The following is a 56,844-nucleotide window of genomic DNA, read 5'->3' on the forward strand; positions in this document are numbered from 1 at the left end:
CGTTCGCGTCACGCCGACGCGACGCCGGACGCCGGTTCCGCGCCGCTGACGGTGGCCGACCTGGTGAACCGGGTCGACAGCGAACGCACCAGGCGCGGCAGACGCGTTCCACCCGCCGAGAGCGCCGAGCCCGCGTCGCGCGCGGGCCGCCGCGCCCGCGAACAGGCACCGCGCCCCACCCCACGTCCCGACATCGCCCCCCGCACCGACGGCTCCCCCGTCGTCGACGACATCGCGGGCAATCCACCCCATCGCGCCGAATCCCCCGCCGACCGCACCGCGACCACCGCGCTGCCCGCCCAGTCGAAGGAGCCGGTACGCACCGCCGTCCCGGCCCGGCGGGTGGGCGGTCCGGTCGATCCGCCCACCGACATCCTGCCCACGGTGAACCCCGCCGCCGAGCCCGAGCGCGCCCGGCCGGTCAAATCCGCGTCCGCGGCACCGCCACGTCGCCCGGACGGCCGTGCGGGCACAGGAGAGCGCCGCAACAAGCAGGCCCGGATGGCGGGGCGCGTCACGCTCACGTTCGTCGCGGTGCTCACGCTGGTGATCACCGGCGGCGGCTGGAGCTACCTCCAAGCCACCAACAGCAGCTTCACCCAGGTCGACGCACTCGGCGGCGGCGCCACCGGCGACGTGCTCGACGGTGATATGCAGCTGGGCGACGAGAACTACCTCATCGTCGGCACCGACACCAGAGCTGGCGTCAACGCCGACATGGGCGCGGGCTCCGCCGCCGACACCGAGGGCGCCCGCGCCGACACGGCGATGCTGGTGCACATCCCGAAGAACCGTTCGCGTGTGGTGGTCGTGTCGTTCCCGCGCGACCTGGACGTCTCCCGTCCGGTGTGCTCGGAGTGGGACAACGACACGGCCACCTATACCGACCAGAAACTCCCGTCGGCCATGAGCGACAAGCTCAATGCCGTCTACGCCCGCGGCGGGCCCAAGTGCCTGGTCGACGTGATTCGCAAGATGTCGGGCCTGACCATCGGCCACTTCATCGGCATCGACTTCGCCGGTTTCGAGGCCATGGTCGATCAGATCGGTGGCGTCGAGGTGTGCTCGACCAAGCCGATCATCGACGGCGTCCTCGGCCCGGTGCTCGAGACCTCGGGCAAGCAGCGGGTCAACGGTGAGACCGCGCTCAACTATGTGCGCGCCAGGCACGTGGTCGGTGAGGAACGCAGCGACTATGACCGGATCAACCGCCAGCAGCGCTTCCTCGCGTCGCTGTTACGTGGGGCGTTGTCGAGCAAGGTGCTCTTCGATCCGGGCAAGCTCAACGGGTTCATCCAGGCGTTCACCGCCCATACCTTCGTCGACAAGGTGACGCCCCAGGACCTGCTGCTGCTCGGCCGTTCCCTGCAGAAGATGGACGCGGGCGCGGTGACGTTCCTGACCATCCCGACGGCGGGCACCACCTCCTACGGCAACGAGATTCCGCGCGAATCCGACATCAAGGCCATCTTCCGCGCCGTCATCGACGACCAGCCGCTGCCCGGTGAGACCAAGGCCCCCGAGGTACAGAGTTCGGCCCCGTCGCCGGCCCCTGCCGCGCCCAAGCAGTACGCGGTGGCCCCGAGCACGATGTCGCTGCTGGTGTCCAACGGTTCGGGCACGGTGGGCGCGGCCAAGACGGTCGCCTCCAAGCTCAGCTACCAGGGCTTCGGGATCTACAACACCGGCAACTACTCCGGTGGTACCGCGTCGACCTCGACGATCCGCTACGCCGCGGGTCTGGAAGCCGAGGCAGCCACCGTGGCGAGCGCGATCCCGGGCGCGGTCCTGGAGCAGGCCAACGAGCTGGGCAGCATCATCGAAGTGGTGGTCGGCACCGATTTCGCGGGCACGGTCCGCACGGCGACACCGGTCGGCACCGAACTGCCGTCCGTGCCGATGGGGCAGCCGCACAGCGCGGCCCCGGTCGCACTGCCCTCCGACCTGGAGCACATGAACGCCGCCGACGACACCTGCAAGTAAGCCAGCCGCTGACCTGCCACGACACTGCCACGTGGCATTAACCCAGCGTTGGGTGACAGGGGTCCGGGTACCCACTAGGGTCTGCAATCATGCGTGTCATCTACAACGAGCAAATGGCCGACCTCGCCAACCTCCTTGGTGAGATGGCCGGTCTCGCTGGCCAGGCCATGGAACAGGCCACCCAGTCACTGCTGCAGGCCGACCTGGGTCTGGCCGAGCAGGTCATCGGTGAGCAGGACCGGATCTCGGTGATGATCACCGAGGCCGAGGAGAAGGCCTTCGCGCTGCTCGCACTGCAGGCCCCCGTCGCGGGCGACCTGCGCCAGGTCGTCAGCGCGATCCAGATCGTGGGCGACGTCAACCGGATGGGCGCGCTCGCGCTGCACGTCGCCAAGGTGACCCGCCGCCGCCACCCCGCTCACGCCCTGCCCGAGTCGGTCAACGGCTACTTCGCCGAGATGGGCCGCATCGCGGTCAACATGGGCGCGGGCGCCAAAGAGGTACTCGAGTCCCGCGACCCCGAGCGCGCCGCCCAGCTCAACCAGGACGACGAAGCGATGGACGACCTCCACCGCCACCTGTTCACCCTCCTGATGGACCGGGACTGGAAGTACGGCGTGGCCGCCGCGGTGGACGTCACCCTGCTGGGCCGCTACTACGAGCGCTTCGCCGACCACGCCGTGGAGATCGGCCGTCGCGTGATCTTCCTGGTAACGGGCGTCCTGCCCGGCGACGAGGACCTCGAGACCAGCTGAGAACCGCGAGTCGGCCCCCGCTCACCGCGGGGGCTTTTTCGTGTCGGCCGCACAACGAAAAGCGGCTCGAGTTGCTTGCCCCGCAAGCTGCGGCTGCGCCAACAGCGCCGTGCGATGCGTATCACGTTGGCGACGTTCAGTACGAGGGCGCGACGAAGTGGTTGTGCTATTCATACGACCCGGGCTCGTACGGATGGATCATTGCTTGATAGTGATTCGCACAAAGCCCCGCACTCCTTTCAGAAGGAGTGCGGGGCTTTGCCTGTGCTCTTTAACCGAAGCGGCCGGAGATGTAGTCCTCGGTGGCGCGCTGGGTGGGGTTGGAGAAGATCTTCTCGGTGTCGTCGATCTCGATCAGCTTGCCGGGCTTGCCCTGGGCCTCGAGGTTGAAGAAACCGGTCTGGTCGCTCACCCGGGCGGCCTGCTGCATGTTGTGGGTGACGATGACGATCGTGAACTCTTTCTTGAGCTCGGTGATCAGGTCCTCGATCGCCAGGGTGGAGATCGGGTCCAGCGCCGAACACGGCTCGTCCATCAGCAGGACGTCGGGCGAGACCGCGATGGCGCGGGCGATGCACAGACGCTGCTGCTGACCACCGGAGAGGCTGCCACCGGGCTTGTCGAGGCGGTCCTTGACCTCGTTCCAGAGGTTGGCGCCCTTGAGCGAGCGCTCGGCGACCTCGTCGAGTTCCTTCTTGTTGCGCACGCCCTGCAGCTTGAGCCCGGCCACCACATTGTCGCGAATCGACATGGTGGGGAACGGGTTCGGGCGCTGGAACACCATGCCGATGGTGCGACGCACGCCGACCGGGTCGATCGAGGAGCTGTAGATGTCCTCGCCGTCGAGCAGCACGGCACCTTCGACGCGGGCGTTCGGGGTCACCTCGTGCATGCGGTTGAGCGAGCGCAGCACGGTGGACTTGCCACAGCCGGAGGGACCGATGAAGGCGGTGACGCTGCGCGGCAGCACGGTCAGTTCCACATTCGCCACGGCGTGGAAGCTGCCGTAATAGATGTTGAGATCTTTGACGTCGATCCGCTTGGCCATCTGAGTATTCCGTTCGCTTCTATCGGTTCCGGGTGAGCAGCTTGTTGACGCCGGCGGCAGCCAGGTACAGCAGGGCGATCATGAGGATCAGCGTGAACGCCGCACCCCAGACACGTTCGCGGCCGGCAGCCTCCGGGTTGGCCAGCTCTTGGTAGATCAACAGCGGCAGCGAGGCCATGTTGCCGTCGAAGATGTTCTGGTTGATCGACTTGCTGTAGCCGACCAGCACGAGCACCGGCGCGGTCTCACCCATGACGCGGGCCACGGCGAGCAGGATGCCGGAGATCATGCCGGGCGCCGCCGTGGGGACGACGATCCGCAAGATGGTCTTCCACTTCGGCACACCGAGCGCGTAGGAAGCCTCGCGCAGCTCGTCGGGCACCAGCTTCAACATTTCCTCGGTGCTGCGCACCACCACCGGCAGCATCAGCAGCACCAGCGCCAGCGAGACGGCGAAGGAGCTCTGCGGCATGCCGAAAGTGGCGATCCAGAGCGCGAAGATGAACAGCGCGGCGACGATCGAGGGCACACCGGCCAGGATGTCGACCATGAACGTCGTCACCTTGGCGAGCCGACCGCGACCGTATTCGACGAGGTATACCGCGGCCATGATGCCCAGCGGCACCGCGATGACAGAGGCGACCAGCGACTGCACAATCGTGCCGTAGATCGCGTGGTAGACGCCGCCGCCGGTCTGATCCGGCAGGATGCCCTTCTGCGAGTTCATCCACCAGTCAGCGGACGCGACCGCGGTGATGCCCTTGGTGACCACCAGGCCGAGCACCCACACCAGCGGGATCAGCGCGATGACGAAGCACAGCGTGACCAGGCCGGTGGCGACGTTGTTCTTGATCCGCCGGGCGGTACTGACCTCACGAAAGGTCCGAGCCTTTACCGGCTTGTCGAGGGTCGTTGTGGTGGTCATCAGCCGTTCACCTTTCCACCGGAGGCCAGGCGGGCCAGTGCGTTGACGACGAAGGTCAGCGCGAAGAGGACGAAGCCCGCGGCGATATAGGCGCCGGTCGGCAGCGGGGCGCTGAATTCCGAAGCAGCCGAGGCGATCTTGGAGGCGAAGGTGTAGCCGCCGTCGAACAGCGACCAGGTGCCGGGCACCGAAGCCGTCCGCAGCACGACGAGGACGGCGATCGTCTCGCCGAGCGCACGGCCGAGACCGAGCATGGAACCGGCGATCACACCGCTGCGGCCGTACGGCAGGACAGTCATGCGAACGACTTCCCACTTGGTCGCGCCGAGCGCCTGCGCTGCCTCGATGTGCGCGCGCGGAGTCAGCGAGAACACTTCACGAGACACCGAGGTGATGATCGGCAGGATCATGACAGCGAGCACGACGCCGGCGGTGAAGATCGTGCCGCCACCGCTGATCGAGATTCCGCCTTCGGTGTGGGAGAACAGGAAGAACCAGCCGAGGTTCTCGTTCAGGAATTCCTGGACCGGCACGATCTTGGGTGCCAGCACCAGGAAGCCCCACAGACCGAACACGATGGACGGCACCGCCGCGAGCAGGTCGACCAGCATCGTGAGCGGCTTACCCAGCCGCGACGGCGCGTAATGCGTCAGGAACAGCGCGATACCGACACCGATCGGCACCGCGACGACGAGCGCGAACACCGAGCTCAGCACCGTGACCATGAACAGGTCGCGGATACCGAAGCGCAGGTTGTTCGCGTCACCGGTCGAGAATTCGGTACTGGTGAAGAAGTTGACCTCGTCAGCCCTGATCGAGGGAACCGCGCGGATCAGCAGGAACAGCGCGATCAACGCGATGGCGGCGACGATCGTCGCGCCGGCCGCGGTGGCCGTCCACCGGAAGATCGTCTCGGCGTTCAGGCGGCCGGTACGACCCCCGTCAGGGGCCTTGTCGATTTTCGGTTCGGTCGGCATATTCGCAGTATCTCCGGCCGCCCGTGGGCTCGTCGAATTCGACGAGCCCACTGCGGTCACCTCAGGGTGCATGGTCATGGCCAGGATGCGATCAGGAAATGGCGTTGATCGCGGTGGTCAGCTTGGTCTTGAACGCGTCGGGCAGCGGCACGTAGCCCGCCTCGGTCAGACCGGACTGGCCGTTGGTGACGGCCGAGGTCAGGAACGCCTTGACGGCCTTGCTGGTCTCGGCGTCGGCGTACTTGGAGCACACGATCTCGTAGGTGGCCATGACGATCGGGTACGAGCCGGCGGCGGTCGGCTTGTAGAACGAGCTGGTGTCGAGGACGAGGTCGTTGCCCTCACCCTTGATCTTCACGCCGTCGATGGCCTTGGCGGCCGACTCGGCCGACAACTTGACCGGGTCCTTGCTCGCGGAGGTGATGATCTGCGAGATGGACAGGTTCTGTGCCTTGGCGAAGGACCACTCGTTGTAGGTGATCGAGTTCTTGGTGCTCTTGATGGCGGCCGAGGTGCCCTCGTTGCCCTTGGCGCCTTCGCCGACGCCACCGTTGAAGGTCTTGCCGCCGCCCTTGCCCCACGCGCCGTCGGAGGCCGCGTCGAGGTAGAGCTGGAAGTTGTCGGTGGTGCCCGACTCGTCGGAGCGGAAGATCACGGCGATCTTCTCCGAGGGGAGCTTGGCGTTGGGGTTGAGCGCCTTGATCTCGGGGGCATCCCAGGTGGCGACGGAGCCGTTGAACACCTTGGCGGCGGTCGGGCCGTCGAGCACCAGGTCGGTGACGCCGTCGACGTTGTAGGTGATGGCGATCGGGCCGAAGACGGTCGGCAGGTTCCACGCGGGGGCGCCACAACGCTCCGCGGCCTTGGCCGGCTCTTCCTTCTTGGAGCTCAGCGCCGAGTCGGAGCCACCGAAATCGGTCTGGGCGCCGAGGAACTCGTTGACGCCGGCGCCCGAGCCACTCGAGGTGTAGTTCAGGGTGTAGCCGTCGCAGTTGTTCTCGTAGGCCGCGACGAAACGCTCCATGGCGTTCTTCTGCGAGGAGGCACCGGACGCCTTGAGCGCCTTCTTGCCACCACAGGCAACGCTGGTGTTGGCGGCATTGCTGGCATCGCCACTGGTGGTGTTGTCGTCACTGCCACAGGCGGCCAGGGTCATGGCGCCCACGGCGAAGACGCCGACCAGGGCACTGGTGCGCTTGAAGTTCACTTTTCCTCCGACAATGCTGGGTGTCTCACTCGGTCCCTCACCGGCCCGAGCGAGGCTGGCCGGTGCTCGCTATTCCCGAGGAATGCGCGCACCAGGCGACGACTGTGCCGCCCAGAAGTAACCTAAGGTCGTCCGGTTGACAGTTGGCCCGATGTGGGTTAACGGAGAATGAACAGCCCGGCGCGATCAATGCCGCGAATGTGACGTTAGCCCCAGTTTTACTCGCGCTTACCCGGTCATCCGCGCAATATTCTCCTCGCGCACCAGAATTCACCTCGAATGTGAGGTGACTCGCATCAGGGCAGGGAGTACGCGATGTCGATGTGAGCGGGCGCGAATCCGAGCTTGGTGTAGGTGTTCACGGCGGCGGTGTTGTCGGCCTCGGTGTAGAGCAGGACCTCCGTGGAGCCGGCCGCGCGCAGGTGTCGCAGACCGGCCAGGGTGAGCAGTCTGCCCAGGCCACGCCCCTGCGCGGACGGGTCGACCCCGACCACGTACACCTCACCGGCGGGAGCGGCGTCCGGGTGCTGTTTGGTCCAGTGGAAACCGAGCAGGCGGTTCGGGTCCGCGGCGTCGAACGCCAGGAACAGACCAGCCGGTTCGAACCAGGACTCGGCCCGACGAGCGGCGATATCGCGCTCGGTCCAGCCGCCCTGTTCGGGGTGCCAGGCGAATGCCGCGTTGTTCACCCGCAGGATCTCGAGGTCGTCGACGGGGCCCGCGTAGGTGCGCAGGATGAGATCTCGCGGAAGCTCGAGTTCCGGTAGCTCCGGGGTTGCCAGCGAGCGGCGCATCTGCCACAGCTCGCGAGCCGTGACCAGTCCGAGTCCGGTCGCCAGCGCTGTGGCGGCGGGCAGGTCACCGTGCGCCCAGACCCTGGCGCCCGTGCCACCCTCGCCCAGTGCGGCACGGACCAGGTCGGCGCCGATGCCGGCGCCACGTGCGGCGGGGTCGACGGCGACCTCGGCCATCGCGGGATGTTCGTCATGTGCCGCAACGAGATTCGCGTAGCCCACCACCTCGCCCGCGCGGATCGCCAGCAGATGCCGGGTCGACGGATCGGCTTCGCCGAGGGACAGCACCGCCTGCTCCGAGACCGGGGCGACACCGTCGGCGGCAGCCGCGCGGTCGAGCAGTGCGCGCACCTTGTTCGCGGTGTCGGGCTCGATCCGATCGGTCCAGGTGAGGGTTGCTGTGTCCGGCATCGCCATCTCCTCGGTGCGCTGCTACTGCGCGGTGCCGTTGAGCGGGGCGAAGGAGTCGTCGCCGTCGATGTCCTCGTCGACGAAGGTCACCGCGGGTTCCCCCTTGGCCGTGGCCGTCCGGGCCGGGCGCACCGCCTTGTAGCCGACGTTGCGCACGGTCCCGATCAGCGACTCGTACTCGGTGCCGAGCTTGGCGCGCAGGCGCCGCACGTGCACGTCGACGGTGCGGGTACCACCGAAGAAGTCGTAGCCCCAGACCTCCTGCAGCAGCTGGGCGCGCGTGAACACCCGGCCCGCGTGCTGCGCGAGGTACTTGAGCAGCTCGAATTCCTTGTAGGTGAGGTCGAGCGGGCGGCCACGCAGGCGCGCGGTGTAGGTGCCCTCGTCGATCACCAGCTCACCCAGGGTGATCTTGCCGGTGTTCTCCGGGCTGGCGACCCCACCGTTGCGGCCGACGAGCAGCCGCAGGCGCGCGTCGAGCTCGGCGGGGCCGGTCCCGGGCAGCAGGATGTCGTCCAGGCCCCAATCCGCGTTGACGGCCACCAGGCCGCCCTCGGTCAGGACCGCGACCACCGGAACAGAGGACCCGGTGCTGCCGAGCAGCCGGCACAGGCCGCGCGCGGCGGCCAGGTCGGTTCTGGCATCGACCAGCGCGACATCGGCGCTACTCGCCTCCAGCAAGGACGACACCTCGGTCGGCGCGGGCCGGACGTTGTGCGCCAGCAGCGTCAACGACGGCAGGACCGCGTCGGGGTTGGGGTCGGAGGTCAGTAGGAGCAGCTCCATGGGGCTCTCCTCCTATCTCGTTGCTCCGCGGACGACAGCAGCCGCGTAGCTACGTCGCCGAAACACAGGTTAAGTCGTGTGCAACATTAGCGCCTCTACAGCCACTACCTCGCAACACGGCGTCCGTTTTGTGTTCTTCGCCCTCGCCTCGGTGGGACCAGGGGCCCGCGACCCCCGGCGCCAGCCGCTAGTGTCAGAGCCATGCGCAAGCTGATCATCGGGCTTCTCTGCCTGGCCGGTTTGGCGGTGGTCATCGATTTCGGCGCCGCCGCCTATTCGGAGTACCACGTCTCCCGTCAACTGCGGGCGGGCGCGGATCTGTCCGCCGACCCGGAAGTCACGTTCCACGGGTTCCCGTTCGCCGCCCAGGCGATGAGCGGCCGCTACGACGACGTGACGATCCGTGCCCGCGCCGTGCGGCCCGACATCCCCGGCGAGGTCGGCATCGAGGCCAAGCTGCAGGGCTTGCACGCCACGGCCAGCGAGTTGCTCGACGGTGCGGCGCGCACGGCGCAGGTCGACCGGATCGACGCGTTGATGCGTTTCGAGCCCACCGAGCTCGGCAAACTCTTCGGCATCCCGGACCTGCAGGTCCACACCCCGCCGGCCGACAAGTCCGACGGCACGGGCGGCTCCGGCGGGTCGGGAATGACCACCGCGGGCGTCCTCGTCCTCAAGGGCACCCTGCCGACCGCGGCGAACGGCCGCGTCCTGCCCGCCGGTGTCACCCCGTCCAGTTCCGCGACCCGCGTGCCGGTGCAGATCCAGGCCGACCTGCTGCTCGAGGGCGACAAGGTCCGTATCCAGGCGACCGGTTTCTACACCGACACCACCAGCACGGTCGACACCACCGCCGCGGTCAAGACCGATTCGAAGATCCCCGAAACCGATCACGCCGCGGTGCTCGCCCGCTTCAGCCGTACGATCGATATCAAGGAGTTGCCGTTCGGTGTCGCACCGACCGAGGTGTCGGCGCTCGGCGGCCAGATCGTCGTCGAGGGTGTCGGCCGCAACGTCACCATCGACCTGGACCGATTGCAGCAACCATGATCGAGATCGTCATCCTGGCCGCCGTCATCGCGGCCGCCGTCGCGGTCGGTTTCTACCTGTCGCGCAGGCAGGGACAGGTTCGTCCCGCCACCCTCGACCCCGAGACCCAGCAGCGCGCCCGCCTGCTCGACGCCGCCGGCGTGACCGGTGCGGCCCCCGCGGTGCTGCACTTCTCCGCCGACTGGTGCGGCCCGTGTGACGCGGTCCGCCGGGTCGTCGCCGGCGTCACCGCCGACCTGTCGGAGTCCCCGAATGCCCCGCGCGACATCGAGATCGACATCGACGCCGATCCCGCGCTGGCCCGCGAGCTCAATGTCCTCTCGCTGCCGACGACCTTCGTCTTCGACGCCGAGGGCAAGGAGCGCTTCCGCATCTCCGGCGTCCCCAAGGCGGGCGACCTGCGCACCGCCCTCGAGCCCCTGACGGTGTGATCCAGCCCCATATCCGGGGGGGCCGAGACATTCTCCGGTATGACCGGGTAAACTACTTCTCGTGCAAACCGACCACGAGCTGATGCTCACCCGACGCCGCACAGTTGATCTGTGTCGCCTCGGTGGTTGTTGCTGCCTGTGCTGCTGAACGATCGGCTTTTTCTCTCCCGAGATTTCTGACGTCGATCTATGCCCGCCGTGCGAGTGATCCTCTAGATCCCCCGGTGACCAGGCAGATCCCCCTGACTTACACAAGCCCAGGAGTTCGCACAATGACCCGTTCCTCTGAATCTCCCCCTCGCGTCGATGTCCGCGGGCCGCGTTTCGTGGCCTGGATCACCACCGGCGTGCTGGTTCTCGTGCTTCTCGTCAGCGCCTTCTCGACCGCCGCGGCCGCGATCCTGATCGGCCTGCAGGCCGTCGTCTTCGCGATCGGCGCGATCAGTGGCCCCGCCAAGCACCCTTACGGCCGGATCTACGCCGCGTTCGTCGCGCCGCGCAATGGTCCGCCCACCGAGACCGAGCCCGTGCCGCCGCTGCGTTTCGCGCAAGCGCTCGGCTTCGTGTTCGCCGGTCTCTCCCTGCTGGGCTTCGCGCTCGGCTCCCCGATCGTCGGCGCGGTGTTCGCCGGCTTCGCCCTGTTCGCGGCGTTCTTGAACGCGGCGTTCGGGGTCTGCCTGGGCTGCCAGATCTATCCGCTGGTAGCTCGCTTCCGCCGGTCACCAGCCCCGGCACCGAACTGACCCCCTTGCACGTCTCTGAAAGGAACAACATGGCTCGCTCCGATGTCCTGGTCTCCGTTGACTGGGCCGAAGAGAACCTCAACGCCCCCGGCGTCGTCTTCGTCGAGGTCGACGAGGACACCTCCGCCTACGAGGGTGGCCACATCGAAGGCGCCATCCGCCTTGACTGGAAGACCGACCTGCAGGATCAGGTCCGTCGCGACTTCGTGAACCAGGAGCAGTTCTCCGACCTGCTCTCGGCGCGTGGCATCGGCAACGACGACACCGTGGTGCTCTACGGCGGCAACAACAACTGGTTCGCGGCCTACGCCTACTGGTACTTCAAGCTGTACGGCCACAACGACGTCAAGCTGCTCGACGGCGGCCGTAAGAAATGGGAGCTCGACGGTCGTCCGCTCTCGCGTGACGCGGTCTCGCGCCCGGCCACCCAGTACAAGGCCGCCGCTCCCGACCTGAGCATCCGCGCCTTCCGTGACGAGGTCATCGCGGCCATCGGCACCAAGAACCTGGTCGACGTGCGCAGCCCCGACGAGTTCTCGGGCAAGATCCTCGCCCCCGCGCACCTGCCGCAGGAGCAGAGCCAGCGTCCCGGCCACATCCCGGGCGCGATCAACGTGCCGTGGAGCAAGGCCGCGAACGAGGACGGCACCTTCCGCAGCGACGCCGACCTGGCCGAGCTGTACAAGGACGCGGGCCTGGACGGCGAGAAGGAGACCATCGCCTACTGCCGCATCGGCGAGCGTTCCTCGCACACCTGGTTCGTGCTGCAGGAGCTGCTCGGCCACCAGAACGTCAAGAACTACGACGGCAGCTGGACCGAATACGGTTCCCTCGTCGGAGCGCCTATCGAGTTGGGAGCGTAATCAATATGTGTGCAGCACCTACCCAGGGACAGGCCATTCCGGCCGGCGTCGATGTGGAGAAGGAAACGGTCATCACCGGCCGTGTCCTGAGCACCGACGGCCAGCCCGTCGGCGGCGCGTTCGTGCGTCTGCTCGACGGCAACGGTGACTTCACCGCCGAGGTCGTGGCCTCGGGCACCGGTGATTTCCGCTTCTTCGCCGCGCCGGGTTCGTGGACCCTGCGCGCGCTGAGCTCGTCGGGCAACGGCTCCGCCGAGATCAGCCCCGAGGGCGCCGGCATTCACGCCGTCGACGTCGCGGTCGCCAAGTAAGAAGCTCACAACGGCCCTGGTAGTTCCTGTGCGGGAACTACCAGGGCCGTTTTCGTATCTGTTGCGAGGACTGGCTAGACTCCGATTGTGGTCATCTTCTTCGAGGTACTCCTTGTCGCCGTGTCGATTCTCATCGGCTGGTTCGGCCTGTACGTCTTCTACCGGCTCTTCACCGAGTCATGAGCGGGCTCGCTGGCGAAGGTAACGAACCGGCCGAGCGAGCGAGCACAGAGCAAGGCGCTCCGGCCGAGCGTCGTAGCGGCGACGAGGCAGTCAACGTCGCCGCCGAACGGGCGAAGGAAACCGGCGCCCGAAACATTTCGGTGCTGCCCGGCCTCCCCCTGCCCGAGGACACGGCCAATCTGCGGCTCGGCCCGGATCTGAACCACGCCATGCTGGCCCTGCTGCCGCTGGTCGGCGTGTGGCGCGGCGAGGGCGAAGGCCACCACCCCGCCGAGGGCGACTACCGCTTCGGCCAGCAGATCATCGTCTCCCACGACGGCGGCGACTACCTGGCCTGGGAATCGCAGACCTGGAAGCTCGACGCCGAGGGCAAGTACACCGGCCCCGATCTGCGCGAGAGCGGCTACTGGCGGGTCGGCGGTGAGGGCACCGACGAACTGCTCGAACTCCTGCTCACCCACAGCAACGGCGTCATCGAGCTGTACTACGGCAAGGCCCGCAACCAGGCGTCCTGGGAGCTCGCGACCGACGTCTCCATCCGCAGCACTTCCGGCGCGGTGGTGGGCGGCGCCAAACGCCTCTACGGCATCGTCGACAACGGCGATCTCGCCTACGTGGAAGAACGCGTGGACCCCGACGGCGCGCTCGTCCCCCGCCTGTCGGCGCGGCTGGTCCGCTACATCGGCTGAGATTCTTCGCGAACGGCCCGTCCAGAACACTTCTGGGCGGGCCGTCCTCGTTGTGAAATGGAGCGACCCCCGAGCCGTTCCACCGCGATCTGTGAACGCGATGGTCCCGGTTGGATCTTCCGGGGGCTCGGGGGTCGGGTGACTGCCTGGGATTCGCTCAGCGCACCGCTGGGGAATCTCCCGCAGTGGAGCTGCTAGCGGGCAGCCACCTCACGCATCCGATGAACATACATTCTTCAGACCACCTCCTCTCTTGTGTACTGATGAATCTATCCGCGCCCGGCGCGCTCGGCAATTGATTTATTTGCGGTTCTGACCTGGGTGAATGCGTCAGGTCGCCGAAGCTGTCGTGGCGTGATGATGCTCGATGTGGCAGGTGCCGTCCGCATCGACGGTGACGACGGTGTCGGCACCGTGCCCGCGCGGGAGCTGGTGGGTGACAACGACGACAATGCGATCCGGAGCCACGAGACCGCTGTCCGCGTCGAGGAGGTCGAGCAGCAGCTGATCGCCTTCGGCGGCGGCCAGGTGTTCGGTCGGCTCGTCGAGGAGCAGGGTGTGCGCCGGGGACACCAGGGCGCGGGCCAGCAGGATGCGGCGGCGCTGACCACCGGATACGGCGGCCGCGCCCGCGGTGAGCGAGGTGTGCAGACCGTCCGGCAGCGTATCCAGCCACGCCCCGAGACCGACTGTGCGCAGGGCGCTTTCGGCCTCGTCGAGGGTGAGGTCACCACGCGCCACCCGCAGATTCTCCAGAATCGAGGTGCCGAACAGATGCGCGTCCTCCGCGAAGAACGTGACACCGTCCCGGGGCGTATCGAACAACCCCGCCCATGCCATCAGCAACGTCGTCTTCCCCGCCCCGCTCGGTCCGACAACGACCACCCGGCGCCCTTCCGGCATCGGTACCCGCATGGCGATCCGCTCGCGGTCCGCACCGGTGTCGCTGTCCGTACCCGGTGCCGCCGCCGAGATCCCGCGGAGCCGGTGCAGAGCGGCCCTCGAGGTGGTGAGAGCTGTCGCGGCGGCGGGCAGCGCACCCACGGCTTCGAACGCGGACAGCGGCACCAGGACGAGGATCGTGAGAGCCATCGGGGTCATGCCGCCCGGGAGCCCACCGGTCGGCCCGTAGGCGGCGATGCCGACCAGCAGCGCACCGAACGCGCTCACCCCGATCGACAGCGGAGTGGCCGCAGCCGCCCACGCACTCCGCGAGGCAGCCGAATCCTCGGCGATCACCGCGCGCTGCGAAGCCCTGTGCGCCACCGAGAGTGCCGCATCCAGCCGCCCCGCGACCCGGAGCTCGGCCGCATGGTCGAGCACCGTGAGCCCCTCGGCGGTGAACTCGGCCCGATCGGCCCGCACCGCCCGCTCGGCGTCGCGCGCGGCCACCGCCGACAACCACGGCGCGAGGACCCCCGAAACCCCCAGCGCCACAGCGAGAATAACGGCAGCAAGCGGTGAGATGACGGCGATCAGCCCCACCGCGGCCAGCGACAACACCACCGCCACCGCCACGGGCACCAGCACTCGCACAACCACCGCACCGAGATCGTCGATATCGGCACCGGTCCGCACCAACACGTCCCCGCGCCGCAACTCGCGCCTCGAACCGTCCTCATCGCTGCGATCCGACGAGCCCACACGCGTCCGCCACTCGGCGGTGAGCGCCCGATCGGACTCGTCACCGGCCTGCCCGTCCGAGGAGTTGCTCCGGTTTCGCCGCCACCAGACATCCGACTGTGCCAACGCGCGATACACCGACGTGCGAGCGGTCGTCATCGCCCGCAATGCCACATCGTGGGTGGCCAGACGCTCCAGGTACCGGCACAACCCCCGCGAGATGCCCAGTGCCCGCACCGCGACCACCGCGACGCTCAGATCCAGCACCGGCGGCATCTGCCAGGCGCGCGCGATCAACCACGCGGCCAGCGCGGCCAACCCGAGCCCACTGCCCAACGCCGCCACTCCCCAGGCGATCGCCACCGCGACCCGTGCGGGCGACAACGCGAGCAGCCGCCACATCTGTCGTAGATCGCCGATCATGAGACCGCCACCACCCTGTCCGTCGACGGCGCGTCCGCGGCGACTACCTCGATCACCGCATCGGCCGCTGCCAGCACAGTCGGGCGGTGGGCGACGACCACGACGGTCGCACCGGCGTCGGCGTATTCGCGCAGGGTGGTGAGCACGCGTTGCTCGCTCTCGGGATCCAGGTGAGCGGTGGGTTCGTCGAGGAGCAGGATCGGGCGGTGGGCGGCGAGGACGCGAGTGAGGGCCAGGCGCTGGCGTTGGCCCAAGGACAGACCGGTGCCGTTCTGGCCGACGACGGTGTTCCAGCCGTCGGGGAGTTCGGCCAGCACGCGCTCGAATCCTGTTGCGGCGCTCACGGCTCGAAGGTCATCGGCAGTCGGGTCCGGGATGGCCCCGAGTAGTTCGACGTTCTCGCGCAGTGTCCCGGGAACCAGCACGGGTCGCTGTGGCAACCAGGCGATCCGACTCCACCAGCGATCGGGGTCGAGTTCACGCACATCGATACCGTCGACGAAGACGGCGCCTTCATCGGGTTGGACCAGGCCCAGAATCGCTTGCACCGTAGTCGATTTCCCGCACCCGTTCGGCCCGGTCAGGACGGTCACCAGTCCGGGTTCGAGTACGGCCGTCAATTGATCGGGCGCGGTGCCGGTCCTGGCGACAACGGACAATCCACGCAGGGCGATTCGCGCGGGTCCAACTCCCGCGACGGACGGACCGGACCGGCGCGCCGTCCGGCTACCGGATCCGACGACCTCGCCCCACGCGGCGCGAGCAGGCACGGCTTCGTCCCGCCGGTGCGCGGCCTCCGGTTCGAGCACCGCGAAAGCCCTGTCGGCTGCGGCCATTCCGTCCTGCGCCGCGTGGAACTTCTCCCCCACCTGACGCAGCGGCCAGTACACCTCCGGCGCGAGAATCAACGCCACCAGCCCGCTGTACAACGCCATCTCCCCGAACACCAACCGCAGCCCGATCGCGACCGCGATCAACGCGACACTCAGCGTCGCAAGACTTTCCAGCACCATCGAGGAAAGGAACGCGATCCGCAGCGCGCGCATGGTCCGCTGCCGCAGCGAATCTCCTAGGGCCTGGACCTGATTCACCATCGAGGGCCCGTCCGCACCCTCACGCCCGAGCGCGCGCAAGGTGGGCATGCCCGCGAAAAGATCGAGGATCTGGTCCGACAACCGCGTGGTCGCGGCGAGCGTCGCCTCGGCCCGCCCCTGGGTGAGCAGCCCGATCAGCACCATGAACACCGGGATCAACGGCACGGTGATCACCGCGATCAGCGCCGAGGTCCGGTCGTGCAGGGCGATGACCACCAGCACCACCGGCGGAACCAGACAGGCCAGCAACAGCGCGGGCAGATAGCCGGTGAACCACCCACGCAATCCGCTGAGACCGTTACCGACGACGACCGCGATCTCCGTTCGCCGCACGTCGAGTTCCCGCGGTGGCAGTTCGGCGCCGGCCCGCAGCACCGCCATCTCGAGCTCCGCGACCACCGCGCTTCCGGCGCGATGAGCCAACCGTGCCTGCCACCAACTCGCCAGTCCCCGCACCGCGACGGCCACCGCCAGGACCACCAATTCCGTGGTCCACGCACCGAACTCACGCCGGCCCGGATCCGTGATGACCCCGGCGAGTACCCGCCCCAGCACGAGGGCGATTACCACGATCGTCGCCGTGATCACCAGCGCCAGCGCGACGGCGATCACCAGATGCGGCCGCGCCGACCGCGCGTACCGCCACAGCCGCGGATCCACCGGCCCGCGCCTCGACCGTGTCGTCTCCGGTCCCTCCTGCGACGAGCTCTCCGACACCACAGCGTCCGACCTTTCACGAGCGACTATGTCGCGAGACAAGGCCGACGTCATCGGTCAGCCCTTACCGCTGCGCGGCAGACCCACCGGCGGCGGAATCTGTTCCACCCGAATCCGCTGCCGGAAAACCCAATAGGTCCACCCCTGATACATCAGCACCACCGGCGTAGCGAGCAACGCCGCCCAGCTCATCACCTTCAACGTATACGGCGACGAGGACGCATTGTGGATGGTGAGGTCGTAGAGCGGGCTGATGGTCGACGGCAGCACATTCGGATACATCGACCCGATGATCAACACCGTCGCCGAGACCACACCGAGCGTCGTGCCGACGAAGGCCCAGCCGTCACGCCCCGCGAAATTCGCCACCGCGGCGAGCGCGAGCCCGAGCACGGCGGTCACCAGCACGATCCAGGTCCAGCCGGCGCCGTAGGCGAGCTGCGTCCACAATCCGAATCCGCCGACCACCACCGCGGTGGGAATCAGCAGCAACCTGGCCATCCGCAAGGCATCGGTGCGAACCTCGCCCGCTGTCTTGAGCACCAGGAACACCGCACCGTGCAGCGCGAAGAGAACAGCGGTGGTGAGCCCGCCGAGCAAGGCGTACGGGCTGAGCAGATCCCCGACCGAACCGGCGATCTGCCTGTCCGCGTTCAACGGCACGCCCCGCACCATGTTCGCGAACACCCAGCCCCAGGCCAGTGCCGGAATCCACGACCCGATCCCGATCCCGATATCGCACCAGACCCGCCATGTCGGATCGTTGATCTTGCCCCGGTATTCGATCGCGCACACCCGCAGAATCAAGGCGACGAGCAGGAGCAGCAGCGCCAGATAGAACCCGGAGAACATGCTGGCGTACCACTCGGGAAACGCCGCGAACAGCGCACCGGCGGCGGTGATCAGCCACACCTCGTTGCCGTCCCAGACCGGGCCGATCGTATTGAGCACGACGCGCCTGCGGGTATCGGACCCCTTGCCGAGAATCGGCATCAGCATGCCGACGCCGAAGTCGAATCCCTCGAGCACGAAGTAACCGGTGAACAGCACACCGATCAGGAGGAACCAGAACTGTTGCAGATCCATCGTCGGCTCCTAGTACGCGAAGGAAAGTTGGGGAGTGTCCGTGCTGTCCGAACTCTCGGCGTGCGCCTCGGTGTCCGGCCCGGCCACGACATACCGCCGCATCAGGTAGAACCACACCACCGCGAGCGCCCCGTAGAGCAGCGTGAACACCGCCAGCGAGAACATCACGGTCCCGGCCGAGTGTTCGGAGACCGCCTGCTGCACCGTCATTCGAATATTCGGATCGCCGGTCGGATTGGGCACCACCGCCCACGGCTGGCGCCCCATCTCGGTGAACACCCAGCCCGCGCTGTTGGCCAGGAACGGTGTGGGGATCGCGAGCAGGCTCAGCCAGGAGAACCATCGCTGATCCGGCACCCGGCCACCGCGCGTCACCCAGAACCCGGCCAACAGCAGCAGCACCGACCCGCCTGCCAGCCCGATCATGGCGCGGAAGGACCAGTAGGTGACGAACAGGTTGGGCCGGTAGTCCCCTGGCCCGTACGCGACGTTGTAGGTCTTCTGCAGATCCACCACACCGTCGAGCGTTACGCCGCTGAATTCGCCCTTGGCGAGGTAGGGCAGCACATAGGGCACCTCGAGCACGTGGATCACACCGTCGCAATTGTTGTGCGTGCCCACGGTGAGAACGGAGAAGTCGGGGTCGGTCGCCGTGTGGCACAGCGATTCCGCCGAAGCCATTTTCATCGGCTGCTGTTCGAACATCAGCTTGCCCTGAATATCGCCGGTGAAGATCAAGGCGCCGCCGGAGAGCGCCACAACCACCAGGGCGAATCGCCCTACCGGCCGCCACATCGTCCGCGCCTCTTCGCGTTTCACCGAATCGCCGCTGCGCGCGTTGCGCACCATCCACCAGCCCGCGATACCCGCCACGAAGGTGCCCGCGGTGAGAAACGCGCCCGCGACCACATGCGGGAACGCGGCCAATGTCGTGTTGTTGGTCAGCAGCGCCGCAATGCTCTCCAGCTCAGCGCGTCCGGTTTCCGGGTTGTACCGGGCGCCCACCGGATGCTGCATGAACGAATTGGCGGCGACGATGAAATACGCCGAAGCGTTCACCCCGATGGCGACGATCCAGATGGTCGCCAAATGCACCAGCTTGGGCAGCCGGGTCCACCCGAAGATCCACAACCCGATGAACGTCGACTCCATGAAGAAGGCGATCAGCGCTTCCAGAGCCAGTGGCGCACCGAAGACGTCGCCGATGAAGCGGGAGTACTCGCTCCAGTTCATCCCGAACTGGAATTCCTGCACGATGCCCGTCGCGACGCCGAGAGCGAAGTTGATCAGGAACAGCTTGCCGAAGAATTTGGTCAGCCGGTACCAGCGTTCGTTGCCGGTGATCACCCAGGCGGTCTGCATCATCGCGATCAGCGGCGCGAGCCCGATGGTCAGCGGAACGAACAGAAAGTGGTAGACGGTCGTGATCCCGAACTGCCACCGGGAGACATCAAGGGTGTCCATCCGACCTCCACCGATCTACTACGACAACTTGTAGTAGATCGTACGCCCGGAATCACCCCGTTCGAGCGTGACAACCGCCACGGCACGCGGAAACCCTTCCCGCAGGGGCACGCCCACCCGTGCCCCACACACGGATCACCAGTCTCCGATGGTCCCCGGCCGGTCGATCCCGAGGTCGACCATGTCGATGATCTCCTGAGCGTTGTCGGGCGCCGACAAGCGAATGCCGTCGAGCTGGTTCACCCGCGCGGCGAGGGTGATGCTCGACAGCAGCCAGATGCTGTCACAGTCGAAAAGGTCCGCGGTGAACAGCGTCTGGTACTTGCACTCCCAGCCGGACTTCTCCGCCACATTGAACAGCGCACGCTGCGTGACGCCGGGCAGTACGCCGCTCTTGGCGGGCACGGTGATCAGCTGCTTGCCGCGAGCGATCACCACCGTCGAGCGCGGGCCCTCCAGGACCTTGTGTTCGGTGCTGTGGAAGATCACGTCCTCGGCGCCCATCCGCCGCGCGAACCGCAGCGCGGCCATGTTGGTCGCGTACGACAGCGTCTTCGCGCCGAGCAGCTGCCACGGCGCCGCCTGCGCGAGGTCGACCGAGATGCCGCGCGCCAGCGACATCACCTTCACGCCCTCGGCACGCGCCGTCGCGACCCGCGCGGGTACCGGGGAGACGAGCACATACGCGGTGGGTTGCGGATCCTCCGGTGCCAGTTCCGAGCGCGGCGCGTCGAATTCCGAGTCGCGGCCGCGCGTGTAGATCAGCCGCAACATTCCTTCCTCTTCCGAGCCCCATTCCTTCACGGCCAGTTCCACCGCGGCGCGCCACCTCGACAGGCCCGGCTCCGGCAGTTCCAGTGCCTGCGCCGAGCGACGCAGCCGCGCCAGGTGGAATTCCAGCGCGGTGGCCGTGCCGCCGCGCACCAAAATCGTTTCGAATACGCCATCGCCGCGAAGTGCGCCGATGTCGTCGGCATAAAGCGACGGCACGTTCGCGTCAGCGACCGTCCCGTCGAGTGTCACAAGAACCCGTTCTCCCATGCGCCGAGCGTAGGCGTTATCGCTCTGTTATGCCTATGGCTGCTCCGAATCGAACTCGCGACGCGCGCCGCGAAGACGACCACGTGCGGCACGTGTCGGCAGACGCGCCTACAGTGGGTGTCGTGTCACAGGTCGTCTCCCCCAGTCCTGTTCTCCATACTCCGGGTGCCGTCGCGGGTGCACCCGATACCCCGGACGCCGCGGTCGCCTGGCATTACGGTGATCCGTTCGGTGAGCAGAAGGCCGCCGCGGAGCGGGTCGCGGTCGTGGATCGCTCCCATCGCAGCGTCGCCACGATCACCGGCGCCGAGCGCCTGAGCTGGCTGCACACCATCACCAGTCAGCACATCGCCGCGCTGCCCGACGCGCACAGCGCCGAGACTCTCGACCTCGATCTCAACGGCCGGGTCCTCAATCACTTCGTTCTCACCGACCTCGACGGCACCCTGTGGCTCGATACCGAGGCCGACCGCGGCGCCGAGCTGCTGGCGTTCCTCCAGAAGATGGTTTTCTGGGCCGACGCCAAGCCGCAGGACGCGCCGGATCACGCCGTGCTGAGCCTGCTCGGCCCGCGAGCGGACACGCTGCTCGACGCTCTCGGGATCGCGCGACTGCCAGAGATCTACGAAGCGGCCGCGCTGCCCGGTGGTGGATTCCTGCGGCGGATGCCGGACTCTTTCGATCTGATCGTGCCCAGGGCCGAGCTGTCGGCCTGGTGGAGCAAGCTCACCCAGGCCGGTGCCGCACCGGCGGGCATGTGGGCCTACGAGGCGCTGCGCGTGGCATCGCTGAGGCCGCGCATCGGCGTCGACACCGACGAACGCACCATCCCGCACGAGGCCCGCTGGATCGGCGGCATCGACGAGCACGGGGCCGTCCACCTCAACAAGGGGTGCTACCGCGGCCAGGAAACCGTGGCCAGGGTCCACAACCTCGGCAAGCCCCCGCGCAATCTGGTGCTGCTGCACCTCGACGGCTCGGCCGACGAGCGCCCGGCGACCGGTGACGACGTGACCGCGGGCGGCCGCACCGTCGGCCGCCTCGGCACCGTCGTCGACCACTACGAACTCGGCCCGATCGCCCTGGCTCTGATCAAGCGTTCGGTCCCCGCGGGCACCGAACTGGTGGTCGGCAGCATGGCCGCGGCCATCGACCCCGACTCGGTCCCCGCCGACGACACCGAGCAGGCGGGGCGCGCCGCCGTCAACCGGTTGCGCGGGCGATGAACCGTCCGGTCATGCGCGTCGGCGATACCGGCCGCGTCGAGGCCGTGTGCGTCGTCCACACCGAGATCGAGGTGCGCACCCGTGTCGGTCGCACGGCCATCGACAAGCGTCCTGTCGACGGTCGGGTAGCCGTGGCCGCCCTCGGCCTGCACGGTGACCACGTCTGCGACACCGCCCACCACGGCGGCATCGACCAGGCTGTGTACGCCTATGCCGACGAAGACGCCCGCCGCTGGGCGGACGAACTCGACCGCGAACTGCCCGCGGGCTGGTTCGGCGAGAACCTGCGCCTGACCGGCCTCCCGGTCAGCGATGCGGTGCTCGGCGCGCACTGGGCGATCGGCGACACCCTGCTCGAGGTCAGCGCGCCCCGGGTGCCCTGCGCGACCTTCCAGCAGTGGTCGGGCGAGCAGCGGTGGGTCAAACGCTTCGCCCTGCGATCCGACACCGGCGCCTACTTCCGGGTTCTGACCGAGGGCACCGTCGGCGCGGGCGACGAAGTCCGCGTAGTCCATGTCCCCGAACACGGCATCACCGTCCGCGACCTGTTCACCGGCGCCGACCCCGCCCGCCTCGAGCGCCTGCGCGCCGAGGAACCGACCATCTCCGCCGATGTCCGCATGCAGATCGACCGCCACACCCGAACCCGCACCGTGGAGGTCCGCGCATGAGCGGTCAGCTCCCGGAGGCGGCTCGCGTAACCACGCAGGGCGCCCGAGCATGCCCAAGGGAGACAGCATGAGTGTCGAACTGGTCGAAGTCGTGCGATCCGGCTTCCGTGAGTGCGTGCACCGCGGTTCGGTCGTGATCCTCGACGCCTTCGGCACCCCCACCCTCGAACTCGGCGAGATCCACGGCCCGATCTTCCCGCGCTCCACCAACAAGCCGATGCAGGCACTGGCCCTGCTGCGCAACGGTTTCGACCCCGTCGACGACGACGAACTCGCCATCGCCACCGCCTCCCACTTCGGTGAACCCGACCACATCGCCCTCGTCCGCCGCCTGCTCGACCGCTTCGGCTTCACCGCCGGCGACCTCGCCTGCCCACCCGACCTGCCCTTCGAGGAGAAGGCCCGCGCCGCCGCGATCACCGGCGCAGGCCCGAGCCCGCTGTACATGAACTGTTCCGGCAAACACGCCGCGATGTTGGCGACCTGCGCGATCAACGATTGGCCGCGCACCGGATACCTCGAGATCGAGCACCCGTTGCAGCAAGCGGTCCTGGCCACCGTCGCCGACGTCACCGGCGAACCGGAGACCGATCTGGGCATCGACGGCTGCGGCCTGCCGATCGTGCCTGTCTCGCTGATCAACCTCGCGCGCGCCTTCGCCGGCTTCACCACGGCCGAGTCCGGTACCGCGCCGCGCCGGATCGCCGATGCCGTTCGAGCGAATCCACGAGTGATTTCCGGCACGAGCGGCCCGGATCTGCTGGCCATGTCGGCGACCCCGGGACTGTTCTGCAAGATCGGCGCCGACGGCGTGCACGCGGGTGCGCTACCCGACGGAAGGGCCTTCGCGTACAAGATCGAAGACGGTCACGATCGGGCCCGGATGCCTCTGACGCTGGCGATTCTGCGCGAACTCGGCGTCGAGTGGACCGATCAGCACACTCAGCTCGCCGCCACCGCGGTGTTCGGCGGCGACGCCAGAGTCGGTGTGATCCGCGCGATTCCGGGAGTCATCTGAGACCGGGCGGTCTGGGCGAAGAAGGGGCAAACCGGGGCGCTTCGACAGGTCTTCACCCACTCCTGGGAGCGCGACGCTCTGACACACGCTAAAGTGTCTGTCAGGAAGAGTATTAATTCGAACGGGGCCGCCAACAAACCCCAGGCCGCCCCGCAGTGACGCGAGGGGGTCAGCCATGGGCCGTGGCCGGGCTAAGGCAAAGCAGACCAAAGTCGCACGTGAGCTCAAGTACAGCTCCGCGCCGACCGACTTCGCGAGCCTTCAGCGCGAGCTGTCGGATAGCGATGCTCCGCCCTACTCCCAACCCAGGAGTAGTGCAGTGCTGTCCGATGAGCATGATGCGGACGAGTCGCCGTCTCGTTGGAACGACGAGGACGACGGCTACGACAGCTGGCGCCGCTGACCTGACAGCGACGAAGGGGGAGGCCGACAGGCCTCCCCCTTCCAGCCGTTCTCCGGTGAGTGACGACAGGCTCGCAGTAGCAGTTACGGCGAATACCTGAATACGCGACGAGCGTCCTGTGCCATACACAGGACGCTCGTCGTGTTCGCCGCCTCGAGGCCCCGACCACCCCGAGCCGACGGGTAAAACCCTCCGGGTATGGGTTAGCCACTCAGTGGCCGGAACAAACCCTGGACGCACGTGAGCCGGGTCGCGACCATCGCGACCCGGCTCAGTACGGAGCGGAGATCAGAACCTGGGGTGATCGCCCAGCAGCACCGCACGCGGCGCTTCGACGTCGGCGGCCTTCTTGACCTGACCCAGCGTCCAGCAGTCGATGTGGCGGGCCGTGAGCACCGCCAGCGCACGGTCAGCGTCCTCGGGCGCCACGATCGCGACCATGCCGACGCCCATGTTGAACGTCTTCTCCATCTCGATCCGCTCGACGCGGCCGCGCTGAGCGATCATCTTGAACACCGGCGCCGGGTTCCAGGTGCCACGATCCAGCTCGGCCACCAGGCCGGCGGGCAACACGCGCGCCAGGTTGGCGGCCAGGCCGCCACCGGTGACGTGCGAGAAGGTGCGCACATCGGTCTCGGCGATCAGCGCCAGGCAGTCCTTGGCGTAGATGCGGGTCGGCTCGAGCAGTTCCTCACCGAGGGTGCGGCCGAACTCCTCGACGTAACCGGTGAGCGACATCCGGTCGATGTCGAGCAGCACCTTGCGCGCCAGGCTGTAGCCGTTGGAGTGCAGGCCCGAGGAGCCCATCGCGATGACGACGTCGCCCGGACGCACCCGGTCGGGGCCGAGGACCGCGTCGGCCTCGACGACGCCGACGCCGGTGGCGGACAGGTCGTAGTCATCGGGATCCATCAGACCCGGGTGCTCGGCGGTCTCGCCGCCGAGCAGTGCGCAACCGGCCTTGATGCAGCCCTCGGCGATGCCGGAGACCAGCTCGGCGACCTTCTCCGGGATGACCTTGCCGATGGCGATGTAGTCCTGCAGGAACAGCGGCTCGGCGCCACACACCACCAGGTCGTCGACGACCATGGCGACCAGGTCGAGCCCGACGGTGTCGTGCTTGTCGAGGGCCTGGGCGACGGCGATCTTGGTGCCGACACCGTCGGTGGAGGCGGCCAGCAGCGGCTCCCGGTATCCGCCCTTGAGCGCGAACAGGCCGGCGAAGCCACCGATACCGCCCTGCACCTCGGGTCGGCTGGCCTTCCTGGCCAATGGTCCGAACAATTCGACGGCGCGGTCACCGGCTTCGATGCTCACGCCCGCCGCAGCGTAGGAAGCGCCTGCACCGCTGGGTGTCTGTTCAGTCATTGTGGGGGAAAGCTCCAAACCGAATCGGCGGATAGATGCCTAGTAACTCTAAGTGATCCGCCAGTCCGGGTGTCGTGCGGCTCCTAGCTCATTGTTCCAGCTCGGTGGCGAATGTGGCGGCGATCTCGGCGCGACGCCGCCGCTGTTCGACCGGGTCGGGGACTGGAACGGCGGCGACGAGGCGACGCGTGTACTCGTGCTGCGGGTTACGCAGGATCTGTTCGTTGTCGCCCTCCTCGACGCAAGATCCCTCGCGCAGGACCATGATCCGGTCCGCGAGCTGGTCGACGACGGCGAGGTCGTGGCTGATGAACAGACACGCCCAGCCGCACCCGCGCTGCAGTTCGGCGAACAGTTCGAGCACCGCCGCCTGCACCGACACATCGAGCGCGCTGGTCGGCTCGTCGGCGACGAGCAGATCGGGGTCGAGCACGAGCGCCCGCGCCAGACTCGCCCGCTGACGCTGCCCGCCGGACAGTTCGTGCGGGTACCGGTTCTCGGTGCCCGCGGGCAGCTGCACGTCGTCGAGCATGTGCCTGACCCGCGCGCGGATGCTCGCCTTGTCACCGATGCCGTGCACGACCAGGGGCTCGGCGACGCATTCGCCGACGGTCAACCGCGGGTTGAGCGAGCCCGCCGGGTCCTGGAACACGAATCCGAACCGCCGCCGGATCGGGCGCAGCTTGCGCTGGGACAGATCCGCGATGTCCTGCCCGCGAATCAGCACGTGCCCCTCGCTCGGCCGTTGCAACGCGGCCACACAGCGCCCGATGGTCGACTTGCCCGACCCCGACTCGCCGACCAGCCCCAGGGTCTCCCCCGGCCTGATCTGCAAGCTGACGCCGTCGACGGCACGGAAGGCGGGCCGGCCGAACGGCCCGGGGAACGTGACGACCAGGTCCTTCACGTCGAGCACGGGCTCGACGGTCCGGTCGATCGCCGGCCGCTCGATGGTCGCCGCACCGAGGTGTGGAACGGCATCGAGCAGCGCCCTGGTGTACTCGGCCTTCGGGCTGGCGAACAGCTCGTGCACCGGCGCCTGTTCGACCACCTCGCCCGCGCGCATCACCACCACCCGATCGGCGAGGTCGGCCACCACACCCATGTTGTGGGTGATCAGCACGATCGCGCTGCCGAGCCGATCGCGCAGATCGCGCAGCAGTTCCAGGATCTCGGCCTGCACGGTGACATCGAGCGCGGTGGTCGGCTCGTCGGCGATGATCACCTTCGGCTCACACGAGATGGCGATCGCGATCATCACGCGCTGCTTCTGCCCGCCGGAGAGCTGGTGCGGGTAGTAGTCGACACGATGCTCGGGATCGGGCAGCCCGACCAGGCGCAAGAGATCGATCGCCTTGGCCTTGGCGGCTTTTCGGCCCATCCCGCTGTGCGCGCGCAGCGCTTCACAGATCTGGAAGCCGACGGTGAACAGCGGGTCGAGTGCCCGCGCCGGTTCCTGGAACACCATCGACACCTCGCCGCCGCGCAGTGCGGTGAGCTGACGTTCGGTCATCGAGGTGACCGGCCGGTCGCCGATGGTCACCAGCCCGCGCACCGACGCGGAATGCGGCAGCAGCCCGATGGCGGTGCGCGAACTCACCGATTTGCCCGACCCGGACTCGCCGACGATGGCGAGCACCTCACCGGGAAACACCTCGTAGGACACATTGCGTACCGCGTTCACGGGCCCGCTGTCGGTCGAGAAGGTGACCGACAACCCCGAAACAGCCAGTGCGGCAGTCTTTTCACTCATCGACTGTTTCCTTGTCTGCCGAAGTGACCGCACGCCGGGTGCGCAGCAGCGGGTTCAGCGTTTCGTCGAGGCTCTCGCCGACCAGCGTCATCCCGAGTACCACCAGCACGATCGCGGTGCCGGGGAAGATCGAGGTCCACCAGATGCCGTTGGAGACATCGTTGAGCGCCTTGTTCAGGTCGTAGCCCCATTCGGCGGCCTGGGTGGGTTCGATGCCGAACCCGAGGAAGCCGAGCGCGGCGAGAGTGAGGATGGCGTCGGCGGCGTTGATCGTGACGATCACCGGCAGCGAGCCGGTGACGTTGGACAGGATGTGGCGGAACATGATTCGCGTCGTCGACGCGCCGGTCACCCGGGCGGCGTCCACGTACGGCTCGGTCTTCACCGCGACCGTCGCGTTGCGCACCACCCGGAAGTACTGCGGCACATAGACGACCGTGATCGCGATGGCCGCCGACAGCATGCCGCCGAGACTGCTCGACGTGCCGCCCGCGACGACGATCGACACCACGATGGCCAGCAGCAGCGACGGGAACGCGTAGATGGCGTCCATGATCAGCACCAGCGTCTTGTCCACCCAGCGCCCCACGAACCCCGACAGCAGCCCCAGCGGCACGCCGATCAGCAGCGACAGCGTCACCGAGATCGCGATCACCAGCAGCGCGGTGCGCGCGCCGAACAGCACCCGCGAGAGCACGTCCTCGCTGCGCACCGAGGTACCGAACCAGTGCTCGGCCGACGGACCCTGCTGCGGCACGAAAGCCACACCGTCAGCGGAGTTCTGGGCCAGCCCGTAGGGCGCGAGCAACGGCGCGAACGCCGCCACGAACACGAACACACCGACCAGCACCAAGCCGGTGATGAGGGTGACCCGTTGCAGCCCCGAGGTTTTCGACAACAGTTCGGCGCCGGGCAGACGCCGGCGTTTCGCAGCGGTAGTCATCTAGAACCTCACCCTCGGGTCGATCAGCGCGACGATGGCGTCGACGACGAAGCTCATCACCGCGACCACCAGCGCGATGAACGCCACGATGCCCTGTACCGCGATGAAGTCGCGCGCCCGCAGATACTCGGCGAGCTGATAGCCAAGGCCCTTCCATTCGAACGTGGTCTCGGTGAGTACCGCACCGCCGAGCATCATCGCGATGCACATCCCCATCACCGTGATGATCGGGATCAGCGCGTTGCGCACCGCGTGCCTGCCGGTGACCACCCGCGTGGACAATCCACGCGCCCGCGCCGCCTCGACGAAATCGCTGCGCAGCGTCTGGATCAGGTTCACCCGCACCAGCCGCAGGAAGATGCCGCCGGTGAGCAGCCCGAGGGCCACCGCGGGCAGCACCGCGTGTTCGAGCACGTCGAGCACATAGGACGGTTCGCCGTAGAGGATCGAGTCGATGATCAGGATGTTCGTCTTCGGCGAGACATGTTGCAGCGCGAGCTCCACGTCGGTGCTGGCCCGGCCGCCGACCGGGAACCAGCCCAGCCACACCGAGAAGATCAGCTTGAGCAGCATGCCCACGAAGAACACCGGTGCCGCGTAGGCCAGCACCGCGGAGAACCGCAGGAACGCGTCCGAGGGCGTATCCCGGTGTGTCGCGGCGTATCTGCCCAGCGGAACACCGACCGCGAACGCCACGAGCAGACCCCAGAAGACGAGTTCGAAGGTGGCGGCACCGTAGGTGATCACCACATCGCTGATCGCCTGGTTGTCCTGGGTCCGTCCGAAGTCACCGTGCAGGAAGCCGGTGATGTACTCCCAATACTGCGTCAGGATAGGGCGATTGAGCCCCGCGGCTTCCTTGCGGTCCTCGATCTGGTCCTGGGTCAGCCGGCCACCCATGGCCGCGCTGATCGGGTCACCGATTACCCGCATCAGGAAGAACACCACTGTCACCAGCAACCACGCGGTCGGCAGAATCAGCAACAGCCGAACCAGCAGGTACCGCAGCAAAGCCACCTGGCGGGAACCCCCACCGCGCATCCACCCGAAACGCCGCGCCCGGATCGGTGATCCGGGCGCGGCAGCAACGTCACTCACTTGCTCAGAACCGTGAACCGGAACTTGAAGGAGCCGTCGAGGGTCTGATCGACACCGTTGACGCCCGGCTTCGACACCGCGACCTGCTTACCCGAGAGCAGCGGCAGGGTCGGCAGGAAGTTCTGCGCCAGATCGGTCTGGATCTTCTTCAGCAACTCTGCCCGCTTGGTGGGGTCGCCCTCGGTGGTCTCGGCGGTGAGCTGGGCATTGATGCCGGGGTTCTCGAAGTGCGACTGCAGGAAGTTGTTCGGGCCGAAGAACGGCGTCAGGTAGTTGTCGGCGTCCGGGAAGTCCGGGAACCAGCCGAACTGGTACATCGGGTAACCGTCGGAGGCGCGCTCCTTCTGGTAGGTCACCCACTCGGTGGATTGCAGGTTCACCTTGAACAGACCCGAGGCCTCCAGCTGCGACTTGACCGCCGCGTACTCCTCCGAGGAGCTCGAGCCGTAGTGGTCGGGGTTGTACTGCAGGTTCAGCGTCACCGGGGTGGCGACGCCCGCGTCGGCGAGGAACTTCGCGGCCGCGGCCTTGTCCGGCTTGGCGCCGTAGAGGTCCTTGAGCGGCTCGGCCGCACCTGCCATGCCCGCGGGCACGTAGCCGAAGGCGGGCTGATAGGTGCCCTTGTAGACGCCGTTGGCCAGTGCCTCGCGGTCGACGGAGGACGCGAAGGCCTTGCGTACGGCCAGCTTCTGCTCCGGGGTGTTGCCCGGCATGGTGTTCATGTTGAACACCACGTAGCGCAGCTCGCCGCCGGGGCCGTCGGTGACCTTGACCTTGGAATCGGCCCGCAGGGAGTCGATGTCGGTGGGGGTGAACGAGCGGTAGCCGACGTCGATGGCGCCGTTCTGCAGGTCCAGCTTCAGGTTGTCGGAGGTGGCGTAGTACTTCGTCGACACCGTCGTGGTCTTCGGCGTGCCGAGGATGCCCTGGTAATCGGGGTTGGCCTGATACTCGACGAGCTTGTTCTTGTCGTAGCTCGAGATCGTGTACGGGCCGGAGTAGCCCTTGGCCTTGACGACCTCGTCATCGGTGGCGACCTTGTCGGCCGGGAACACCGCCTCGTCGACGATGGGGCCCGCCTGGGTCGGCAGGATGGTCGGGAAGGTCTGATCGTTGGCGACCTTCAGCGTGAACGCGACGGTGAGATCGTCGACCACATCGGTCTTCTCGAGATTGCCGAGCAGCGACGCGGGACCGTGCGGATCGTTGATCTTCACCATCCGGTCGAAGGAGAACTTCACGCTCTTCGCGGTCAGCGGGTTACCGCTGGCGAATTTCAGCCCGGACTTGATCTTGCAGGTGTACACAGTGGGAGTGGTGAATTCGCACTTTTCCGCCGCGTCGGGCTTGGGCGTGGTATCGCCCGGTGCGAAGTTCAGCAGATACGAATAGATCTGGTTCTCCACCAGCAGCGAACCGTTGTCGTACGCCGCGGCCGGATCGAGCGAGAAGATCTTGTCGGTGGTACCGACGACCAGGCCCGCACCGGAGCCCGCCTCATCGGTGCGGCCGGAGCCACAACCGGCCAGCGCGGCGGCGACAGCGGCGGTAATACCCACTGCGGCAATTTGTTTCGCGCGCATACTTCGTGCCTTGTTCAACATCAGGTCCCATTCTCGAACGCCGCGCAACCGTCGCACCCGGATCACGGAGGCGACGACTACATGGTGAGCTAGCGATATATCGAGGGACCGTACAGGTGAACCATTACCGCCCAGTTTCAAATGGTCCGAATTATTGCCGCCATGTTATGAACTAATCTTACGAAATTGCCGGTTACCGGAATTACTCTCGTACACAACCCAAAAGGGGCCGATCAGGTTTATCCTGTCCGGCCCCTCTTGTGCGGCGTAGTGCGACGCGTCTTACCGACGACGCGTGTTATGGACGGCTCAGCGCGTCCACGTTGGCGTTCTCGCCGAGCAGCTTCGACTCGGCCTTGCCCGAGAGCATCCCCTCGAGCACGTTCTTGCCGATGGCGGCCTCCGGCGGCAGTTCGATCGGGTAGTCGCCGGTGAAGCAGGCGGTGCACAGGCGCGAGCGCGGCTGCTCGGTGGCGGCGATCATGCCCTCGGTGGAGACGTAGCCGAGAGTGTCGGCGCCGATGGAGCGGCGCACGTTCTCGACCATGTCGGCGTAGCTGTCGTCGGCGCCGGTGCCGTTGGCGATCAGCTCCGCGCGCGAGGCGAAGTCGATGCCGTAGAAGCACGGCCACTTCACCGGCGGCGACGCGATGCGCACGTGGATCTCGAGCGCACCGGCCTCACGCAGCATGCGGATCAGCGCGCGCTGGGTGTTGCCGCGCACGATGGAGTCGTCGACGACGATGAGTCGCTTGCCCCGGATCACTTCGCGCAGCGGGTTGAGCTTGAGGCGGATGCCGAGCTGACGGATCGTCTGGCTGGGCTGGATGAAGGTACGGCCCACATAGGCGTTCTTCATCAGGCCCTGGCCGTACGGAATGCCGGAGCCCTGGGCGTAACCCACCGCGGCGGGCGTGCCCGACTCGGGCACCGGGATCACGAGGTCGGCCTCGACCGGATGCTCCTTGGCCAGCTTGCGGCCGATCTCCACGCGGGTGGAGTGCACCGAGCGACCGGCGATCGTGGTGTCGGGGCGCGCCAGGTACACGTACTCGAAGACGCAACCCTTGGGCTCGGGATTGGCGAAGCGCATGGAGCGCACGCCCTCGGAGTCGATGGCCAGCAGCTCACCCGGCTCGATCTCGCGGACGAACGCGGCGCCGACGATGTCGAGCGCGGCGGTCTCGGACGCGACGACCCAGCCACGGTCGAGCCTGCCCAGCACCAGCGGGCGCACGCCGTGCGGGTCACGCGCGGCGTAGAGGGTGTGCTCGTCCATGAAGGTGAGGCAGAACGCGCCGCGCAGCTGCGGCAGCAGCTCCATCGCGGCGGCCTCGATGCTGGAATCCGCCGAGGCGTGCGCCAGCAGCGCGGTGACGATGTCGGAGTCGGAGGTGGCGCCGGTCATCTGCGGGCGGCCATCGATCACACCAGCGCCGATCAGGCCGAGTTCGCGTGCGCGACCGGCCAATTCGGCGGTGTTCACCAGGTTGCCGTTGTGGCCCAGCGCCAGGCCGGAGCCGACGGAGGTGGTGCGGAAGATCGGCTGCGCGTTCTCCCAGGTGACACCACCGGTGGTGGAGTAGCGACAGTGTCCGACGGCGATATGCCCTGGCATTGCCGCGAGCGTCTGCTCGTCGAAGACCTGGGAGACCAGGCCGAGATCCTTGAAGACCAGGATCTGGGAGCCATCGGAAACGGCGATTCCGGCCGCCTCCTGCCCGCGATGCTGCAGGGCGTACAGGCCGTAGTAGGTGAGCTTCGCCACGTCTTCGTCGGGAGCCCAGACGCCGAAGACGCCACACTCCTCGCGAGGGTCGTGTTCGATCTCGTCTGGGGTATTGGGCGTGGGGACGATCGTGGGATCGACGTCGGTCACCGTTTGCTCCCTGTTCGGGCGGGCTGGGGGCACTCGTCAGTCTACGGGTCATCCGCAGCGGGTAGTACGCGCGCTCGCATCCCGGCAGCAATCCACTGGTCACGAACCCGCCGATCGGCCACACAGAGCTGTTACGGTGCGCATCGTGACGACGGACGACAGTGCACACGTTGCAGCCGGTGGAACCGGGTCGGGTAGTGACAACACCGGTGCGCAGCCGAATGATTCCGGGCAGGCGGCCCCCGGCGAAGCGACGTTGGCCACACCGGTCCTGGATCGACGCCACTGGGCTCGAATCGTGCTCGCGCCGACCGCGGTCCTGACCGTGCTCACCGCACTGCTCGGCTTCATGTACCTCGGCTATATCGCCGACCCGGAGAAGAATCTGCACGACTTCCCGATCGCGCTCGTCAATTCCGACGTCGGCGATGTCATGGGCTCGGGTGATCAGCGCAAGCAGGTCGATTTCGGCAAGCAGGTCGCGGATGCGCTCGTCGCGGGCGTGCCCGCGGATCAGATCGACCTGCGCGTCGTCGGAAAATCGGAGGCCGAGCAGTTGCTGCGCACCGGACAGGTGTACGGCGCGATCATCATCCCCGGCGATTTCAGCAAACGCCTGGGCATTCTCGGTACAGGCAGCATCGTGCCCGGCGAGATGGAACGGCCGATCATCACCCTGCAGTCCAACCCACGCATGGGCGCCTACGGCGTCGGGATCGTGCAGCGCATCGGCGACCGGGCGCTGTCGGAGGTCGACAAGCAGGTCGGGCTCCAACTGACCGAGCAGGTACGGGCGACCCTGGCCGAGACACCGGCGGGCGCACCGCCGCCGGAGGTGTCCGGCGCCGCCATGATCACCCTCGAGAGTCCGATCGATGTGGTCGCGCAGGAGTTCCGTCCACTGCCGAGCGGCACCGGGATCGGCCTGACGGCGTTCTTCTTCTCGCTGCTCCTGCTGCTGGCCGGCATGGTCGGGGCGATGGTGATCCACACGATGGTCGATTCCCAGCTCGGCTTCATGCCCACCGAATACGGCCCCTGGTCCGTGCACTATCCGCCGACCCCGATCTCGCGCTTTCACACCCTGCTCATCAAGTGGGGGGTTTCGGCGCTGGTCGCGGTGATCGTTTCGCTGGTGTTCCTGCTGGTGGCGAAGGTGGTGGGCATGCCGGTCGACAATCCGCTCGCCCTGTTCCTGTTCTCGACGCTCGCCATGGTCGCGGTCGGCTGGACCGCACTGATGACTCTGGCCGCCCTCGGCACCGCGGGTCTGCTGGTGAACCTGACCCTGTTCGTCATCCTCGGTCTGCCGTCCTCCGGCGGTACCGTCCCGATCGAGGCGACGCCGACCTATCTCGCGTGGCTCGCCGAATTCGAGCCGATGCACCAGGTGTTCCTCGGCGTCCGCTCGATCCTGTACTTCGACGCCGGCTACGCGGCCGGTCTCGACCGCGGCATCTGGATGTCGCTGCTCGGCATCGCGATCGCCGTCGTTCTGGGCACGATCATCACCCGCTACTACGACTACAAGGGCCTGCACCGCAAGCACACCGCGGCCGCGTGAGCCCGGCGACCCGGTTGCCGCTACTCGGCAGCCGGGTCGTCCCGCGCGGGCAGCGCCACGATCGGCAGCCACCCCGCGATCTCCCCGGCTCTGGTCCCCGACGCGCTCACCACCCCCGCCCGCACCGCGTCGTCGAATCCGAGCAGCCCGGTAGCCAGCAACAACCAGGTCCGAGCATCCGTCTCCACCACATTCGGCGGATTCCCCCGCGTATGCCGGGGCCCCTCGATGCATTGCACCGCCACGAACGGCGGCACCCGCACCTCCACCGAATGCCCCGGCGCACTCCCCGCCAGTGCCCGCGCCGTCCCCTTCACCGCGGCCCCCAACTCCCCCCGCCCCGGCACCGGCAACGCCGGATCCCGCAACCACTCCCCCACACCCAGCACCGCCGCCCGCACCTGCGCGGGATCGACCACATTCCGTCCAGCCATACCGCGAGACGCTACCGACCTCCGACAAATCGGCGGTCGCGAGCCAGCTGTCCGGATTGTCTAGCCAATTAGACTTGATTCCGTAAAATCGCCTAGACTATTCTGGTGATCGCACCGGAACCTACGCGCACTACCTTGAAGCGCCTCGTTGCAGCCGGATTCACCAGCCGCCCAGGCAAAGGCAGCCATACCATGTGGATCTGCAAACATGGAGTCGTCACCGTGACCGTGGCTTCCGGGCACAACTCGCAGTCGCCTGGAGTGGTGCGGACCGTCAACAAGGCGATCGCGCAGTGCAAGGAACAATGCACGGAGGAAGCATGACCACCTACCAGATCGACGTGTCCCGAGACGACCGCTGGTGGATGATCCGAATCCCACAGCTGGACGGCGTCAACGGCAATATCGAAGGTCTCACCCAGGCACGTCGCTACGCCGACATCACCAAGGAAGCGACCGACTACATCTGCACGGTCGCCGACGTGGCCCCCTCAACTGTCGAACTCGCGATCACTGCCCACGTCGGCGGCACGGACGTGACAGCCGCTGCGGAAGAAGTTTCGCAGGCACGCGCGGAGGCAGCCCGCCAGGAAGCGCACGCCATGAAGGTCGCGACGGCGACCGCCCGACGATTGGCTGCCGACGGCGTACCGGTCCGCGACATCGGCGCTGTCCTCGGCGTGACGTTCCAACGGGCATCACAGCTGGCCAATTCCTGACCCGGCGCTTTCCGGACCCGACCTCGATCCGTTGCCCGATGGCGTGGGCAGGTGGGACTCGTCGTACATTCGTCCTATGAGTGTCACCGATCCCCTCGAGCCGGCAACGCTGCGATTGCGCGCTGCCGACGGGCTCACCCTGGTCGCGGACAGCTTCGGCGCACAGGACGGCCCGCTGGTCGTGATGCTGCACGGCGGTGGACAGAACCGGCATTCGTGGAAGCGGACGGGACGGGCGCTGGCCGCGGCGGGGATGCGGGTTGTCGCCGTCGACGCGCGGGGACACGGTGACAGCGATTGGTCACCGGAGGCGGACTACTCCAGGACCGTGATGGTCGCCGACCTGCACACCGTGCTCGAACAGCTCGGCGCGACCCGGGAGGCGGGCGCGGTGGTGGTCGGGGCCAGCATGGGCGGGATCACCGGGCTGCTCGCCACCGCGACGCCGGGTGGGAGCGCGATCCGCGCACTCGTCCTGGTCGACATCGTGCCCCGTTCGGAGTCCGCGGGCGTGGAGCGCGTGATGGACTTCCTCGGCAGGCACCGCGACGGTTTCGACACCCTCGATCAGGTGGCCGACGCCGTCGCCGCCTACCTGCCGCACCGCCCGCGTCCCGACAACGCCGACGGTCTCCTGCGCAACCTGCGTCAGCGCGACGGCCGCTGGTACTGGCACTGGGACCCCGACCTGATCAGCGACGTCAACGACGACCCGGAAGCCCGCATCGTCGAGATGGAAGCGGCCGCCGAGGCGCTCACCATCCCGGTCCTGCTGATCCGCGGCGGCAAGTCCGACGTGGTCAGCGATGAGGGCGCCGCGGCATTCCTGGCGCTCACACCGCACGCCCGCCTGGCCGAGATCAGCGCCGCGGCCCATACCGCGGCGGGCGACGACAACGACGCCTTCACCGAGGCCGTCGCCGATTTCGTCGCGACCGCCTGAGCCGGCCTACTGCCGCAGCCCGTCGACCCATCGAGCGGCGGCGGGCGCGAGCGCTCCGCCGGCATTGATCGTCAGATGCAGGAGCGCGGGCGCGGTGGCGCTGCCCGACCGGCGCCGGAGTTCGGTGAAAACGAGACCGGCGAGGGTGGTGGCCAGCACCGTGGGGGCAACCGGATCGCCTGCGGCTCTGGCCGGTCGGATGTGCCAGAGGCCGAAATCGAGGGCGCTGATCACGGGCGCGGACGATCCGGCGCTCTCGGCGAGCACCGGGTCGAGGGTGCCTCGGAAAACGGCTTCCTCGGCCAGGACGGTGCCCACAGGGATGTGCAGGCCGATCCATTCGAGGGTCGATGTCTCCGGTGCGCGGACAGCGATCTCGAGCGGGAGGCGTCGCAGGGACGGGATCGACAGGGCGACGGCGTAGCCGGCGACGACGACGGCCGCACTGCCGAAACCCCAGCGGAAGCCACTGGGCGACAACCAGTTAGGGCTGCCCCGAAAGAGTTTCGTGTACCCCGTCGCGAAGGCGATGTTCGCCGCGGTGCGCCCACGCAGCCGAAGATCGAGGGCGGGAAGAATCCGATTGCTCCACAGCAGCGGAAGGGCCAGCGCGGCAACGGCTTCGAGCCTTCTCACTTCACCTCCCGCTCATAGGTTTCCGCTGACTCCAGTGCGGCACGGATGCTTTCGACGACATCGCCGTCCACCCCCGGCGGCGCTGCGACGGCCAACCACCCGTCCAGCACCAAACTCCCGTACCGGTGCCCGTGCCCGTCGACCACCCCCTGCGCGTTGGTGAGATCGGCCGTGACCTGCCAGAACGTCACGAACGGCGCCCACCGCATCTGCGTCGACACATCGGGACCGCGCGGTTCGCTCAACCAATCCGGCTGGGTGAAGATCAGATCGGCCGACCACCACACGATCGGGTCGGACGGATGTTGCAGGTAGGCGATGCGGGGTTCGCGCCACGGCTCGGCGCGATCGAGATCCGCCGCGTCATCGGCGAATCGGACGACGAGCCCGTCCGCGTACACCGGCGCCACCGCGGGCGTCCCCGGATCGCGACGGTCGACGAACTGCCGCCACAACCGATTCGAATTCGGCGGCCCGACCCACAACGCGCCATCGACCTCCTCGCGAAGATCGGCCAGCCCGTCGAACGCCTCCTCCGACCCCTGCGAACCCAGACTCTCCCCATAGACGAACAGCTTGGGCCGATGCCCCTCCGGCTGGGCCGACCACCGCTCGTACACCGCGTCGAACAGCTCCCGGCTGGCCGCGGCCGCCTTGTCCCGGTCCGACAGGAACGAGAGCACGCTGGGCAGATACGAGAACTGGGTCGCCACGATCGCCGTATCCCCGCCGTAGAGGTATTCCACGGCGCCCGCGGCCATCCCGTTGACCCAACCGGTCCCGGTCGTCGTGACCACCACCATCGCCTCGCGTTCGAAGGCTTTGGTCCGCTCCAGTTCGGCGACGGCCAGCTGCGCCGCGGTCTGGTCGCGAGTCACCGACTCCAACCCCACATAGGCCCGAATGGGTTCGCGCGCGGTCTTTCCCGTCACCTCGGTGATCGCGGCGGCGCTCGGCCCGTTGGACACGAACCACCGCCCCTCGAACCCCAGCGACTGCCACGGCGCCAGCGATCCCGGGCTCCCCGAACGCTCCGGCGCGATCGGCTGCACCGCGTACGGCGTGGCCCGATCGTTGCGCACGCTGAACGCCGAGTTGGCCACCGCGAAGAACGCCCGCGAGGCGACGCCGTTGAAGATCGTCACCGCGAGCACGACCAGCACCAGCAGCCCGGCGGCGGGCGCCACTTCGCGCGGCACCCGCACCCACCGATTGAGCTGGCGAGCCAGGCCGAGCACCATGACGCGCACCGTCCGATACGCGGCCACCACCGCCACCCCGACGGCCATGCTGAGCAGCCCGGTCCGCAGATAGGCGGGCGTGGTGGTGCCCGCCATCCCCATCAGCGAGGTGATCTCGCGCTGCCACCGCGCCGACTGCACCAGCATCAGCGCCGCCACCAGCGCGCACCCCACCAGCACGGTCGCCTTGATCGCGTATCGCAGCCGATCGGAAGGGCTCGGAATCGGAATCCGCGACCGCACCCACCGCCGGAACAACCACTCGAGCACACAGCCGAGCCCGTAACCGATCGCGGCGTTGATCCCGCTGATCAGCCCCTGGAACAGCCAGTCACGCGGCACCAGTGACGGGGTCACCGACAGCCCGAAGAACAGCGTCGCCAGCACCAATCCGACGTAATTCAGATCGACGACGACCTCGACGCGCCGCAAGACCACGGCGCCGCGCGCACGCAGCATCGCGGTAGTCGAAGCGCGCTCGGTCACCGCCCCAGTATGGCGGCCGGTACCGACAATCACCGGATTTGTGACTGCGGAGCCGCTCACAAACTACGTACCGCACTCGAGTAGTTGTACGCGCGATCGCGACACCGCGGATCAGCACACTGAGAGCCATGAGCACAAACACCAAGCCGAAGAACACCTCGGCCTACATGGCCCAGGCCGCGATCGCGTTCGCTGTCAGCCTGTTCGGGACCGGCGCCGGAATCGCGTACCTGCCGCTGGACGGCTGGCAGCGCGCGTTCCTGGCGATGTCGGGCCTGTTCCTGGTGACCAGCTGCTTCACCCTCGCCAAGGTCGTGCGCGACCAGCAGGAGACTCAGTCACTGATCGGGCGGATCGACGAGGCTCGGCTGGAACAGCTGATCGCCGAACACAATCCGTTCAAATCGGTGTCGTGAGCCGAGCGGGCGGCGCCGATCGAGGGGTTCGGCGCCCCCGGCTCGTCACTTCAACTGACGTTCGGTAGCCATGGATTCTTCGAGGAACACCCGAATTCTGGCAGCCAATTCCGGTGTGTAGTCCGGTGGTTGGGCTACCGCGGCCCACGCGTCGGGCACCAGGTTGCCGTAGTTGTGGCCGTGCCCGTCCGAAACCGTCTGCGCGCGCGGCAGATCCGCGGCGACCTGCCAGAACGTGACGATGGGATACCACGACATCGCCGGCGATACGTCGGGTCCGCGCTTCTCGCGCAACCAATCCGGCTGACTGAACAGCAGATCCGGCGACCACCACACCACCGGGTCGGAGGCGTGTTGCAGGTAGGTGATGCGCGGGTCGTTCCAGGCCGGCGTCGGCCGGGCCAGCTGCTCGTCGTCGGCGGCGAACCGCACCGACATCCCGTCGGCGTAGATCGGGGTGATCTCGTCGGTGCCGGGGTCACGTCGGGCCACGAATTCCGACCACAACCGGTTGGAGTTGGGCGGTCCCACCCACAGCACGCCGTCGGTGCGATTGCGAATGTCGGCCAGACCGGAGAACGCACCCTCCGACCCCTGCGAACCGAGGCTCTCGCCGTAGACCAGCAGCTTGGGCCTTGCGTCTTCGGGCAGCGCCGACCAGCGTTCGTACACCTTGTCGAACAGCGTGCGCCCCATGGTCATCGACTTGTCCCGGTCGGACAGGAACGACAGCGCGCTGGGCAGATACGAGTACTGCGTCGCCACCAGCGCGGTGTCGCCACCGAACATCAACTCGATCGCCTCGGCACTGGTCGTATCGACCCAGCCGGTGCCGGTGGTGCTGATCACCACCAGCACTTCGCGTTCGAAAGCCTTGGTGCGGTCGAGTTCGGCGATGGCCACATCGGTCTGCGCCTCGACCCCGTCCGCGGATTCCAGCCCCGCGTAGACCCGAATCGGTTCGCGCGCGGGTTTTCCGGTGACCTGCCCGATCGCGAGAGCGGTCGGCGCGTTCGCCACGAACCATCGGCCCTCCGAACCCAGGGTGTCCCACTTGGCCAGCGACTCAGGGCTGCCGGAGCGTTCGGGCAGCGTCGGCTGGACCGCGTTCGGTGAGGTGTGACTGTTGCGCGCGCTGAACGCCGAATTCGCGACGGCGAAAAAGCCTTTCGCCAGCACACCGTTGAACAGCAGCACCGCGGCCACCAGAACGACGATCACCCCGAGCGGCCGCGCGAACGCCGCCGGAATCCGCACCCACTGGTTCAGCGCCCGCGTCACCGCGCGCACCAATCGCACCACCAGGCGCGAGATCCAGATCAGCAGTCCGACCACCACCGCGCCGACCAGCACCGTCCGCGGATACCCCGCGTCGGAGACCGGCTCCATCCCCATCAGGTCGGTGATCTGCCGCTGCCACTTCGAGGACTGGATACTCATCAGCACCGCGAAGATCAGGCACGCCACCACGATCGCGCTCTGTAGCGCCACCACCAGCCAGCTCGGCCGCCGGGCCCATGCCGTGCGCACCTGCTCGGGCCAGGTGATCCGCGGCGCGACCCACCGACGCCAGGCCCACGCCAGTAAGCAGCCGAGCCCGTAGCCGATCGTCGCGTTGATGCCGCTGACCAGCCCCTGGAAGAACCAGTCACGCGGCAGCAGCGAGGGAGTCAGCGACAGCCCGAAGAACAACGTCGCCACGACCAGGCCGGCGTAGTTGGGATGAAAAAACCTCTCCACCAGGTGAATTCCCCTGATGAAGAGGTTATCGCGCACTGCCGGTGCAGAAGCCGAGCTCGTATCCTCAGTGGTCACAAGCTCGACTCCTCGGTTGATCAGGCGGAATCTGTTTCGCCTGCTCGGGCGGCCTACGTGGTGACGCTGCGCTACCGCCTCCGGCCGCTGACCGATCAGGCGGTGTGCGCTCCGAACAGCTTAGGCAGCGTGCCTTCGAATGCCTCGCGCAATTCGGCGAGTGTCACGGAGAACTGCCCCTGCACCTCGACCGAATCCGAACCCTGGTCCACCACGCCGATGCGCACCCACGGCAGCTGCCGCGCGTCGCACATCTTGGTGAACCGGGTCTCCTCCGAACGCGGCACCGCGACGAGCACGCGCCCGGCCGACTCGGAGAACAGCTGCACGAACGGGTCCGAGCCCTCGGGGAGCACGATGCGGCAACCGGTTTCGCCTGCCAGCGCCGCCTCGATGACGGTCTGCGCCAGGCCACCCTCGGACAGGTCGTGCGCGGCGGAGATCATGCCGTCGCGCGAACCCGAGGTGAGCACCTCCGAGAGCAGCTGCTCGCGGGCGAAGTCGACGCGCGGCGGCACGCCACCGAGGTGGTCGTGGGTGACCTGCGACCAGATGGAGCCGTCCAGCTCGTCGCGGGTCTCGCCGAGCAGGATCAGCGACTCGCCCGGCTCGAGGCCGAGGCCGGTCGGGATGCGGCGGTGCACATCGTCGATCACGCCGAGCACGCCGACCACCGGGGTGGGCAGGATGGCGTCCTTGCCGGTCTGGTTGTAGAAGCTCACGTTGCCGCCGGTCACCGGAATGCCCAGCGCCGCACAACCATCCGCGAGACCGCGCACGGCCTGCTGGAACTGCCACATCACGCCCGGATCCTCCGGCGAACCGAAGTTCAGGCAGTTGGTGACGGCCTTGGGGGTGGCGCCGGTGGTGGCGACATTGCGGAACGCCTCGGCCAGCGCCAGCTGCGCGCCGGTGTACGGGTCGAGCTTGGTGTAGCGGCCCGACGCGTCGGTGGCCAGGGCGATGCCGCGGCCCGAGGACTCGTCGATGCGGACGACGCCCGCGTCGGCGTGCTCGGCCAGCACGGTGTTGCCGCGCACGTAACGGTCGTACTGCTCGGTGATCCACTTGCGGCTGCACAGCTGCGGGCTGGCGATCATCGTGAGCAGGGTCTCGCGCAGCTCGTCGCCGGTCTTCGGCCGGGTCAGGGTGGCGGTGGTGTCGGCGATCAGCGCGTCCTGGGTGTCGGGGCGCTGCACGGGGCGCTCGTACACCGGGCCCTCGTGGGCGACGGTGCGCGGCGGCACGTCCACCACGGTCTCGCCGTGCCAGGTGATGACGAGGTGGTCGCCGTCGGTGACCTCACCGATGTCGGTGGCCAGCACGTCCCACTTCTTGCAGACGGCCATGAACGCGTCCACGTTCTCCGGCGTGACGACCGCGCACATGCGCTCCTGCGATTCGCTCGACAGGATCTCGGCGGGGGTCATGTGCGTGGCGCGCAGCGGGACCTTGGTCAGGTCGATGTGCATGCCGCCGTCGCCCGCCGCGGCGAGTTCGGACGTGGCGCAGGACAGCCCGGCGCCGCCGAGGTCCTGGATGCCGACGACCAGCCCGGCCGCGTACAGGTCGAGACAGCACTCGATGAGCACCTTCTCGGTGAACGGGTCGCCCACCTGCACGGCGGGCAGCTTCTTGCGGCCGGTGCCGGACTCGTCGCCGGAGAAGGAGTCCGAGGCGAGCACGGACACGCCGCCGATGCCGTCGAGGCCGGTACGCGCGCCGAACAGGATGATCCGGTTGCCGTTGCCCGAGGCGAAGGCCAGGTGCAGGTCTTCCACGCGCATCGCGCCCGCGCACAGCGCGTTCACGAGGGGGTTGCCCTGGTAGGAGGCATCGAACACGGTCTCGCCGCCGACATTGGGCAGGCCGAGCGAGTTGCCGTAACCGCCGACGCCGCGCACCACACCGTCGACCACGCGACGGGTGTCGGGGGCGTCCGCCGCACCGAAGCGCAGCTGGTCCATCACCGCGATCGGGCGCGCGCCCATGGCCATGATGTCGCGCACGATGCCGCCGACTCCGGTCGCCGCGCCCTGGTACGGCTCCACGTAGGACGGGTGGTTGTGGCTCTCCACCTTGAAGGTGACGGCCCAGCCGTCGCCGATGTCGACCACGCCGGCGTTCTCGCCGATCCCGGCCAGCATCGAGGCCTTCATCTCGTCGGTGGTGGTTTCACCGAAGTAGCGAAGATGCACCTTGGAGGACTTGTAGGAGCAGTGCTCGCTCCACATCACCGAGTACATCGCCAGCTCGGCATCGGTGGGCCGACGGCCCAGAATCTCCTTGATGCGGGCGTACTCGTCGTCTTTGAGACCGAGTTCCTTGTACGGCTGCGGAGCATCCGGGGTGGCTGCGGCGGTAGCGACGGTGTCGACCTGCAGTGTCACGGGAGACCAGGGTCCTTTCGGCCGGGGGGAACTTGATCTGCAGAGTCTAATGGTTGCGAGGTAACCGCCTGCCGCCCGTACTGCCCTCACGCTGGGGAGGCGGCCGGATTCGGTCTGGTCACACTTGCGGTTGGGCCATCGGGGTACCCATTACTCTGGCGCTGTGAACGAAAGTCCGGGGGGTACCGAGCAGGTCGAGCCGCGTATTCCCGATCCCGACAACCCGGACCGCCAACGACGCTGGCTGACCGCCGCCATCGGTTTGTTCGTGGTCTCCGCCGCCGTCGCACTGCTGGCGCACTGGTGGCACGGGTTCATCGACCTGCAGGTCTACCGCAACGGCGCGCGGGTGTGGCTCGACGGCGGCGACCTGTACGGCCCGATGCCGCCGGTGTACGGGCTCGGCCTGCCGTTCACCTATCCCCCGCTGGCCGCGATGTTCTTCGTGCCGCTGGCGCTGATGCCGCTGGTGGTGGCCGAGGTCGTCGTGCTGCTGACCTCGCTGGCGAGCCTGGGGATCGTGCTGTGGCTGGTGCTGGTTCGCGTGCGCCCCGAGCTCGACCGGATCTCGGTGCTCACCGTGCTGATCGCCGGGCTCGGCCTCGCCCAGTACCTCGAACCGGTCCGCCAGACCTTCAACTTCGGCCAGATCAACCTGATCCTGATGGCCGCGGTAGCCCTCGACATTCTCGTACGCAAGCCGTTCTGGCCACGCGGGATGCTGATCGGCATCGCGGTGTCGATCAAGCTGATTCCGGCGGGCTATCTGCTGTACTTCCTGCTCCGCCGGGATTGGAAGGCCGCGGCCACCATGGTCGTATCGGCCGCGGGCGCGGTGGGCGCCGGCTTCCTGCTGTTCCCCAAGGACTCGGTCGAATACTGGTTCCACACCGTCTCCGACACCGGCCGCATCGGCACGCCCTACTTCGCGGGCAACCAGTCGATCAAGGGCACGCTGTTCCGCCTCGGCATGAACGAATCGCTGGCAACGGGCCTGTGGCTCGGTCTGTCGGCGGTCACCATCGCGCTGGCCGCGGTGTGGATGTACCGCCTGATCGGCGTGGGCAACGAGGTCGGCGCGCTGCTGGTGAACGCGGCGGCGGTGCTGTTGGTCTCACCGGTGTCGTGGTCGCATCACTGGGTCTGGGTCGCGCCCGCGCTGGTCGTCGCGGTCAGCCTGGCCGTGGCTCGCCGCTCCCGCGCCTTCACCACCCTCGTCGCCCTGTTCACGGTGATGTTCATCGTGGGCCCGCAGTGGGTGTTGCCACATTCGGGCGACAAGGAACTGGCCTGGGCCTGGTGGCAGCAGATCATCGGCAGCAGTTATGTGTGGACCACGTTCGCCGTGATCGTCTACGCGGTGCTCACCTACCACCCCAGCCGGAAGTCCTCGGCCGCACCGGAACTCGCGACGGCCTGAGCTCGGCGGCCATCGAGGCCGAGCCGAGCCCCTGCCGCCGTCAGTCCGTCGCTTCCGGGGTGAGGAATGCCGCGAGGGCCGAGGCGTAGGCGGGGACATCGGCGGCGCCCATGAGTTCGCGGCACGAGTGCATGGCGAGCTGGGGTGCGCCCACGTCGACGGTCGACATGCCGGTGCGAGCCGCCGTCATCGGGCCGATGGTCGAACCACAGGGCAGGTCGGCCCGGTGGACATACCGTTGCAGCGGCACGCCGGCCTGCGCGCACGCGAGGGCGAACGCGCCCGCGCCCGCCGCGTCGGTGGCGTAGCGCAGGTTCTGATTCACCTTGAGCACCGGCCCACCGCCGACCTCGATGCGATGCGCGGGCTCGTGCCGGTCCGGGTAGTTCGGGTGCGTCGCGTGCGCCATATCACCGGAGGCGACCACCGAACCGGCCAGCGCGGCAAGGTAATCCGCGCGCCCACCGCCACGGGCCAGCACGATCCGCTCCAGCACGGCGGGCAGCAGATCCGATTGCGCCCCGCGATCGGACTGGCTCCCGACCTCCTCGTGGTCGAACATCACCAGCACCGCCGTCGCCGCACCCGGCTCGTCGGCGGCTGCGAGGAAGGCCTGCAATCCGGCGTAGCAGGTGCCCTGGTTGTCGAGCCGCGGCGCGCTCACCAGGTCGAGGTCGCGACCGACGATCGTGCTCGACGCGAGGTCATGGGTCATCAGTTCCCAGCCGAGCACATCGGCGCCGTCGACCTCGGCCCGCTCGGCGACGAAGTCGAGGAACGAGGCGGGCGCGTCGCCGATCCCCCAGATCGCGTTCACATGCCGCTGCGGGTCGAGGGTGACCCCGCGCCGGTCCTCGGACAGGTGGATGGCCAGCTGCGGCACCCGCAGGATCGGCTCGTCGATCCGTACCAGCACATCGCGCATCCGCGCGCCCTCGCGCACACTGAGCCGCCCCGAGAGACCGAGCTCGCGGTCCAGCCAGGAGTTCAGCCAAGCCCCGCCGTACGGCTCGAGCCCGACGAGCTGCCACCCCGCTCCTGCCAGATCGGGATGCTGCTTCACGCGCAGGTTGGGGCTGTCTGTGTGCGCGCCGACCACCCGGAACGGAGCGGCGGGCACGGCGTCGTAATCAGCCCACGCGATCAGCGAACCACCGCGCACCACATAGTGTTTGCCGCCCGCGTCGTCCCACGCCGAGGCCTCCGTCAACGGCGTGAAACCGTTGCCGTCCAGCTCGGCCGCCACCGTCGCGCACACGTGGAAGGGCGAGGGTGACGCATCGATGAAGGCACACAATCCGCTGGCCGTGGCCGCTGTCAAGGAAACCGGCATCCTGCGATCCTAGGCACGATGGCGTGCCCCGGCACCCCGCCCCGGAATACGCGCTCGGATCAGTCGTCGCGTTCGGCGATCACCGCGAGCGCGGCCAGTAATTCGCCGTAGCGGCGATTCCCCAGGCGGCAGCGTAGTTCTTCCTCCGCGAGCTTTTCCTGCGCGCGGATCCTGGCGGCCAGTTTGGCCCCGAGACTGCTCAAGCCGATCAGGATCCGGCGACGATCGTCGGTGGCGGCGACCCGGAAGATCAATCCGCGTTCGGCGAGATTGTCCGCGTGCCGGGTGGCCGAGGACGGGGCCAGCCGCGCCTGGGCGGCCAGTTCCGACATCGTCATCCCGTCGTCGGTGGACAGCTGCGACAGGATCGCCCAGTGGTCGGCCGTGAGATTGTCAGCCGACAGCGCCGATTCGAGCCGGCCTACCCAGTTGCGCTCCGCGGAGCGCAGGGCGCCGTGCAGCGTGGAATACCCACTTATGATGGACACCGATTGCATTCCCACCTACCGAGAAATTCATTCGAACAATCCTGTTCGCACTAGGCGATAGAGTACAGAATGCCCTCGTCAGGCCAGAGCCGGGATGAAACGATCGAGATTCTCTCGATCGTGCCCACCCAAGGCCCGGGCGGCATCATCGCGCCATCGTGTACCGCGGCCATTTCCCTGGCCGTAGACGAAATCAATAGCGGCACAGGAATTCTCGGCCGTGAAATCCGTCTCACCACCCTCGACGGCGGCCGCGAACCACACGAAGTCGCCGCCGAAGTAGCGGCCTTCCTGGCCACCGGAATGGTCGGCGCGATCACCGGTTGGCACACCTCCGCGGTACGTCGCGCAGTCGCCGAGGCCGTGGACACCCGCGTTCCCTATCTCTACGCCACCGACCACGAGGGCCTGCCCGACGAACGTCCCGGCGTCCTGCTGGTGGGCGAACATCCCGACCACCAGACAGTTCCCGCGGCCGCGTGGATGGCCCGCGAACTGGGAGTGCGCCGCTGGGCGGTCATCGGCAACGACTACATCTGGCCCCGCCGAACCGCCCGTGCCCTGCGCCGGTCCCTGACCGATCCGTACGACATCATCGTCGAGCACTACGTGCCGCTCGGCACCACCGATTTCGGCGACTTCCTGGGCAACCCGGCGCTGCTGCTGGCCGACGCGGTCCTGATTCTCATGGTCGGCGCCGACACCGCCCGCTTCAATCGCCAGTTCGCCGCCACCGGCCTGCCCGCCATGATGCCCCGGCTCAGCCCGGCGGTCGACGAGAACGTCCTGCTCAGCGCGGGGCCGTCAGCGAACGCCAACCTCTATGTGGCGTCGAGTTTCTTCATCGACAACCACAGCGCCGAAGGCCGTGCCCGCCGCGCCCGCTATCACCGGCATCAGGGTCGATTCGCCCCCGCGCTGACCACTTTCAGCAACTCCACCTACGAGGCGATCCACCTGCTGAACACCCTGGCCGACACCACCGGCACCCTCGACGTGAAAACGATCATCGCCGCGTCGGAGACGGGCCTGGTGCTGGACGGCCCGGCCACCCGACGGGGATTCCTGGGCAATCAAGCAGTAGGCCCCGCCCACCTGGCTACGGCGAACGGGGTCGACTTCGACATCATCGACACGCTCTAGTGCCGATGCGGGGCTGTCAGGCCTTGACGAAACTATCGATCACCGAGAAGAACATGCCGAGACCGTCATCGCTGGGTCCGGTCAATGCCTCGGTCGCGTGCTCGGGGTGCGGCATCAAACCGACAACCCGCCCGTTGGCCGAGGAAATCCCGGCGATCCCGCGCTGCGAACCGTTCGGATTGTCACCGGCGTACCGGAACACCACGCGACCTTCGCCTTCGAGCTCGTCGAGCACCTTCTCCGAAGCCTGGAAACGCCCCTCGCCCGACTTCAGCGGGACAAGAATCTGGGCACCCGGCTCATACCGCGAACTCCACGCGGTATCGGTCGCCTCGACCTTCAGCCACTCGTCGCGGCAGATGAAGTGCAGTCCCTCATTACGGGTCAGCGCACCCGGCAGCAGCCCGGCCTCACACAGCACCTGGAATCCGTTGCAGATACCGAGCACCGGCAGACCCTGCCCGGCGGCGCGGACGACCTCGCCCATCACCGGCGCGAACCGTGCGATCGCCCCACACCGCAGGTAGTCCCCGTAGGAGAACCCACCGGGCACGATCACCGCGTCGACACCCTTGATATCGGCATCGGCATGCCACAGGCTCACAGCCTCGGCGCCGGCCAACCGCACCGCGCGAGCGGCGTCGACATCGTCGAGCGTGCCCGGGAAAGTAATAACGCCAATGCGTGCGCTCACGAGACCCGAACGACCTTCCAGTCCTCGATCACCGTGTTCGCCAGCAGCGCCTCGGCGATCTGCTCGAGCTGGGCGTCCGACACACTGTCGTCCACCTCGAGCTCGAATCGCTTGCCCTGCCGCACATCCGAGATTCCGGCGAATCCCAGACGCGGGAGCGCGCCGACCACGGCCTGTCCCTGGGGGTCCAGAATCTCGGCCTTCGGCATGACCTCGACCACGACTCGTGCCACGCGTTGCTCCTCAAGTGATGTGGGGGTTACCTCGGAAATCTTAGTTGACCGGGCCGTCGTGCCCGCGTTCCGGGGTCACGGCGGCTTAGCATCGGGTATGCGCATCGCCCACTTCGGTCATTCCTGCATCCTCGTGGAACTGCACGGCGTGAAAGTGCTGTTCGACCCCGGAACCTTCGCGCACGGGTTCGAGGGCATCACCGGTTTGGACGCGATCGCGGTGACCCACCAGCACCCCGACCACATCGATCCGAACCGGATCGGCGATCTCATCGAAAACAATCCCACCGCCCGGCTGCTGTCGGATCCGCAGACCGCGCAGCAGCGCAGTGAGGGCTGGGAGCCGGTGTCGGCCGGTCAGGTGCTCGATATCGGTGACTTACAGATCACCGGCGGCGGTGGCAGGCACGCGGTGATCCACCCGGAGATCCCGGTGATCGACAACACCGTCTTCCAGCTCGGCACCGAGGCCGACCCCGCCCAGCTGGTCCACCCCGGCGACTCGCTCTGGGTGCCGCCGGTCCCGGTCGGCGTGCTCGCGATCCCCGCCGTCGCCCCGTGGATGCGCATCGCGGAGGCCGTCGACTACCTGCGCGCTGTCAATCCCCGCACCGCGGTGCCCATCCACCACGGCATCATCGCCCCGTCGGCCCAGGGCATCTACTTCGGCAGGCTGACCGAGATGGCCCCGGCCGGCACCGAGTTCCGCGTACTCGAACCCGAGGACCAGGGCCAGTTCTGATCAGCGGTAGCTGGTCAGGAACAACGCCTCGGCCAGTGCCATGTGCTCGATCTCGCTGGGGTCGACGCTCTCGTTGGGCGCGTGGATCAGGCATTTCGGCTCTTCGACGCCGATCAGCATGATCTCGGCCTTCGGGTAGGTGTCGGCGAAGACATTGCACAGCGGAATCGACCCGCCCTGTCCCTCGGTGGTCACGTCGCGACCGTAGGAGGTGGCCATCGCCTTCTCCATGGCCGAGCGGGCGGGGCCCTGCGTGGACGCGACGAACGGTTCGCCGAGCGCCTCGAGCTCGATGTCGAGTTCGGCGTTCCACGGCACGTGCGCGCGCAGATGCTTCTCCAGCAGGTCATAGGCCTGCTTGGGCTCGGTGCCCGGAGGGATGCGCAGGTTGAGCCTGGCCCTGGTGCTCGGCTGGATCGCCGCCGACGACCCGACCACCGCGGGCACGTCCATCCCCAGCACGGTCAGTGCGGGCCGCGCCCACAGCATGTCGGACACGGTTCCGTCGCCGAGCAGGCCGACACCGTCGAGCACACCCGCGTCCGACCGGAAGTCCGCCGACGGATACTGCGCGCCGGTCCACTTCTGGTCGTCGGTGAGTCCGTCGATCGTGGTGTTGCCCTCGGCATCGCGCAACGACGACAGCAGCTGGATCATCGCGGCGAGCGCGTCGGGCGCCGGTCCACCGAACATTCCCGAATGCATCGGGCCTTCCAGCGTTGTCACCGTCAGCACCACATTCACCATCCCGCGCAGGGTCTGGGTGAACGTCGGCACCCCCACCGCGAAGTTGCCGCAGTCGGCGACCAGAATCGCATCCGATTGCAGCAGAGCGGGATTGGCGACGACGAACTTCTCCAGGCCGCCGGTGCCCTGCTCCTCCGAGCCCTCCGCCACCACCTTGATCCCGATCGGGAAGTCGGGTCCGATCGCGCGCAGAGCGGTCAGATGCGTGACGATATTGCCCTTGCAGTCGGCCGCACCACGCCCGTACCAGCGCCCGTCCTTGTCGGTCAGCGTCCAGACCGGTGTCTTCCACGCGGCATCGTCGAGCGGGGGCTGCACGTCGTAGTGGCAGTACAGCAGCACCGTCGGCGTGCCGGGCGGCCCCGGCTTCGACGCGATGACGGCTTTGCTGCCGTCGGGCGTCTCGTGCAGGCCCACCTCGGTCAGCCCCGCCGCGGCGAACGCGTCGGCCACCCACTGCGCGGTCTGCTCACACCCCTCCGGCGGGAACTGACGCGGGTCGGCGACGGATTTGAACGAAACAAGCTGGGCCAGGTCCTTTTTCGCCTGGCCCATCAGCCCGGAAACCTTGCCGCGCAGCGCCGTCACATCGTCGGTCATCTCTTCGCGCCTCACTTCGTCGTATCGTCGAGCTTCAGGGTCTCGAGATGAGAAAGATAGTCCTGCAAGCGATCCGGGCAGTAAGTGGCGATGGTGAGCGCCACCGCCTCGGTGGTGTCGCGCGGGCCGATCACCGGACGCTGTCCGGGGCCGGCCGCACCGTTGGTGATCGAGGCCTGGTATTTCGCCTTGATCATCGGCGAACTCGGGTCCTGGCAGACCGACCCGCCGTCGTCGCCGAGGGCGTCGGCGATCACGCTCGCCTCCGGTGCGGGCAGACCGGCCGCGACCAGACTGTCGTGCAGCTGTTCGGCTTTCGCGCTCGCCTGGGTGTTCTCGCGGATCGCGGTGAAGGTGAACAGCCCGATCAGGGCGAAGACCACGAGCAGCACACCTGAGGTGATGTAGATCCAGCGTCGCTTGTGGTCGGGGGCGTCTCCGGTCGTCATGCCTGCTGCCCTTCCGGTACGGCGAATTTCCAGCTGTCCCTGCGATTTCGGTAGAACAGGTACGGGATGAGCAGGCCGACGATGCCGAGACCGCCACCCACGATGAGCACGTACACCCACGGACTGCCCGAGCCGAACTGCGAAGGCGGCACGAAGCCGATCGTGAACGCGGCGATCGAGGAGGCCGCGCCGAGCGCGCACAGCGCCATCAGCGCCGGCGCCCGGTAGCCGCGCGGGTGGTCCGGATCGTCGCGACGCAGCTTGGCGGCCGCGGCGAACATCAGCACGTACATGATCAGATACACCTGTGTGGTGATCACCGACAGAATCCAGTACGCGCTGGAGACATTGGGGATGAAGGCGTAGAGCAGCGCGATCAAGGTGGTGAACACACCCTGCGCCACCAGCATGTTCTGCTGCACGCCGTGCTTGTTGAGCCGGGTCAGGAACGGCGGCAGATATCCCTCGCTGCGCCCGATCAGCAACAGGCCCTTGGACGGTCCGGCGAGCCAGGTGAGCATGCCGCCGAGCGCGGCCGCCACCAGCGCGATGCCGACGATCGGGGTGAGGAAGCCGATCCCGAAGTGGCCGAAGAAGGCGTCGAAGGCCTGCATCACTCCCGCGGTGAGACTCAGGCTGGCCGAGGGCACCACCCAGCTGATCGCCAGCGCGGGCAGGATGAAGATCACCAGCACCAGGGCCATGGCCAGGAACATCGCCTTCGGGAATTCCTTGGCCGGGTTCTTCAGCGACGACACGTGCACCGCGTTCATCTCCATGCCCGCGTAGGACAGGAAGTTGTTCACGATCAGCACCAGGCTCGCCAACCCCGCCCAGGCCGGCAGCAGGTGCGACGAATCCATCGGCGCCGCGGACTCGTTGCCCTGCGCGAGGAAGACCAGCCCGAGCACGACCAGCACGGTGCCGGGGATCAGCGTGCCGATGACCAGGCCCATACTCGACAGCCCGGCCACGGTCTTGGTGCCCTGCGAGGACACGTACACACCCGCCCAGTACACGGTGATGATCACGATCGCCACGTACAGGCCGTTGGATGCGAGCGACGGATGAATGATGTAGGCGAAAGTGCTCGCCACATAAGCGAGCAAGCTCGGATAGTAAAAGATCGTCATGGCGAATTGGCACCAGACGGCAAGAAATCCGAGCGGCTTACTCAATCCCTCACTGACCCATTGATACACGCCGCCCTGCCACCCGGACGCGAGTTCCGCGGCGACCAGCGAGGTCGGCATCAGAAACAGAATCGCGGGAATGACATAGAGGAATACACAGGCCAATCCGTACACGGCCATTGTTGGCGCTGATCGCAGACTCGCCACCGAACTCGTGGTCATCAGCGCCAAGGTCACCCAGGACATATATTTCGTCGTCGTCGCGACTTTCGTCGACGTGCCCGTCATCAGCGCTGCCTCCTGCTGTGTTCACACAACTAGCGGAAACCACTCGATCAACTGATGAATCATAAATCGGGCAGGGAGGTTTCGAGGCCACCGCCGCGCGCTGATCGCCGGTACGCGCGCGGCGGTGGCGGTCAGGCGGCTCGGACAGCCGGGTAGGGCTCCCAGCGGTACACATCGCTGTGGGCGCCGTGATAGAGCGCGAGGTCGACCGCGTCGAGCACGGCCTGGCGCGGACCCGACCGCTGCAACTGCGCCGCCGACACCGCCAACCGCAGCACGCCGCCGCGTCGAGCGGTGCGCGCGGCGCCCATCACCAGCGCGCGGCACCACCATGGCTCGGCACGGAAGCCCTCGCCGATCCCGTACACCCGAGCACGCTGGGCGACATCACGCTCCAGGTCGAGCATGGTGGTGAGCCCGAATGCCATGCGGAAGCCCACGTCGGGCAGCGCCGCCAGCGCACCGTTGGAGGCGTCCCAGCGCGGCGCGGCGAACAGCCGGGTGCGCAGCTGCACCCGCTCCATCACCCGATCGGCGGCCTTGAGCCGCAGTGTCGCCTCGTGCCGGGGCAGATCGGCGAACTCCGCGCGCCGCGCCTTGGTGGCGGCCTGGTCGTAGCCGTGCAGCACGATCGCGTCGCCTTCGAGGCGCCGCCCGCGCAGCCACGACTGCGTCGCCGGGTCGTCGACCAGCCGGTACTTGCCCTTCAACCGCGGCGCGACCAGCAACGACAGCCGCACGCCCCGGGCGTCCATCTCGCCGGCGAATTCGATCGCGGCATCGCGAGTCGTATCCCGGATCCCCGACACCGAAACGATCAACTCAGCGTTCATGTACCCACGGTGACAGTTCGAGGTGACGCCGGCGTGCTACCCCGATGACGCCCCGACGAATTCCAGCGCACTCCTCACCATCCCGGCCAGTGCAATACCTGTTCGCACGGCACCCGCACCGCGGGTTCGAAGTCGGCGCCGATCGTGAACCCGGCCGAAGCCGGGGCCCACCGGATCAGGCGTCCGCGAGACCCACTCGGTCGAGGACCCAGGCGTACTCGAAGCCGACTTCCTTCCACTTCTCGTAGCGGCCGCTCACACCGCCGTGACCTGCGGTCATCTCCGTCTTGAGCAGCACCTCGTTGTCGCCGGTCTTGGTGGCGCGCAGCTTGGCGACCCACTTGGCCGGTTCCACGTAGAGGACACGGGTGTCGTTGAGGCTGGTGATCGCCAGAATGGCCGGGTAGTCCTTGGCCTCCACGTTCTCGTAGGGCGAGTACGACTTCATGTAGTCGTAGACGTCCTTGTCCGCCAGGGGATTTCCCCACTCGTCCCATTCGATCACCGTCAGCGGCAGCGACGGATCGAGGATGGAGGTGAGCGGATCGACGAAGGGCACATTGGCGAGGATGCCGTTGAACAGCTCCGGCGCCAAGTTGGCGACCGCGCCCATCAGCAGCCCGCCCGCGCTGCCGCCGTCGGCGATCAAGCGGTCGGGTGCGGTGGCACCGGTATCGATGAGATGACTCGCGCAGGAGACGAAGTCGGTGAAGGTGTTCTTCTTCAGCAGCGTCTTGCCGTGCTCGTACCAGAGCCGGCCCATCTCCCCGCCGCCGCGCACATGCGCCACCGCGAACACCATGCCACGATCGAGCAGCGACAGCCGCGACACCGAGAACGAGGGATCGATGCTGGCCTCGTAGGAGCCGTATCCGTACAGCAGTGTGGGTTTCGGCCCGTCGGCCAGACCCTTGCGCTTGATGATCGAGATCGGAATCCGAGTGCCGTCGGCGGCGATGGCCCAATCGCGGTGCTGCTCATAGTCATCGGCGTCGTAACCGCCGAGCACCGGCTGTTCCTTGCGCAGCAACAGCTCGCCGGTGGCGGGCACATAGTCGAACACCTGCATCGGCGTGATGAACGAGGCGACACCCACGCGCAACGTGGGCTGCTCCCACTCCGGGCTCGAACCCGCACCGGCGGAGAACAACTCGAGGCCGAAGTCGAGCTCTGTCAGTTCGCCGAAGCCCTCCGGCGTGAGCGGCCACACCGACAGGCGCGGCAGCGCGTCGCGCCGGTAACCGAGCACCAGATGGGTGGCGAAGGCGTCGATGTCCTCGAGCCGCACATCCTCGCGATGCCCGATCAGGGTCGTCATGTCCGACGGGTCGGTGGCGGGCGCGACGGCGAGCACGAAGTTCTCCGCCTTCACGCCGTCGACCACGTCGTTGTGCAGGATCAGGAACTTGTCCTCGCCCGCGATCACCGCGTGCTCGGCCGAGTACTCCACGCCTTCGCGACGCGGCAGCAGCACCCGGAACTCGCCCTCGGGATTGTCCGACTCCAGGACCCAGCCCTCGGTGGTGATCTTGGAGCCGAGCCAGACCATCAGGTACTTCTCGGAGCGGGTCGCGCCGACACTCACCCAGTAGCGCTCGTCGGGCTCGTGGAACACCGTCACATCGGCGTCGGAACCGGTGCCCACGCGATGGCGCCACACGGTGTCGGGCCGCCACGACTCGTCGACCGTCTGATAGAAGATGTGCGTGCCGTCCAGCGACCAGGTCGCCCCCGGCGCCGCGCCCGCCACCTCGTCGGCCAGCAGCTCACCGGTGCGCAGGTCCTTGATCCGCAGCGTGTAGCGCTCGTCGCCGGAGCTGTCCACGGAGTAGGCGAGCAGGTTGCCGTCGTGGCTCAGCGAGAACGCGCCGAGCGCGAAGAAGTCCAGCCCCTCGGCGAGGATATTGCTGTCGAGCAGCACCTGCTCGCCCTCGATCGCCGAGCCGACCTCCAGCTGAGGCGGCGTCCAGGCGTCGATACCCTCGGCTTTCGCGTCGACGGGACAGCGGCAGTGCACGCCGTACTGTTTGCCCTCGAAACTGCGCGAGTAGTACCAGTAGTCGCCCAGTCGCGTCGGGACCGAGAGATCGGTTTCCTGCGTCCTGGCCTTGATCTCGTCGAAGATCTTGTCCCGCAGGGGCTGCAGCTGGTCGGTCTGCGCCGCGGTGAAGGCGTTCTCCGCCTCCAGGTACGCGATGACCTCGGGGTCTTCCTTGTCCCGCAGCCACTCGTAGTCGTCGACGAACGTGTCACCGTGGTGGACCCGCTCGACGGGCGCCCTCTTCGCGATCGGCGCCGACACGGTCTCATTCTCGCCAGCCATTGGTCCACCGTAGCCGCCCCACTCCAACCGGGCCCGCCAACTCGGCCGTCGGCGGCTGGAGGCAGCGGGCTGACTGAGTATTTCTGCGCATCTGCCGCAGGCCCGTTGTGCGTAGCCTGACCCGCATGGGGATGCGGTACGCAATGCGTTCGTTGGTCGTGACTGCCGGAGTGGCCTTGGCCGCGGGATCGGGAGCGGTGATGTCGGCGAACGCGTGCGCCTGCGGCGGCGTGGTGAGCGCGGACAGTTCGGCGCGGGTGAACAATGAGGCCGCCGTCCTCGGCTGGGACGGGCGGCGCGAGACCGTGCTGATGCGGTTGGGGATGCAGTTCACCGGTGCCGACGCGGCCCTGATCGTGCCGACGCCGACGCCGGCGACCGTCTCGGCGGGCAGTCCGGACTCGTTCAGGGAGCTGTCGCGGATGACCGCACCCGAGCGGGTCACCGAATACGACTGGTTCGGCAGCGGTTCGCTCGGCGGCGACGCATCCGGAGCCGCTCCGGGGTCGGGTCCCGACGTGCTGAGCCAAGTGCAGTTGGGGCCGCTGGAGGCGACCACGTTGCGCGGCGGCGATCTCACCGGCGTCCGCGAATGGCTGGACACCAACGGTTATCAGCTCCGGCCCGAGGTGAGCGCCACGCTCGACCCCTATCTCCGCGAGGGCTGGTCCTTCGTCGCCATGCGCCTCACCAGCACGAAGCCCCTCGCAGGCGCCCTGGACCCGGTCCGCCTCACCTTCGACTCCGACCGCCTCGTGTACCCGATGCGCATGTCGGCCGCCGCGACCACACCGCAATCGGTCCACCTGTATGTCTTCAGCGACCACCGGGTGGCACGCATCGACCCCGATACCGAGCCCCACGTCGTCACCACCGAATTCGCCTCTCCGGTCGGCGAACCCAGCGATCCGGACCTGAAAGCGCTGGCCGCGAGCGGCAACTACCTCACCGAACTCTCGATCTACATCCCCCACCCAGCGACGATCACCAGTGATTTCCTTCTGGCTCCCGCCGCCGAGGACGTCCCCGTGCGTGACCGCGTGGTGAGCAAGGAATACGTCGAGATCCTCGGTCTGCCCGCGGGTTACGTCTTGATCGTCGCCGGGCTGTCGCTGATCGGCGTGATCGCGAGCGTGGTCCTGCGTCGACGGTCCGCGAGGTAGTCCGAACGCACCGCGACCCGTGCGGGAATTCTCAGGCCCCGAGCGCGGGTCCGATGACCGGCCAC

At 67.6% G+C, this 56,844-nt stretch carries 53 protein-coding genes (2 of these 53 running past the window's edge); 21 read left to right on the plus strand and 32 right to left on the minus strand.

Annotated features, from left to right (window positions below; all coding sequences use genetic code 11):
* A protein-coding gene (locus ACFULV_RS18025; RefSeq protein WP_378631828.1) for an LCP family protein crosses the window boundary here: on the plus strand, positions 1–1,983 show its 3' portion. 105 nt of this gene lie to the left of the window's left edge; 1,983 of the gene's 2,088 nt are visible here — the last part of the coding sequence; its start codon lies off the left edge, out of view; its stop codon occupies positions 1,981–1,983.
* Positions 1,984–2,072: 89 nt separating this feature from the next.
* Positions 2,073–2,738 (plus strand): phosphate signaling complex protein PhoU, encoded by a 666-nt coding sequence (gene phoU, locus ACFULV_RS18030; RefSeq protein WP_378658005.1) that lies wholly within the window; start codon positions 2,073–2,075, stop codon positions 2,736–2,738.
* Positions 2,739–3,009: 271 nt separating this feature from the next.
* Here the strand turns inward: phoU and pstB are convergent, their stop codons facing one another.
* From pstB to ACFULV_RS18060, 6 genes are all read right to left on the minus strand, one after another.
* A complete protein-coding gene (pstB, locus tag ACFULV_RS18035; protein ID WP_101464568.1) occupies positions 3,010–3,786 on the minus strand; it encodes a phosphate ABC transporter ATP-binding protein PstB in 777 nt (258 codons plus the stop codon).
* Between the two features lie 19 nt (positions 3,787–3,805).
* Positions 3,806–4,711 carry a phosphate ABC transporter permease PstA gene (pstA, locus tag ACFULV_RS18040; RefSeq protein ID WP_378658007.1) on the minus strand — a complete coding sequence of 302 codons (906 nt, stop codon included), beginning with the start codon at positions 4,709–4,711 and terminating at the stop codon, positions 3,806–3,808.
* A complete protein-coding gene (gene pstC / locus ACFULV_RS18045; protein WP_378631819.1) occupies positions 4,711–5,688 on the minus strand; it encodes a phosphate ABC transporter permease subunit PstC in 978 nt (325 codons plus the stop codon). Before pstC ends, pstA begins: the two co-directional genes overlap by 1 nt.
* Positions 5,689–5,779: 91 nt before the next feature.
* Positions 5,780–6,895: a phosphate ABC transporter substrate-binding protein PstS gene (gene pstS / locus ACFULV_RS18050; protein WP_378658010.1), complete on the minus strand. Its 1,116-nt coding sequence runs from the start codon at positions 6,893–6,895 to the stop codon at positions 5,780–5,782.
* A gap of 296 nt (positions 6,896–7,191) precedes the next feature.
* Positions 7,192–8,100 (minus strand): mycothiol synthase, encoded by a 909-nt coding sequence (gene mshD / locus ACFULV_RS18055; RefSeq protein WP_378658013.1) that lies wholly within the window; start codon positions 8,098–8,100, stop codon positions 7,192–7,194.
* A 21-nt stretch (positions 8,101–8,121) separates the two neighbouring features.
* The gene (locus ACFULV_RS18060) at positions 8,122–8,886 is read right to left on the minus strand and encodes a response regulator transcription factor (protein WP_101464573.1); all 765 of its coding nucleotides are present in this window, start codon (positions 8,884–8,886) and stop codon (positions 8,122–8,124) included.
* Between the two features lie 201 nt (positions 8,887–9,087).
* Between ACFULV_RS18060 and ACFULV_RS18065 the strand changes: the two genes are divergently transcribed.
* From ACFULV_RS18065 to ACFULV_RS18090, 6 genes are all read left to right on the plus strand, one after another.
* A complete protein-coding gene (locus ACFULV_RS18065) occupies positions 9,088–9,936 on the plus strand; it encodes an LmeA family phospholipid-binding protein (protein WP_378631811.1) in 849 nt (282 codons plus the stop codon).
* Entirely contained in the window at positions 9,933–10,367 is a 435-nt protein-coding gene (locus tag ACFULV_RS18070) for a thioredoxin family protein (protein WP_378631809.1), read from the plus strand. Before ACFULV_RS18065 ends, ACFULV_RS18070 begins: the two co-directional genes overlap by 4 nt.
* Before the next feature lie 272 nt (positions 10,368–10,639).
* Positions 10,640–11,110: a DUF4395 domain-containing protein gene (locus ACFULV_RS18075; RefSeq protein ID WP_378658016.1), complete on the plus strand. Its 471-nt coding sequence runs from the start codon at positions 10,640–10,642 to the stop codon at positions 11,108–11,110.
* Between the two features lie 29 nt (positions 11,111–11,139).
* The gene (locus ACFULV_RS18080) at positions 11,140–11,973 is read left to right on the plus strand and encodes a sulfurtransferase (RefSeq protein WP_056818725.1); all 834 of its coding nucleotides are present in this window, start codon (positions 11,140–11,142) and stop codon (positions 11,971–11,973) included.
* 5 nt (positions 11,974–11,978) lie between these two features.
* Complete coding sequence (locus tag ACFULV_RS18085) at positions 11,979–12,284, plus strand: DUF1416 domain-containing protein (protein WP_056818727.1); 306 nt, start codon at positions 11,979–11,981, stop codon at positions 12,282–12,284.
* 179 nt (positions 12,285–12,463) lie between these two features.
* Positions 12,464–13,156: an FABP family protein gene (locus ACFULV_RS18090; RefSeq protein WP_378658018.1), complete on the plus strand. Its 693-nt coding sequence runs from the start codon at positions 12,464–12,466 to the stop codon at positions 13,154–13,156.
* 330 nt (positions 13,157–13,486) lie between these two features.
* On the opposite strand, the gene cydC is transcribed toward ACFULV_RS18090, so the two are convergent.
* From cydC to ACFULV_RS18115, 5 genes are all read right to left on the minus strand, one after another.
* Entirely contained in the window at positions 13,487–15,202 is a 1,716-nt protein-coding gene (cydC, locus tag ACFULV_RS18095) for a thiol reductant ABC exporter subunit CydC (RefSeq protein WP_378658021.1), read from the minus strand.
* Positions 15,199–17,067 (minus strand): thiol reductant ABC exporter subunit CydD, encoded by a 1,869-nt coding sequence (cydD, locus tag ACFULV_RS18100; protein ID WP_378658023.1) that lies wholly within the window; start codon positions 17,065–17,067, stop codon positions 15,199–15,201. The genes cydC and cydD overlap by 4 nt, the downstream gene beginning before the upstream one ends.
* Positions 17,068–17,070: 3 nt before the next feature.
* A complete protein-coding gene (gene cydB, locus ACFULV_RS18105) occupies positions 17,071–18,099 on the minus strand; it encodes a cytochrome d ubiquinol oxidase subunit II (protein ID WP_378658025.1) in 1,029 nt (342 codons plus the stop codon).
* 9 nt (positions 18,100–18,108) lie between these two features.
* Positions 18,109–19,563 (minus strand): cytochrome ubiquinol oxidase subunit I, encoded by a 1,455-nt coding sequence (locus ACFULV_RS18110; protein WP_378658028.1) that lies wholly within the window; start codon positions 19,561–19,563, stop codon positions 18,109–18,111.
* Positions 19,564–19,698: 135 nt separating this feature from the next.
* The gene (locus tag ACFULV_RS18115; RefSeq protein ID WP_378658030.1) at positions 19,699–20,604 is read right to left on the minus strand and encodes an aminodeoxychorismate lyase; all 906 of its coding nucleotides are present in this window, start codon (positions 20,602–20,604) and stop codon (positions 19,699–19,701) included.
* 122 nt (positions 20,605–20,726) lie between these two features.
* Here ACFULV_RS18115 and ACFULV_RS18120 point away from each other — a divergent pair, with 122 nt between their 5' ends.
* The 4 genes from ACFULV_RS18120 to ACFULV_RS18135 all read left to right on the plus strand — a co-directional run bounded on the left by ACFULV_RS18120 (position 20,727) and on the right by ACFULV_RS18135 (position 23,922).
* On the plus strand, positions 20,727–21,830 hold the full coding sequence (locus tag ACFULV_RS18120) for a YgfZ/GcvT domain-containing protein (RefSeq protein WP_378658033.1): 1,104 nt from the start codon (positions 20,727–20,729) through the stop codon (positions 21,828–21,830).
* 11 nt (positions 21,831–21,841) lie between these two features.
* Complete coding sequence (locus ACFULV_RS18125) at positions 21,842–22,501, plus strand: MOSC domain-containing protein (protein WP_378658036.1); 660 nt, start codon at positions 21,842–21,844, stop codon at positions 22,499–22,501.
* 67 nt (positions 22,502–22,568) lie between these two features.
* Positions 22,569–23,519 (plus strand): asparaginase, encoded by a 951-nt coding sequence (locus ACFULV_RS18130; RefSeq protein WP_378658038.1) that lies wholly within the window; start codon positions 22,569–22,571, stop codon positions 23,517–23,519.
* Between the two features lie 175 nt (positions 23,520–23,694).
* Positions 23,695–23,922, plus strand: a complete 228-nt coding sequence (locus tag ACFULV_RS18135; RefSeq protein ID WP_301904780.1) for a DUF3073 domain-containing protein — start codon at positions 23,695–23,697, stop codon at positions 23,920–23,922.
* A gap of 288 nt (positions 23,923–24,210) precedes the next feature.
* On the opposite strand, the gene purM is transcribed toward ACFULV_RS18135, so the two are convergent.
* The 6 genes from purM to purF form a co-directional block, all read right to left on the minus strand.
* Positions 24,211–25,290 (minus strand): phosphoribosylformylglycinamidine cyclo-ligase, encoded by a 1,080-nt coding sequence (gene purM / locus ACFULV_RS18140; RefSeq protein ID WP_101464588.1) that lies wholly within the window; start codon positions 25,288–25,290, stop codon positions 24,211–24,213.
* An 88-nt stretch (positions 25,291–25,378) separates the two neighbouring features.
* Entirely contained in the window at positions 25,379–27,043 is a 1,665-nt protein-coding gene (locus ACFULV_RS18145; protein WP_378658041.1) for an ABC transporter ATP-binding protein, read from the minus strand.
* Positions 27,036–27,986 (minus strand): ABC transporter permease, encoded by a 951-nt coding sequence (locus ACFULV_RS18150; protein WP_378631784.1) that lies wholly within the window; start codon positions 27,984–27,986, stop codon positions 27,036–27,038. Before ACFULV_RS18150 ends, ACFULV_RS18145 begins: the two co-directional genes overlap by 8 nt.
* On the minus strand, positions 27,987–29,027 hold the full coding sequence (locus ACFULV_RS18155) for an ABC transporter permease (protein WP_378658202.1): 1,041 nt from the start codon (positions 29,025–29,027) through the stop codon (positions 27,987–27,989).
* 53 nt (positions 29,028–29,080) lie between these two features.
* Positions 29,081–30,667, minus strand: a complete 1,587-nt coding sequence (locus ACFULV_RS18160) for an ABC transporter substrate-binding protein (protein ID WP_378631781.1) — start codon at positions 30,665–30,667, stop codon at positions 29,081–29,083.
* Positions 30,668–30,965: 298 nt separating this feature from the next.
* Positions 30,966–32,546, minus strand: a complete 1,581-nt coding sequence (gene purF, locus ACFULV_RS18165) for an amidophosphoribosyltransferase (RefSeq protein WP_378631779.1) — start codon at positions 32,544–32,546, stop codon at positions 30,966–30,968.
* Positions 32,547–32,841: 295 nt separating this feature from the next.
* On the opposite strand from purF, the gene ACFULV_RS18170 reads away from it, so the two are divergent.
* A complete protein-coding gene (locus ACFULV_RS18170) occupies positions 32,842–34,110 on the plus strand; it encodes a YhgE/Pip domain-containing protein (protein ID WP_378658205.1) in 1,269 nt (422 codons plus the stop codon).
* 20 nt (positions 34,111–34,130) lie between these two features.
* Here the strand turns inward: ACFULV_RS18170 and ACFULV_RS18175 are convergent, their stop codons facing one another.
* On the minus strand, positions 34,131–34,544 hold the full coding sequence (locus ACFULV_RS18175; protein WP_378658043.1) for a sterol carrier family protein: 414 nt from the start codon (positions 34,542–34,544) through the stop codon (positions 34,131–34,133).
* Positions 34,545–34,649: 105 nt separating this feature from the next.
* Between ACFULV_RS18175 and ACFULV_RS18180 the strand changes: the two genes are divergently transcribed.
* From ACFULV_RS18180 to ACFULV_RS18190, 3 genes are all read left to right on the plus strand, one after another.
* A complete protein-coding gene (locus ACFULV_RS18180; RefSeq protein WP_101464594.1) occupies positions 34,650–34,868 on the plus strand; it encodes a type II toxin-antitoxin system HicA family toxin in 219 nt (72 codons plus the stop codon).
* Positions 34,865–35,263: a HicB family toxin-antitoxin system gene (locus tag ACFULV_RS18185; RefSeq protein WP_101464595.1), complete on the plus strand. Its 399-nt coding sequence runs from the start codon at positions 34,865–34,867 to the stop codon at positions 35,261–35,263. Before ACFULV_RS18180 ends, ACFULV_RS18185 begins: the two co-directional genes overlap by 4 nt.
* 76 nt (positions 35,264–35,339) lie before the next feature.
* Positions 35,340–36,206 (plus strand): alpha/beta fold hydrolase, encoded by an 867-nt coding sequence (locus tag ACFULV_RS18190; protein WP_378631770.1) that lies wholly within the window; start codon positions 35,340–35,342, stop codon positions 36,204–36,206.
* A gap of 6 nt (positions 36,207–36,212) precedes the next feature.
* Here ACFULV_RS18190 and ACFULV_RS18195 read toward each other — a convergent pair whose 3' ends face one another.
* On the minus strand, positions 36,213–36,842 hold the full coding sequence (locus tag ACFULV_RS18195) for a CPBP family intramembrane glutamic endopeptidase (RefSeq protein ID WP_378658046.1): 630 nt from the start codon (positions 36,840–36,842) through the stop codon (positions 36,213–36,215).
* Complete coding sequence (locus ACFULV_RS18200; protein ID WP_378658208.1) at positions 36,839–38,542, minus strand: alpha/beta hydrolase; 1,704 nt, start codon at positions 38,540–38,542, stop codon at positions 36,839–36,841. The genes ACFULV_RS18195 and ACFULV_RS18200 overlap by 4 nt, the downstream gene beginning before the upstream one ends.
* 155 nt (positions 38,543–38,697) lie before the next feature.
* On the opposite strand from ACFULV_RS18200, the gene ACFULV_RS18205 reads away from it, so the two are divergent.
* Entirely contained in the window at positions 38,698–38,985 is a 288-nt protein-coding gene (locus ACFULV_RS18205) for a YiaA/YiaB family inner membrane protein (protein WP_056818759.1), read from the plus strand.
* A 45-nt stretch (positions 38,986–39,030) separates the two neighbouring features.
* Here ACFULV_RS18205 and ACFULV_RS18210 read toward each other — a convergent pair whose 3' ends face one another.
* Positions 39,031–40,725 (minus strand): alpha/beta hydrolase, encoded by a 1,695-nt coding sequence (locus ACFULV_RS18210; RefSeq protein WP_378658048.1) that lies wholly within the window; start codon positions 40,723–40,725, stop codon positions 39,031–39,033.
* A 170-nt stretch (positions 40,726–40,895) separates the two neighbouring features.
* On the minus strand, positions 40,896–43,190 hold the full coding sequence (purL, locus tag ACFULV_RS18215; protein WP_378631763.1) for a phosphoribosylformylglycinamidine synthase subunit PurL: 2,295 nt from the start codon (positions 43,188–43,190) through the stop codon (positions 40,896–40,898).
* Positions 43,191–43,353: 163 nt separating this feature from the next.
* Here purL and ACFULV_RS18220 point away from each other — a divergent pair, with 163 nt between their 5' ends.
* Positions 43,354–44,610: a glycosyltransferase 87 family protein gene (locus tag ACFULV_RS18220; RefSeq protein WP_378658051.1), complete on the plus strand. Its 1,257-nt coding sequence runs from the start codon at positions 43,354–43,356 to the stop codon at positions 44,608–44,610.
* Positions 44,611–44,650: 40 nt separating this feature from the next.
* On the opposite strand, the gene ACFULV_RS18225 is transcribed toward ACFULV_RS18220, so the two are convergent.
* The gene (locus tag ACFULV_RS18225; RefSeq protein WP_378658054.1) at positions 44,651–45,943 is read right to left on the minus strand and encodes a M18 family aminopeptidase; all 1,293 of its coding nucleotides are present in this window, start codon (positions 45,941–45,943) and stop codon (positions 44,651–44,653) included.
* Positions 45,944–46,002: 59 nt separating this feature from the next.
* On the minus strand, positions 46,003–46,440 hold the full coding sequence (locus ACFULV_RS18230) for a MarR family winged helix-turn-helix transcriptional regulator (RefSeq protein ID WP_378631758.1): 438 nt from the start codon (positions 46,438–46,440) through the stop codon (positions 46,003–46,005).
* Positions 46,441–46,500: 60 nt separating this feature from the next.
* Here ACFULV_RS18230 and ACFULV_RS18235 point away from each other — a divergent pair, with 60 nt between their 5' ends.
* The gene (locus ACFULV_RS18235; RefSeq protein WP_378658057.1) at positions 46,501–47,574 is read left to right on the plus strand and encodes a substrate-binding domain-containing protein; all 1,074 of its coding nucleotides are present in this window, start codon (positions 46,501–46,503) and stop codon (positions 47,572–47,574) included.
* 16 nt (positions 47,575–47,590) lie between these two features.
* Here the strand turns inward: ACFULV_RS18235 and purQ are convergent, their stop codons facing one another.
* Both purQ and purS read right to left on the minus strand, forming a co-directional pair.
* Positions 47,591–48,268 (minus strand): phosphoribosylformylglycinamidine synthase subunit PurQ, encoded by a 678-nt coding sequence (purQ, locus tag ACFULV_RS18240; protein ID WP_378631755.1) that lies wholly within the window; start codon positions 48,266–48,268, stop codon positions 47,591–47,593.
* Positions 48,265–48,501 carry a phosphoribosylformylglycinamidine synthase subunit PurS gene (purS, locus tag ACFULV_RS18245; protein ID WP_056818769.1) on the minus strand — a complete coding sequence of 79 codons (237 nt, stop codon included), beginning with the start codon at positions 48,499–48,501 and terminating at the stop codon, positions 48,265–48,267. The genes purQ and purS overlap by 4 nt, the downstream gene beginning before the upstream one ends.
* Positions 48,502–48,598: 97 nt before the next feature.
* Between purS and ACFULV_RS18250 the strand changes: the two genes are divergently transcribed.
* Positions 48,599–49,243, plus strand: coding sequence for an MBL fold metallo-hydrolase (locus ACFULV_RS18250; protein WP_378631753.1), 645 nt, complete (start codon positions 48,599–48,601; stop codon positions 49,241–49,243).
* Here ACFULV_RS18250 and ACFULV_RS18255 read toward each other — a convergent pair whose 3' ends face one another.
* From ACFULV_RS18255 to ACFULV_RS18275, 5 genes are all read right to left on the minus strand, one after another.
* Positions 49,244–50,590, minus strand: coding sequence for a dipeptidase (locus ACFULV_RS18255; protein ID WP_378658059.1), 1,347 nt, complete (start codon positions 50,588–50,590; stop codon positions 49,244–49,246).
* A gap of 11 nt (positions 50,591–50,601) precedes the next feature.
* Entirely contained in the window at positions 50,602–51,039 is a 438-nt protein-coding gene (locus ACFULV_RS18260) for a hypothetical protein (protein WP_378631750.1), read from the minus strand.
* Positions 51,036–52,460 carry an APC family permease gene (locus ACFULV_RS18265; protein WP_378631749.1) on the minus strand — a complete coding sequence of 475 codons (1,425 nt, stop codon included), beginning with the start codon at positions 52,458–52,460 and terminating at the stop codon, positions 51,036–51,038. Before ACFULV_RS18265 ends, ACFULV_RS18260 begins: the two co-directional genes overlap by 4 nt.
* Positions 52,461–52,591: 131 nt before the next feature.
* Complete coding sequence (locus tag ACFULV_RS18270) at positions 52,592–53,293, minus strand: DUF2334 domain-containing protein (RefSeq protein WP_378658062.1); 702 nt, start codon at positions 53,291–53,293, stop codon at positions 52,592–52,594.
* A gap of 175 nt (positions 53,294–53,468) precedes the next feature.
* Entirely contained in the window at positions 53,469–55,616 is a 2,148-nt protein-coding gene (locus ACFULV_RS18275; RefSeq protein WP_378631746.1) for a S9 family peptidase, read from the minus strand.
* A 143-nt stretch (positions 55,617–55,759) separates the two neighbouring features.
* On the opposite strand from ACFULV_RS18275, the gene ACFULV_RS18280 reads away from it, so the two are divergent.
* Positions 55,760–56,779, plus strand: a complete 1,020-nt coding sequence (locus ACFULV_RS18280; RefSeq protein WP_378631744.1) for a DUF2330 domain-containing protein — start codon at positions 55,760–55,762, stop codon at positions 56,777–56,779.
* 31 nt (positions 56,780–56,810) lie between these two features.
* On the opposite strand, the gene ACFULV_RS18285 is transcribed toward ACFULV_RS18280, so the two are convergent.
* Positions 56,811–56,844 carry the 3' end of an alpha/beta hydrolase gene (locus ACFULV_RS18285; RefSeq protein ID WP_378658065.1) on the minus strand. The gene runs 899 nt beyond the window's last position, so the window shows 34 of its 933 coding nt (coding positions 900–933); its start codon lies beyond the right edge, outside the window — the gene reads right to left on this strand; the stop codon is at positions 56,811–56,813.

Source organism: Nocardia sp. NPDC057272 (assembly GCF_042668615.1).
In the GTDB taxonomy this organism is placed as follows: domain Bacteria; phylum Actinomycetota; class Actinomycetes; order Mycobacteriales; family Mycobacteriaceae; genus Nocardia.

What these genes read in the sequence shown, in the direction of transcription:
- ACFULV_RS18275 (WP_378631746.1), bottom strand. Translation starts at nt 55,616, where the DNA reads ATGGCTGGCGAGAATGAGACCGTGTCGGCGCCGATCGCGAAGAGGGCG.
- ACFULV_RS18130 (WP_378658038.1), top strand. Translation starts at nt 22,569, where the DNA reads ATGAGTGTCGAACTGGTCGAAGTCGTGCGATCCGGCTTCCGTGAGTGC.
- ACFULV_RS18255 (WP_378658059.1), bottom strand. Translation starts at nt 50,590, where the DNA reads ATGACCGACGATGTGACGGCGCTGCGCGGCAAGGTTTCCGGGCTGATG.
- phoU (WP_378658005.1), top strand. Translation starts at nt 2,073, where the DNA reads ATGCGTGTCATCTACAACGAGCAAATGGCCGACCTCGCCAACCTCCTT.
- pstA (WP_378658007.1), bottom strand. Translation starts at nt 4,711, where the DNA reads ATGACCACCACAACGACCCTCGACAAGCCGGTAAAGGCTCGGACCTTT.
- cydD (WP_378658023.1), bottom strand. Translation starts at nt 17,067, where the DNA reads ATGACGTCGGCCTTGTCTCGCGACATAGTCGCTCGTGAAAGGTCGGAC.
- ACFULV_RS18150 (WP_378631784.1), bottom strand. Translation starts at nt 27,986, where the DNA reads ATGACTACCGCTGCGAAACGCCGGCGTCTGCCCGGCGCCGAACTGTTG.
- ACFULV_RS18125 (WP_378658036.1), top strand. Translation starts at nt 21,842, where the DNA reads ATGCGCGTCGGCGATACCGGCCGCGTCGAGGCCGTGTGCGTCGTCCAC.
- ACFULV_RS18230 (WP_378631758.1), bottom strand. Translation starts at nt 46,440, where the DNA reads ATGCAATCGGTGTCCATCATAAGTGGGTATTCCACGCTGCACGGCGCC.
- ACFULV_RS18085 (WP_056818727.1), top strand. Translation starts at nt 11,979, where the DNA reads ATGTGTGCAGCACCTACCCAGGGACAGGCCATTCCGGCCGGCGTCGAT.
- ACFULV_RS18250 (WP_378631753.1), top strand. Translation starts at nt 48,599, where the DNA reads ATGCGCATCGCCCACTTCGGTCATTCCTGCATCCTCGTGGAACTGCAC.
- ACFULV_RS18075 (WP_378658016.1), top strand. Translation starts at nt 10,640, where the DNA reads ATGACCCGTTCCTCTGAATCTCCCCCTCGCGTCGATGTCCGCGGGCCG.
- ACFULV_RS18110 (WP_378658028.1), bottom strand. Translation starts at nt 19,563, where the DNA reads ATGGACACCCTTGATGTCTCCCGGTGGCAGTTCGGGATCACGACCGTC.
- ACFULV_RS18260 (WP_378631750.1), bottom strand. Translation starts at nt 51,039, where the DNA reads ATGACGACCGGAGACGCCCCCGACCACAAGCGACGCTGGATCTACATC.
- purM (WP_101464588.1), bottom strand. Translation starts at nt 25,290, where the DNA reads ATGACTGAACAGACACCCAGCGGTGCAGGCGCTTCCTACGCTGCGGCG.
- ACFULV_RS18135 (WP_301904780.1), top strand. Translation starts at nt 23,695, where the DNA reads ATGGGCCGTGGCCGGGCTAAGGCAAAGCAGACCAAAGTCGCACGTGAG.
- ACFULV_RS18145 (WP_378658041.1), bottom strand. Translation starts at nt 27,043, where the DNA reads ATGAGTGAAAAGACTGCCGCACTGGCTGTTTCGGGGTTGTCGGTCACC.
- ACFULV_RS18270 (WP_378658062.1), bottom strand. Translation starts at nt 53,293, where the DNA reads ATGAACGCTGAGTTGATCGTTTCGGTGTCGGGGATCCGGGATACGACT.
- ACFULV_RS18090 (WP_378658018.1), top strand. Translation starts at nt 12,464, where the DNA reads ATGAGCGGGCTCGCTGGCGAAGGTAACGAACCGGCCGAGCGAGCGAGC.
- ACFULV_RS18190 (WP_378631770.1), top strand. Translation starts at nt 35,340, where the DNA reads ATGAGTGTCACCGATCCCCTCGAGCCGGCAACGCTGCGATTGCGCGCT.
- cydC (WP_378658021.1), bottom strand. Translation starts at nt 15,202, where the DNA reads ATGATCGGCGATCTACGACAGATGTGGCGGCTGCTCGCGTTGTCGCCC.
- cydB (WP_378658025.1), bottom strand. Translation starts at nt 18,099, where the DNA reads ATGGATCTGCAACAGTTCTGGTTCCTCCTGATCGGTGTGCTGTTCACC.
- ACFULV_RS18155 (WP_378658202.1), bottom strand. Translation starts at nt 29,027, where the DNA reads ATGCGCGGTGGGGGTTCCCGCCAGGTGGCTTTGCTGCGGTACCTGCTG.
- ACFULV_RS18115 (WP_378658030.1), bottom strand. Translation starts at nt 20,604, where the DNA reads ATGGGAGAACGGGTTCTTGTGACACTCGACGGGACGGTCGCTGACGCG.
- ACFULV_RS18265 (WP_378631749.1), bottom strand. Translation starts at nt 52,460, where the DNA reads ATGACGGGCACGTCGACGAAAGTCGCGACGACGACGAAATATATGTCC.
- ACFULV_RS18225 (WP_378658054.1), bottom strand. Translation starts at nt 45,943, where the DNA reads ATGCCGGTTTCCTTGACAGCGGCCACGGCCAGCGGATTGTGTGCCTTC.
- pstC (WP_378631819.1), bottom strand. Translation starts at nt 5,688, where the DNA reads ATGCCGACCGAACCGAAAATCGACAAGGCCCCTGACGGGGGTCGTACC.
- ACFULV_RS18185 (WP_101464595.1), top strand. Translation starts at nt 34,865, where the DNA reads ATGACCACCTACCAGATCGACGTGTCCCGAGACGACCGCTGGTGGATG.
- ACFULV_RS18160 (WP_378631781.1), bottom strand. Translation starts at nt 30,667, where the DNA reads ATGCGCGCGAAACAAATTGCCGCAGTGGGTATTACCGCCGCTGTCGCC.
- ACFULV_RS18280 (WP_378631744.1), top strand. Translation starts at nt 55,760, where the DNA reads ATGCGTTCGTTGGTCGTGACTGCCGGAGTGGCCTTGGCCGCGGGATCG.
- ACFULV_RS18065 (WP_378631811.1), top strand. Translation starts at nt 9,088, where the DNA reads ATGCGCAAGCTGATCATCGGGCTTCTCTGCCTGGCCGGTTTGGCGGTG.
- mshD (WP_378658013.1), bottom strand. Translation starts at nt 8,100, where the DNA reads ATGCCGGACACAGCAACCCTCACCTGGACCGATCGGATCGAGCCCGAC.
- ACFULV_RS18070 (WP_378631809.1), top strand. Translation starts at nt 9,933, where the DNA reads ATGATCGAGATCGTCATCCTGGCCGCCGTCATCGCGGCCGCCGTCGCG.
- ACFULV_RS18235 (WP_378658057.1), top strand. Translation starts at nt 46,501, where the DNA reads ATGCCCTCGTCAGGCCAGAGCCGGGATGAAACGATCGAGATTCTCTCG.
- ACFULV_RS18060 (WP_101464573.1), bottom strand. Translation starts at nt 8,886, where the DNA reads ATGGAGCTGCTCCTACTGACCTCCGACCCCAACCCCGACGCGGTCCTG.
- pstB (WP_101464568.1), bottom strand. Translation starts at nt 3,786, where the DNA reads ATGGCCAAGCGGATCGACGTCAAAGATCTCAACATCTATTACGGCAGC.
- ACFULV_RS18205 (WP_056818759.1), top strand. Translation starts at nt 38,698, where the DNA reads ATGAGCACAAACACCAAGCCGAAGAACACCTCGGCCTACATGGCCCAG.
- ACFULV_RS18175 (WP_378658043.1), bottom strand. Translation starts at nt 34,544, where the DNA reads ATGGCTGGACGGAATGTGGTCGATCCCGCGCAGGTGCGGGCGGCGGTG.
- ACFULV_RS18080 (WP_056818725.1), top strand. Translation starts at nt 11,140, where the DNA reads ATGGCTCGCTCCGATGTCCTGGTCTCCGTTGACTGGGCCGAAGAGAAC.
- ACFULV_RS18200 (WP_378658208.1), bottom strand. Translation starts at nt 38,542, where the DNA reads ATGCTGCGTGCGCGCGGCGCCGTGGTCTTGCGGCGCGTCGAGGTCGTC.